The sequence below is a fragment of the Butyrivibrio sp. FC2001 genome (assembly GCF_000424125.1).
GTDB lineage: Bacteria > Bacillota > Clostridia > Lachnospirales > Lachnospiraceae > Butyrivibrio.
In genome coordinates, this window is the sequence record NZ_AUJH01000014.1 from 1 (window position 1) to 57671 (window position 57671).

At 42.8% G+C, this 57671-nt stretch carries 52 protein-coding genes and 1 pseudogene; 49 read left to right on the forward strand and 4 right to left on the reverse strand.

Annotated elements, in window-relative coordinates; translation table 11 throughout:
- From G601_RS22445 to G601_RS0108085, 3 genes are all read left to right on the forward strand, one after another.
- Positions 1-198 (forward strand): hypothetical protein (locus tag G601_RS22445; protein WP_035790513.1); only part of this gene is annotated, 198 nt, incomplete at its 5' end.
- A 205-nt stretch (positions 199-403) separates the two neighbouring features.
- The gene (locus G601_RS22450; protein WP_051205676.1) at positions 404-1813 is read left to right on the forward strand and encodes an ISL3 family transposase; all 1410 of its coding nucleotides are present in this window, start codon (positions 404-406) and stop codon (positions 1811-1813) included.
- 12 nt (positions 1814-1825) lie between these two features.
- The gene (locus G601_RS0108085; protein ID WP_022760460.1) at positions 1826-2023 is read left to right on the forward strand and encodes a mobility-associated LCxxNW protein; all 198 of its coding nucleotides are present in this window, start codon (positions 1826-1828) and stop codon (positions 2021-2023) included.
- 181 nt (positions 2024-2204) lie between these two features.
- On the opposite strand, the gene G601_RS0108090 is transcribed toward G601_RS0108085, so the two are convergent.
- On the reverse strand, positions 2205-3344 hold the full coding sequence (locus G601_RS0108090) for a DegT/DnrJ/EryC1/StrS family aminotransferase (protein ID WP_026665037.1): 1140 nt from the start codon (positions 3342-3344) through the stop codon (positions 2205-2207).
- 241 nt (positions 3345-3585) lie between these two features.
- On the opposite strand from G601_RS0108090, the pseudogene G601_RS27320 reads away from it, so the two are divergent.
- The 5 genes and pseudogenes from G601_RS27320 to G601_RS0108110 all read left to right on the forward strand — a co-directional run.
- Positions 3586-3954: pseudogene (locus tag G601_RS27320) on the forward strand (flagellin N-terminal helical domain-containing protein); the annotation flags it as partial.
- A 1398-nt stretch (positions 3955-5352) separates the two neighbouring features.
- Positions 5353-5652 (forward strand): flagellin, encoded by a 300-nt coding sequence (locus G601_RS27325; protein WP_442852394.1) that lies wholly within the window; start codon positions 5353-5355, stop codon positions 5650-5652.
- Positions 5653-5780: 128 nt separating this feature from the next.
- A complete protein-coding gene (locus G601_RS0108100; RefSeq protein ID WP_026665039.1) occupies positions 5781-7487 on the forward strand; it encodes a glycosyltransferase family 2 protein in 1707 nt (568 codons plus the stop codon).
- Positions 7488-7920: 433 nt separating this feature from the next.
- Positions 7921-8253, forward strand: a complete 333-nt coding sequence (locus G601_RS0108105; RefSeq protein WP_022760825.1) for a hypothetical protein — start codon at positions 7921-7923, stop codon at positions 8251-8253.
- A gap of 106 nt (positions 8254-8359) precedes the next feature.
- Positions 8360-9631 carry a UDP-galactopyranose/dTDP-fucopyranose mutase family protein gene (locus G601_RS0108110; protein WP_026665040.1) on the forward strand — a complete coding sequence of 424 codons (1272 nt, stop codon included), beginning with the start codon at positions 8360-8362 and terminating at the stop codon, positions 9629-9631.
- Here G601_RS0108110 and fliD read toward each other — a convergent pair.
- Positions 9615-10910 carry a flagellar filament capping protein FliD gene (gene fliD, locus G601_RS0108115; protein ID WP_026665041.1) on the reverse strand — a complete coding sequence of 432 codons (1296 nt, stop codon included), beginning with the start codon at positions 10908-10910 and terminating at the stop codon, positions 9615-9617. The two genes, G601_RS0108110 and fliD, sit on opposite strands and share 17 nt — an antisense overlap.
- Before the next feature lie 344 nt (positions 10911-11254).
- On the opposite strand from fliD, the gene rpmG reads away from it, so the two are divergent.
- The 17 genes from rpmG to G601_RS0108200 all read left to right on the forward strand — a co-directional run bounded on the left by rpmG (position 11255) and on the right by G601_RS0108200 (position 28269).
- Complete coding sequence (gene rpmG / locus G601_RS0108120) at positions 11255-11404, forward strand: 50S ribosomal protein L33 (RefSeq protein WP_026491339.1); 150 nt, start codon at positions 11255-11257, stop codon at positions 11402-11404.
- A gap of 49 nt (positions 11405-11453) precedes the next feature.
- Complete coding sequence (gene secE / locus G601_RS0108125; RefSeq protein ID WP_026491338.1) at positions 11454-11672, forward strand: preprotein translocase subunit SecE; 219 nt, start codon at positions 11454-11456, stop codon at positions 11670-11672.
- A gap of 126 nt (positions 11673-11798) precedes the next feature.
- Positions 11799-12356 (forward strand): transcription termination/antitermination protein NusG, encoded by a 558-nt coding sequence (nusG, locus tag G601_RS0108130; protein ID WP_255346192.1) that lies wholly within the window; start codon positions 11799-11801, stop codon positions 12354-12356.
- Positions 12357-12530: 174 nt separating this feature from the next.
- A complete protein-coding gene (gene rplK / locus G601_RS0108135; RefSeq protein ID WP_022760831.1) occupies positions 12531-12956 on the forward strand; it encodes a 50S ribosomal protein L11 in 426 nt (141 codons plus the stop codon).
- Positions 12957-12970: 14 nt separating this feature from the next.
- Complete coding sequence (rplA, locus tag G601_RS0108140; RefSeq protein WP_026491336.1) at positions 12971-13660, forward strand: 50S ribosomal protein L1; 690 nt, start codon at positions 12971-12973, stop codon at positions 13658-13660.
- 142 nt (positions 13661-13802) lie between these two features.
- Positions 13803-15257, forward strand: a complete 1455-nt coding sequence (locus G601_RS22460; RefSeq protein WP_051205677.1) for a CapA family protein — start codon at positions 13803-13805, stop codon at positions 15255-15257.
- A gap of 90 nt (positions 15258-15347) precedes the next feature.
- A complete protein-coding gene (locus G601_RS0108150) occupies positions 15348-16394 on the forward strand; it encodes a glycosyltransferase (protein ID WP_026491335.1) in 1047 nt (348 codons plus the stop codon).
- Positions 16395-16415: 21 nt separating this feature from the next.
- Positions 16416-17486, forward strand: a complete 1071-nt coding sequence (locus G601_RS22465; protein WP_207638032.1) for a hypothetical protein — start codon at positions 16416-16418, stop codon at positions 17484-17486.
- 140 nt (positions 17487-17626) lie between these two features.
- Positions 17627-18688 carry a histidinol-phosphate transaminase gene (hisC, locus tag G601_RS0108160; RefSeq protein WP_026665043.1) on the forward strand — a complete coding sequence of 354 codons (1062 nt, stop codon included), beginning with the start codon at positions 17627-17629 and terminating at the stop codon, positions 18686-18688.
- 227 nt (positions 18689-18915) lie between these two features.
- Complete coding sequence (locus G601_RS0108165; protein ID WP_051200761.1) at positions 18916-19374, forward strand: COG2426 family protein; 459 nt, start codon at positions 18916-18918, stop codon at positions 19372-19374.
- A gap of 102 nt (positions 19375-19476) precedes the next feature.
- Positions 19477-20385 carry a class I SAM-dependent DNA methyltransferase gene (locus G601_RS0108170; RefSeq protein WP_026665044.1) on the forward strand — a complete coding sequence of 303 codons (909 nt, stop codon included), beginning with the start codon at positions 19477-19479 and terminating at the stop codon, positions 20383-20385.
- A gap of 89 nt (positions 20386-20474) precedes the next feature.
- Positions 20475-22484, forward strand: coding sequence for an NAD(+) synthase (locus G601_RS0108175; RefSeq protein WP_026665045.1), 2010 nt, complete (start codon positions 20475-20477; stop codon positions 22482-22484).
- Between the two features lie 166 nt (positions 22485-22650).
- Complete coding sequence (locus tag G601_RS0108180; RefSeq protein WP_026665046.1) at positions 22651-24009, forward strand: hypothetical protein; 1359 nt, start codon at positions 22651-22653, stop codon at positions 24007-24009.
- A 165-nt stretch (positions 24010-24174) separates the two neighbouring features.
- Positions 24175-25041, forward strand: coding sequence for a diaminopimelate epimerase (dapF, locus tag G601_RS0108185; protein ID WP_026491329.1), 867 nt, complete (start codon positions 24175-24177; stop codon positions 25039-25041).
- 159 nt (positions 25042-25200) lie between these two features.
- Positions 25201-25653 carry an ACT domain-containing protein gene (locus tag G601_RS0108190; RefSeq protein ID WP_026491328.1) on the forward strand — a complete coding sequence of 151 codons (453 nt, stop codon included), beginning with the start codon at positions 25201-25203 and terminating at the stop codon, positions 25651-25653.
- A 67-nt stretch (positions 25654-25720) separates the two neighbouring features.
- Positions 25721-26926: a homoserine dehydrogenase gene (locus tag G601_RS0108195; RefSeq protein WP_026491327.1), complete on the forward strand. Its 1206-nt coding sequence runs from the start codon at positions 25721-25723 to the stop codon at positions 26924-26926.
- A gap of 23 nt (positions 26927-26949) precedes the next feature.
- On the forward strand, positions 26950-28269 hold the full coding sequence (locus G601_RS0108200) for an aspartate kinase (RefSeq protein ID WP_026491326.1): 1320 nt from the start codon (positions 26950-26952) through the stop codon (positions 28267-28269).
- A gap of 57 nt (positions 28270-28326) precedes the next feature.
- Here G601_RS0108200 and G601_RS0108205 read toward each other — a convergent pair whose 3' ends face one another.
- The gene (locus G601_RS0108205; RefSeq protein ID WP_026665047.1) at positions 28327-29067 is read right to left on the reverse strand and encodes a hypothetical protein; all 741 of its coding nucleotides are present in this window, start codon (positions 29065-29067) and stop codon (positions 28327-28329) included.
- Between the two features lie 143 nt (positions 29068-29210).
- Here G601_RS0108205 and G601_RS0108210 point away from each other — a divergent pair, with 143 nt between their 5' ends.
- The 5 genes from G601_RS0108210 to G601_RS0108230 all read left to right on the forward strand — a co-directional run bounded on the left by G601_RS0108210 (position 29211) and on the right by G601_RS0108230 (position 36687).
- The gene (locus G601_RS0108210) at positions 29211-29717 is read left to right on the forward strand and encodes a DUF6106 family protein (RefSeq protein WP_026665048.1); all 507 of its coding nucleotides are present in this window, start codon (positions 29211-29213) and stop codon (positions 29715-29717) included.
- Positions 29718-29731: 14 nt separating this feature from the next.
- Positions 29732-31186: an IMP dehydrogenase gene (guaB, locus tag G601_RS0108215; RefSeq protein ID WP_026491323.1), complete on the forward strand. Its 1455-nt coding sequence runs from the start codon at positions 29732-29734 to the stop codon at positions 31184-31186.
- 131 nt (positions 31187-31317) lie between these two features.
- The gene (locus tag G601_RS22470) at positions 31318-33978 is read left to right on the forward strand and encodes a bifunctional diguanylate cyclase/phosphodiesterase (RefSeq protein ID WP_051205679.1); all 2661 of its coding nucleotides are present in this window, start codon (positions 31318-31320) and stop codon (positions 33976-33978) included.
- 102 nt (positions 33979-34080) lie between these two features.
- Positions 34081-35742 carry a glutamine--tRNA ligase/YqeY domain fusion protein gene (locus tag G601_RS0108225; protein WP_026665049.1) on the forward strand — a complete coding sequence of 554 codons (1662 nt, stop codon included), beginning with the start codon at positions 34081-34083 and terminating at the stop codon, positions 35740-35742.
- A 75-nt stretch (positions 35743-35817) separates the two neighbouring features.
- Positions 35818-36687, forward strand: coding sequence for a DUF2225 domain-containing protein (locus tag G601_RS0108230; RefSeq protein ID WP_026665050.1), 870 nt, complete (start codon positions 35818-35820; stop codon positions 36685-36687).
- Positions 36688-36734: 47 nt separating this feature from the next.
- On the opposite strand, the gene G601_RS24870 is transcribed toward G601_RS0108230, so the two are convergent.
- Complete coding sequence (locus tag G601_RS24870) at positions 36735-37070, reverse strand: hypothetical protein (protein ID WP_051205680.1); 336 nt, start codon at positions 37068-37070, stop codon at positions 36735-36737.
- Between the two features lie 169 nt (positions 37071-37239).
- Here G601_RS24870 and G601_RS24875 point away from each other — a divergent pair, with 169 nt between their 5' ends.
- The 19 genes from G601_RS24875 to G601_RS0108330 all read left to right on the forward strand — a co-directional run bounded on the left by G601_RS24875 (position 37240) and on the right by G601_RS0108330 (position 57650).
- Positions 37240-37842: a TetR/AcrR family transcriptional regulator gene (locus tag G601_RS24875; protein ID WP_051205681.1), complete on the forward strand. Its 603-nt coding sequence runs from the start codon at positions 37240-37242 to the stop codon at positions 37840-37842.
- Between the two features lie 36 nt (positions 37843-37878).
- On the forward strand, positions 37879-38805 hold the full coding sequence (locus G601_RS0108245) for a carbohydrate kinase family protein (protein WP_026491320.1): 927 nt from the start codon (positions 37879-37881) through the stop codon (positions 38803-38805).
- A gap of 78 nt (positions 38806-38883) precedes the next feature.
- Complete coding sequence (malQ, locus tag G601_RS0108250) at positions 38884-40419, forward strand: 4-alpha-glucanotransferase (protein WP_026491319.1); 1536 nt, start codon at positions 38884-38886, stop codon at positions 40417-40419.
- On the forward strand, positions 40412-41452 hold the full coding sequence (locus G601_RS0108255; RefSeq protein WP_026491318.1) for a LacI family DNA-binding transcriptional regulator: 1041 nt from the start codon (positions 40412-40414) through the stop codon (positions 41450-41452). Before malQ ends, G601_RS0108255 begins: the two co-directional genes overlap by 8 nt.
- 48 nt (positions 41453-41500) lie before the next feature.
- The gene (locus G601_RS0108260; protein ID WP_026665051.1) at positions 41501-43075 is read left to right on the forward strand and encodes an extracellular solute-binding protein; all 1575 of its coding nucleotides are present in this window, start codon (positions 41501-41503) and stop codon (positions 43073-43075) included.
- 20 nt (positions 43076-43095) lie between these two features.
- Positions 43096-43647 carry a DJ-1 family glyoxalase III gene (locus G601_RS0108265; RefSeq protein ID WP_026665052.1) on the forward strand — a complete coding sequence of 184 codons (552 nt, stop codon included), beginning with the start codon at positions 43096-43098 and terminating at the stop codon, positions 43645-43647.
- Between the two features lie 8 nt (positions 43648-43655).
- Positions 43656-44147, forward strand: a complete 492-nt coding sequence (locus G601_RS0108270) for a CYTH domain-containing protein (RefSeq protein WP_026491315.1) — start codon at positions 43656-43658, stop codon at positions 44145-44147.
- A gap of 165 nt (positions 44148-44312) precedes the next feature.
- Entirely contained in the window at positions 44313-45758 is a 1446-nt protein-coding gene (gene tig, locus G601_RS22485; RefSeq protein ID WP_035790516.1) for a trigger factor, read from the forward strand.
- A gap of 60 nt (positions 45759-45818) precedes the next feature.
- Entirely contained in the window at positions 45819-46472 is a 654-nt protein-coding gene (clpP, locus tag G601_RS0108280) for an ATP-dependent Clp endopeptidase proteolytic subunit ClpP (protein ID WP_081673447.1), read from the forward strand.
- Positions 46473-46518: 46 nt separating this feature from the next.
- Positions 46519-47793 carry an ATP-dependent Clp protease ATP-binding subunit ClpX gene (clpX, locus tag G601_RS0108285; RefSeq protein ID WP_026491312.1) on the forward strand — a complete coding sequence of 425 codons (1275 nt, stop codon included), beginning with the start codon at positions 46519-46521 and terminating at the stop codon, positions 47791-47793.
- Positions 47794-47862: 69 nt separating this feature from the next.
- Positions 47863-48477, forward strand: coding sequence for a ribosome biogenesis GTP-binding protein YihA/YsxC (gene yihA / locus G601_RS0108290; protein ID WP_026665054.1), 615 nt, complete (start codon positions 47863-47865; stop codon positions 48475-48477).
- A gap of 20 nt (positions 48478-48497) precedes the next feature.
- Positions 48498-49175 carry an HdeD family acid-resistance protein gene (locus G601_RS0108295; protein WP_026665055.1) on the forward strand — a complete coding sequence of 226 codons (678 nt, stop codon included), beginning with the start codon at positions 48498-48500 and terminating at the stop codon, positions 49173-49175.
- A 287-nt stretch (positions 49176-49462) separates the two neighbouring features.
- Positions 49463-52054, forward strand: a complete 2592-nt coding sequence (gene clpB / locus G601_RS0108300; protein WP_026665056.1) for an ATP-dependent chaperone ClpB — start codon at positions 49463-49465, stop codon at positions 52052-52054.
- Positions 52054-52236: a DUF4250 domain-containing protein gene (locus tag G601_RS0108305; protein WP_026491308.1), complete on the forward strand. Its 183-nt coding sequence runs from the start codon at positions 52054-52056 to the stop codon at positions 52234-52236. Before clpB ends, G601_RS0108305 begins: the two co-directional genes overlap by 1 nt.
- Positions 52237-52444: 208 nt before the next feature.
- Positions 52445-52939, forward strand: a complete 495-nt coding sequence (locus G601_RS22490; RefSeq protein WP_196808847.1) for a cyclic nucleotide-binding domain-containing protein — start codon at positions 52445-52447, stop codon at positions 52937-52939.
- A gap of 52 nt (positions 52940-52991) precedes the next feature.
- The gene (locus G601_RS0108315) at positions 52992-54161 is read left to right on the forward strand and encodes a FecR family protein (protein ID WP_081673448.1); all 1170 of its coding nucleotides are present in this window, start codon (positions 52992-52994) and stop codon (positions 54159-54161) included.
- A 24-nt stretch (positions 54162-54185) separates the two neighbouring features.
- Positions 54186-55001, forward strand: coding sequence for an MBL fold metallo-hydrolase (locus G601_RS0108320; RefSeq protein WP_026491306.1), 816 nt, complete (start codon positions 54186-54188; stop codon positions 54999-55001).
- A 5-nt stretch (positions 55002-55006) separates the two neighbouring features.
- Positions 55007-56824: a CHASE2 domain-containing protein gene (locus G601_RS22495; protein ID WP_051205682.1), complete on the forward strand. Its 1818-nt coding sequence runs from the start codon at positions 55007-55009 to the stop codon at positions 56822-56824.
- Positions 56825-56924: 100 nt separating this feature from the next.
- Positions 56925-57650, forward strand: a complete 726-nt coding sequence (locus G601_RS0108330) for a CpsB/CapC family capsule biosynthesis tyrosine phosphatase (RefSeq protein ID WP_026665058.1) — start codon at positions 56925-56927, stop codon at positions 57648-57650.
- Positions 57651-57671 lie beyond the last annotated feature (21 nt).

Consider the following 57671-nt stretch of genomic DNA (forward strand, 5'->3'; position numbering starts at 1 on the left):
TGGGTGTATTCGGGACACAGCCCATATATGAACGGAGATGGAGTTTTTGATGATGACGGATGGCCTTTGGACTATATCAGTACATTTAGATCATGGCAAGCCATGATGGAAGAAGGTCCCTGTATCGATCCTGACTGCACAGACATGCAATCTGAGGATAATTCTTGGGGGTTTCTTGATAGCGATACACCGTTTTAAGATTTTTGTATACCCACGGAGTACTCCGTGGGTAATAATAAAAAAGTGGCGGTTCTTAACTGCCAAAATCTGCTGGTTGTTAACTGCCAAAAAGTGATGGAAATAAACTGCCAAAATTTGCTGGTTTCTACTTGCCGTTTACATCCTTCTTTCTCCCTTCTCGTATGATACTTTTTGCGGAAAATACATCAAAGAAGGAGGATACATGAATAGTATCACAGATTTATTAGACCTTGAAGATGGCGACCTCTGTATCACAGGAACCCAGATTCAAGGTCACACTAAAACCCTCACCATTGAAACAAAGCCTGTAGCTCATTATTGCCCTAACTGTGGCTACAGGATGTATTCAAGAGGTGTCAAAAAACGAAAGGTCAATCATCCTATTCTTCAGGATAGCTACTCACTTGTAATTATTCTGAAACAAAGAAGATGGCGCTGTACAAATCCTGAATGCCTTTATGACATCAGTGAAAACTTCAAGTTCGTTAACAAACGCCGCCGTACTTCAAACGCTACAGATATGTTGATTGTTAGCGCCTACAGAGATCTTATGGAAACATCCGTCTCTATTGCCAGAAAATTTCATGTTTCAGATTCTCATGCTCACGAAGTCTTCGACAGATATGTGAAGCTTGACCGTCTGCCGCTGACAGATGCTGTCTCCATTGATGAAGTCTGCATAGATATGGATGAACACTGCAAGTATGCCCTGGTCATACAGGACTTCCATACTGGAGATCCAATCGACCTGCTACGCAGCAGAAGAAACGATGTCACTGAGCCCTATTTTTCAGCAATTCCGATAGAAGAACGATTAGCTGTAAAGTATCTGATCTCTGACATGTACAAGCCATATATCGCCTATGTAGAGAAATATTTCCCCAATGCAATCCCTGTTGTGGATTCCTTTCATGTGATTCAATGGATAACCCGCCTGATAGACAATTATATCCGTCAGCTGATAAAGAAGTACCGTCAGCGTGACCGCGAACTTCAGGACAAGCTTTCTATTGAACGTCATGAACCAGTCTCTCTTCCGGTCTCTGACGAGGTATACATTCTGCAGAAGTACCGGTGGTTAATCCTGTCCAATCTATCAAATATCCGTTACCATCAGGATCTTCGTATGGATCCACATTTCCACAGGCTTATGAACACATTTGATTATGAAGACGCTCTATTCAGAATAGATCCCAACCTTCAAGAATTCAGGGATCTTAAAGAAAAGTATGTGCAGTTCAATTCACGCAACAGCGGCAATCCTCATTCAGCAAGACTGGAAATAGCTGTGCTGATAAAGGAATACAGAAGTTCCCGGCATGATATATTCCGCGATTTTGCCTCACTTCTTGAAAAATTTGAAGATCCCATAATCAATTCTTTCATAATGGTTGAAAAAATGGGAAATGGAAAAATCTATGACAGCAGGCTTTCCAACGGTCCTATTGAATCAATAAACAGGAAAATAAAGGATCTGAAACGCATGGGCAGAGGCTTCAGAAACTTTGAACACTTCCGCAATAGGTTTCTGTATTCAACCAGATCCGCTCCTATACTTAACGGAGTATCGGATTATAACCCTGTCGTTTACTTTGAAGAAGATGAATTTTAGGAGGACTAACAAATGCTTGATTATTGTGCTTTCAGTAAAGACCATAAATGTATCAAATGGGAGGATTATCAGATAATGCTTCAGGAGATAGAAGAAGCAGACTCACTTTGCCATGGCAACTGGATAGAGATAGAAAAGCAATACAACTACATCCTGGAGCTGCAGGCAATCCTTGATGAACATGGAATTGATTATCCTATTTTACTGTAACTTATTAGAGGGTCTGGAATCATAACTCCAGACCCTCAAGTTTGCCCCTCATGAATGACCCTCACGAACGACCCTCACGAATAACCCTCACGAACTCCACTAAAAAAAGGGCCAGCCCCTCACGACTGACCCTCATTAACTTTGGGAAACCCTCAAGAAAATCGATTACCCAAACAGAGTATCAGTATTTCTGAGGATTAAGAACGATATCAATAATCCTATCCTGATCTTCCGGAGAGAGATCCTCAAATATAGGAAGCATCAGTACGTGGTCTGCCATATCACGTGCACAATCAAGAGCGCAGTTTTTGTACTTGTTCTTGAAACATGCCTGATCGGATGTGATGGGATAGAAATATTTTCTGGGATAAATTTCATGTTCCCTCATCTTAATGTATAACTCGTCTCGGGTGCATTTGTATCCATCACCAATGATAATGGGATAATAAGCGTAGTTCCTGGTCACGTCTTCTCTTGGGGTGAGCAGCCTTATCTTGGGTACGCGAATAAGTACGTCTGTGTATCTGTCATGGCATTTTTCGCGGGCTTTTATTGCGGTTCCTATATGCTTTAAATTGCAAATTCCCATGATGGCACATAATTCGTTCATCTTGGCATTGGCGCCGACTTCAACCACAAGCTCTTCGCCGCGGATTCCGAAGTTCTTAAGGTTATAGAGCTTTTCATATAATTCAGAATTGCTGAAAACTGAGCATCCGCCTTCAACTGTATTAAACACTTTCGTTGCATGAAAACTGAATACCGATGCGTGTCCGAGGTTGCCGATACCACGATATGTCTTGTTTCCATTGGTGTCGGTGATTATCATATTTTCACCAAAAGCGTGACATGCATCGTAGATAACCTTTAGGTTATATTTGTGAGCAATTCTTTCAATTTCTTCATCGTTGCAGATATTTCCGTAGACGTGAACGGGCATGATTGCAACGGTGTTTTCTGTGATTAGATCTTCGATTTTACTTTCGTCAATTGTTCCATCTTCCGGTTTGACATCGCAAAATACGGGATTAAGCTTATTTCTTACTATTGCATGGGTGGTTGAAATAAAAGTATACGGAGTAGTTATTACTTCAGACCCTGCAGGAAAGCCAAATGACTGTAATGTGAGCTCTAGTGACATATGTCCATTTACCATCAGTGATACGTAAGGCACGTCAAGATATTCCTGGAGCTGTTTTTCCAGTTCTTTGTGGTATTGGCCCATGTTGGTGAGCCAGTGTGAATCCCACAATGGCTTGATTGCTTCTATATATTCTTCATAGGATGGCATTGAAGACCTTGTCACAAATATTCTTTCCATAAAAATATCTCCCCGCCCAATACTTGATTTGGTTAAGAAATTTACGGTTAATTATATTATAAGGTTACAAGGTCCCTTAAACTATTATAAAAGAATAAAAAAACTATAACATTATAGTGATATTACAGGCATAGGAGATAGCGTTCCCGCTTTGGATAAAGATTTTTGAAATCCTTCCGATATATTTTATACAGGAATATGGTTATCAGCGGAAGGAATTTTTATGCGTATACAACATAACATGCAGTCTATGAACAGTAATAGAGTGCTTGGCATTACAAATTCACAAAGAAGTAAAGTGGCTGAGCAGCTATCATCCGGATATCAGGTCAATAGGGCAGCGGATGATGCAGCAGGACTTTCCATTTCCGAAAAAATGCGTAAGCAGATACGTGGTCTGGATAGAGGCAGCGATAACGTAGGAGACGGAATCTCGTTTTGTCAGGTGGCAGATGGTGCGCTAAGTGAAGTGTGCGATATGCTAAACAGAATGAAGGTTCTGTCAATTCAGTCTGCCAACGGAACAAATTCCGATTCCGACAGAAGAGCCATTGATAATGAGATTCAGCAATTAAAAAATGAGACCGAGAGAATTTTCCAGACTACATCATTTAATGAAAAGCTTATCTGGGGTAAGGGCAGAGGTATTGCTCAGGAAATGACAAGAACGACGACTTTTAGCCCTGTAAGAATGTCAACTGGTCTGGGATCATATAGTATAACTAATGAAAATATGAAAAAATGGCCACAGAACGGTTTTAAACTGGAAAGTGTAGAAGCTGATGAAGCGGCCGGTACTCCTGCGGGACTTAAGTTTAAATGGACCGCTATAGATGGAGAAAACTGTGAATCGGACCTTATTCCCTGGCCTGAACCTGACACAGCAGGACAGACGCTGGTTCTTGCAGATCATCTAAAGCACTATACTCAGAATCCGGAAAAATATAAAGGTCTTAACTGCATTATCAGTTATTCAACAACAAAATATACCGAGTTTGATGAGATAAAGAATACTGTTACAAACGGAACTTTTTATACAACAGTCCATAAAAATTCGAGTGCACAGGTTGATGGAACAAACGAAGTGTATCCGAGCTTTCAAATATCCACAGAGGGCATAGAGTATTCAAATATAAATCTTAATGGATATGCGGATACCAGCTTTGCATCTTTTGCTTCCATGACAAATATTGGAAGTTCAGCAACTGATGATTCTAATCAGCTGAAATTTTCATTTACATTTGTCGACAGACTTGACTCCACTCAGCCGGTGCCTAATCCATTACCTACCACCACAGTAACTACACAGCCAACAAGTGTGACGATGTCTAAAAGTATTAGAGATTATAATAGTGCGGACAGGGTTTCCAGTGACGACGAAACAGCTGGAAGAAAGTCTTATCACTCCACACCGGATGCATATTTTAGTAATGATGGATGGTGGGGGAAATACGCGGAATTTAAAGATGGATATTTTTACAAGTACACCCCGATTTCAAGTAGTGTGAGTCAGTCCCTTTCTTCTTTTACTGCCAAAAGCATAGCGGACCTTCTGAAAGGAAATGTCAACAATCCTGAACTTGGAGGACTTCTTGATAATCATAACGGAGCTGGTGATGAAAGTGTTTCGATTACACTTAACTATGATCTGGTGGGAAATGGAAAAAGCTATGGAAGTTTTTCGCTGACTATGACGGGGAAGGAAAGTGATTCTGTAGATTCTTTTTTAAGCAAGCTAAGAAATATCACTTCTGCGGATTTATATGCTAGTAGTTCCGGAGGAAATACAGATAGCCAAACTAGTGGTACAGGAAGTAATAACTGGGTAACATATACTACATCGGGATTTTATAATGCCCCTTACAGAAGTGTTGATGAGAATTATTATGAAGTGGTCGGTTTACAGGATAAACACCGGGATATACATTCCGCTCCTGACGCCGATATGGATGTAAAACTCCTTTTCGACTATGCATGCTTATCAAATAAGACCATAGGCATATCTGACATGAATGTTTTAACTACCAAAACTTCGCTGGATGCCATGGGCATTATAGATGAAGCCGCCAGAATTGTGGTAGGACAACGATCGCTCTTTGGAGCGTATCAGAACAGATTAGAGCATACAGTCAGAAATATTGATAATGTCGTAGAGAATACGACCTCCGCAGAGTCCAGAATAAGGGACACGGACATGGCAGAGGCGATGGTAAGGCTCTCGACACAAAACATTCTGGCGCAGGCCGGACAATCGATGCTGGCTCAGGCTAATCAGACTACAAACGGAGTAATGTCACTACTTCAATAAAACACTTGGACCTCACAGGGAAGTGAAGTCACCCGGACTGACAGAAGGGTGATAACAAGATTGAAGCAAGGAAGCAAGTTGAGTTATAATATTTCCTATAGCTGATGATAAAGCTCTAGGGGGAAAATATGAAAGTTCATACTATCAAGGAACAACGTGAATCTGCGGAATCTTTCATTTTACGTGCAGGAGAGTTCGAACAGCAGGGAAGCAGTGTGGATGAGTATGCTGTTCTGATCGAGGGGTTTCGTGCGCACTATGATAACTATGAATTGTATTTTATGCTTGGTTTGTATTACCGATACCGTAATGCAGACCAGGCTTTTTTATGCTTTGAAAATGCCCTTCACTACTGTGATGAGCCTGAGGATGAGAAGATAATCCGTGAAGCGATTGAGGATGTCAGGGACAGAGTAAGTGTCCGCGGAACATCGATAGTCGTGGTGTCCTACAACGATATGGAGCTTTGCAGGGAGTGTCTGCATGCTATCAGAAGATATCTTCAGACAGACAGCTATGAGGTTATTGTTGTGGACAATGCCTCAACTGATGAGGGCGTTTTGAGATTCTTAAGGGAGCAGGCAGAAGGTGACAGCCATATTAAGCTTATAGAGAACGAAAAAAATGAGGGCTTTCCTGTGGGCTGTAACATCGGTCTCACCGCAGCGAATCCTGAAAATGACGTATTTTTCCTGAATAACGATGCAATACTTATGCCAAATGCGCTGTTCTGGATGAGAATGGGGCTATATTCTGACAAACGGAACGGGGCAGCAGGTGCTGTGACTAACTGTGCGCCTTCCCAGGAGGTGTCCATGGAGTCTGTGGAGCCTTATCTGAAAAAAGCGCCAATGGAGGAGTCACGCCCGTTATCTAATCTTTCAGCCAATATTATAAAAACATCGGACAAGCAGGAAGAGTCAGAGAAAACACCCAAAATAGACAAGAGTGCTTCAAGCGATATGACTATTACAGGAGATTTTGAGGCTCCCCCAGAGAAGAAGCATACTGAGGAGCACCGCTGGTGGAGAACCATAAGTCTTGACACAGCGCTTGAAACTGCCAAAAGCTACGCCAAGGATCACAATGTTCCTATGTGGAATCCCATTGAAGTAAGGTGCAGACTCACAGGTTTTGCCATGCTTTTAAGGCGCGAAGCCATAAATGGGTTGCTTCTAAAGAATACTGATGAAGAACAGAGCGGCAATAATGAAAAACTCATTCTTTTTGACGAGCGCTTCTCTCCCGGGTATTTTGAGGATGATGACTTAGGAATCCGTCTTTGCCTTGCGGGCTGGCGGCAGATCCTTTGTCACAATGCCTTCATATATCATCACGGTGGCAGCGGCTTTGCGGATAAAAAGGATGCAATGGAAGCCGGACGCGACAAATTCAAAGAGAAGTGGGGCTTTGATATCTGGAATTACACCCTTCCGGAGGATGAGAAGATCACGGCTCTGATGAGCGCCATCGCAGAGCGGGATGTGGCAAAATCAGACAAGAAACTAAGGCTCTATAACAGGGTGCTCAGAATCCTTGATATTTCAGCAGGCATGGGAAATACCTTATCTGCCATAAAATATCAGATGCCGGACAGCTTCACTGCAGGAATTACAAATGCGGACGTATTTGCAGGACTTTCCAAGTTCATGGCGGATGACATGATCTCCGGAGATCCTGAGCTTGTGACGTTTCCCTGGCCTGAGCACAGCTTTGACTATATTCTTGTAGGGGATATGTCTGAAGGCGCAGAGAGCCCGGAAATGCTTCTTCGGAAACTGAGAACATATCTTAGATATGATGGGCAAATTATCAATACAGGTACGGAAACGTGATAACTTTGTGGAACGAAAAAACGCAAAAATAATTCAGATTATTTTCGAAAAGTTGTATGTAATTCCGTTAAATATTTTGAAATTTACTAATTATTCTAAATATTTTTCTGTTTTATTGTCGAATGAGTAAATATTTAAGAAACGAAAAAGAGTGTATGAGTTCTGAACAGGACACAAAAAGTTCAGATTTCATGCACTTTTTGTCATTATGTCCAAAAAACGCTGATAAATTTATTGAATTTTATTATAAAATTTAAGAAAAAAATAAGTGACGAAAAACCGTTCATAAGGTATACTTGAAACTGCTACAAAATGACGCAATAACATTTAGTGTCCTTTTGAATGTTCGGATTGGAGTTTTTATACAGGGATGTATTTGTCAGGATTTCGGTCTGAATGAGAAATATAATAGGAATAGATAGGAGGTAAAGATATGACGAAGGCTGAAATACTTAAGCGAGAGATCTTAGCGCAATACAAGAGTGTACGACAGTTCGCAATAGACATGTCGATTCCATATAGCACACTGGTAACAGCATTAGACAGAGGTATTGAGGGTATGGCATACGGTACAGTAATCCGCATGTGCGACAAGCTCAATTTGAACCCTGTTGATTTCAGTACTCTTGAGAAGGGTACAGACCTTGGCAACAAGATTGTTGAGAACCGCGTTATGCAGCAGTATGTTAAGCTCAACAAGGTTGGACGCAAGAAGGTGCTTGACTATATGAGCGATATGACAGCTCTTGAGAAATATCAGGCATAAGATTTTCTATTATAATATGTAGAAATATGTAACCCGGAAGGCGATATATGCTTTCCGGGTATTTTTATGGTACAATTTCATACAGTAAAAGATTACGGAGGAAAGTATGAAGTACGATTATTTGGTAGTTGGGGCAGGATTATTTGGCTGCGTTTTTGCACATGAGATGGCAAGAACCGGTAAAAATGTCCTGGTTATAGACAAGAGAGCGCATGTAGGTGGAAACATTTACACAGAGAATCGCATGGGTATCAATGTTCACATGTATGGCGCTCACATTTTTCATACATCTGATAAGAAGGTTTGGGAGTATATAAACAGATTCACGGAGTTTAATCAGTATATCAACTCACCTGTGGCTGTTTTCCATGATGAGCTCTATAACCTTCCTTTTAATATGAACACATTCAGTAAGCTGTGGGGAATCCGCACTCCCGACGAGGCTCGCGCCATCATTGATGAGCAGGCTAAGAAGGAGGTTAAGCGCATCCTGAAGGAGCGTGCTGCGAATGGAGATGAGGCAGCAGCCGAGGCACTTGATGTGGCAGCAGCCAGCGGACAGGATATCCGCGAGGGCTTTGAAGCAGCTAACCTCGAGGAGCAGGGACTTTCACTTGCCGGACGCGATGTTTTCGAGAAGCTCGTAAAGGGCTACACCGAGAAGCAGTGGGGGAAGGATTGCAAAGAGCTTCCTGCATTTATAATAAGAAGACTTCCCTTCAGATTCATCTATGATAATAACTATTTCAATGACAGATACCAGGGAATCCCCATCGGAGGTTACACTTCTATTATAAAGAAGCTTCTCCTTCAGGAGTCTTCTGATAACGCTTCTGAAAATAACTTAAGCGGCAGTATCACTGTTAAAACCGAGACTGATTTCAAGAGCTTTATGAAAATGGATGGCGATGTTCCTGCAAAGCCCTTTGCTTCTGTATCCGGTGATATCTTCGATAAGATTCTTTACACAGGTATGATCGATGAGTTCTTCGGTTACAAGCTTGGTAACCTTGAGTATAGATCCCTCAGATTCGAGACAAAGGATCTTCCCGAGGTGGATAATTACCAGGGTAACGCCGTAGTAAATTACACTGAGCGCGACATTCCTTATACAAGAATAATCGAGCACAAGCACTTTGAGTTCGGTCAGGGAGAGGGAACCATCATTACCAAAGAGTATCCTGCAGACTGGAAGCCGGGAGATGAGCCCTACTATCCGATGAATGACGAAAAAAACAACGAGCTCTTTGCTGAATACAAAAAGCTCGCTGATAGATTTGGCGACGTTCTGTTTGGAGGACGTCTTGGTCAGTACAAGTATTACAACATGGACCAGGTTATCGCTGCTGCACTTGAGATGGTCAGCAGTAATTGTTAAACATCATACCGCTATACTCACTTGTGATATATGGTGAAGGATTATCGGTGCTATGCGGGTCTTTGTAATTGAAAACAGGTCGTTCCACGTATTTCATTGGATCTACGGATATTTCATCTGTTTTAATTACAAGGGCCTTGGCGAAATCCTTAAGCGGTGCAATTATTTCTTTCGGGGGCTCTGCTCCCGATTTTTCTCTTAGTAGCTGTGCATTATAATCTATTCTGCCATCCTCTTTTAAGGCTATTCCGAATTCGGCTGTTCCCTTCAGATGACTTTCTGCGATTGCAACTGTTTCTCCCACCAGCTTGGTGTTCTTTACACCTGTGCTCTGGACGTTACTTACGCTGTCGATAAAGGTGTTGTAGCCATTTACGAGAGATCTTACATTTTCTACAAGGGCATCACTTTCGTTTTTAACACCGATTGTAACAGGAGAGCCTTCATCAGTAGGTGCTCTCAGGGTTATTTCGAACTCGTTTCCAACTGTAAATCTGTTGGAGGAGGAGCTGTGCTCTGTTCCGTTTAATGAAAAACGGGCATTTGTAGGTTCCTGTGCTATCAGGTTAAGTCCGAAATAAGATACGCTGCCACTGTTTTCAGAGGTCTTGGATTCTGCGACTTCGAATCTGAGATTCTGTCCGGGCTTAAGTCCGGTGTCGCTGGAACCTATGATAAGAGTGCTCTTTCCATCGGCGCTTTCCTGCATGCCTGCGATGAGTCCGATTCCTGCCTTATTAATAAGACGGGAGAGCTTAGCCTGAATATCGTGGTTGGTGTCGCCTTCTCTGATACTGTACTGGAACTCGTAGTCGTGTCCGTTAATTCCAACATTGAATGCGTAGCTTCCTTTAGGAAGAGCAGTTTCTTCATCGGGAACAAGGAAGTGACCAGCGTTTATCTGGTTGGTAGCCAGATGACTTACTTCCATATTAAATTCGGAAGTTCCGCCATCACCTTTTCCTACATATTCTACTGATACCTTTTCGGGATCGGATGAGACTGCTGACTTTTTACCAAGAGAAGCACTTTCTTCATTATTTATAGATTCAAGCTGACTTTTCAAAGCCCGGGCATGCTCTTTAATACCCACGGCCTCAGCCTGAGCATAGTCATCCTGTTTCAAAACATGAAGAGGGGATTCTTTGTTGATCTTTGCAATAGATTTGTAGACACTCTGCAGTTCGCTCTTCTTATGCTTGTCTACATTTGCATTTTCTTTTGCGACGTATGTTGACGCGAAATGGTTATAAGCTTCATTAATGCTAATGCCTGCCATGCTGCCCCTCCTTTCTTCCTTGATGTCGTGCGAGTGCTTCTGCCAATCCTTTGGCAACCGACACGAGGGCATACAAAGACATGTTTTATTACTATAACATTATCATCCGGTAAGCAAGAGCGTCAATTAAATAAGTATAAACATATTATTAAAAAAGAAAGTATGCTATAATATAGAAGATATTCGTGACCGATAATAAACTGTTGGAAAAGGTTCTGAAAAAAACCAGTTGACGTAGCATGACAGTCATGCTATATTATACAAGCGACAGAAAATTTAGGTCTTTTTTTTATGCCTTAAAATAGGTGGTAAAATTGATAGAACAACGCACGGAGGAATGAACAATGCGTACAAGAATCACACTTGCTTGCACAGAGTGCAAAAACCGTAACTATGACACAACAAAGGATAAGAAGACTCATCCTGACAGAATTGAAATTAAGAAGTACTGTCCTTTCTGCAAGAAGCACACACCTCACAAGGAGACAAAGTAATTCCACTGTAACATGGAAAAGTCCATGAGTTGAAGGGAGTTTAGGTGATATGAGCGAAAATACTGCTACTAAAAATGCACAGGAGAGCAAAGTATCTTCCTTTATTAAAGGTGTAAAGGCTGAGTTTAATAAGATTATGTGGCCTACCAGAGAAGATATTACAAAGCAGACCACTGCTGTTGTTATCATTTCCGTTATTATTGGTGCTCTTATAGCTGTGTTTGACTATGCTTTTGGTTATCTTATTAACTTTATAACCAAGATTTGATAAAGGAGTATTATGGCAGAAGAGATGCAGAATGAAAATGAACTCGATCTGACTTTGGGCTCTGCTGAAGAGGAGAATGCACAGGCTGCAGAAGCTGTTAATGAAGACAGCGCTGTTAGCGAGTCTATTGATGCAACTGTTGAATCTTCAGAGGCTCCTGCTCACCAGAACGCTCACTGGTATGTTGTACATACATATTCAGGCTATGAGATGAAGGTTAAGGCCAACCTTGAGAAGACGATTGAGAATCGTCATCTGGAGAACCAGATTTTTGAGGTTCGTGTACCGCTTCAGGACGTTGTAGAAATGAAGAATGGTGCGCGTAAGACTGTCAGCCGCAAGATGTTTCCCGGTTATGTCCTTGTAAATATGGATATGAACGATGAGACATGGTATGTTGTCCGCAACACCAGAGGTGTTACAGGATTTGTAGGACCGGGAAGTAAGCCGGTACCGCTGTCAGATGCTGAGATTAAGCCTCTTGGAATCAAGACTGAGAACATGTCTGTTGATTTCGGTGTAGGCGACGAGATTGCAGTTGTTGCCGGCGTTTGGAATGGTACAGTTGGTATCGTTCAGCGTATGGACTTCGGTAAGCAGAGTGCTACTATCAATGTTAATCTGTTTGGTAGAGAGACACCTGTTGAGATTGGATTCACAGAAGTTCGTAAGGTAACAAGCTAAAGATTGGTATATCGTAGATTTATCTACTATATATAGATGGGTTGAAATTAAGATATTTCAATTCATGGGAACTGGAGTGGGAGCATTTGTGTATAACATTTGCCTTGTCTGGGCAGATGAGTGATTTATACACTCGGAATGCGCCTGACCACATTATTTCTAGGAGGTGCCATTATGGCAAAGAAAGTCGAAGGATACATTAAGTTACAGATCCAGGCTGGTAAAGCAACACCAGCACCCCCGGTTGGACCGGCACTTGGTCAGCATGGTGTAAACATCGTTGAATTTACAAAGCAGTTCAACGCTAAGACAGCTGACAAGGGTGATGTCATCATTCCTGTTGTCATCACAGTTTATGCAGACAGAAGTTTCACATTCATCACAAAGACTCCGCCTGCAGCAGTTCTTATTAAGAAGGCATGCAACATCCAGAAGGCTTCTGGTGTTCCGAACAAGAACAAGGTTGCAACAATTTCTAAGGATAAGATCCGCGAGATCGCAGAGACAAAGATGCCTGACCTGAATGCAGTTGACATCGAAGGTGCTATGAGCATGATCGCTGGTACTGCACGCAGCATGGGTGTTGTAGTAGAAGACTGATGGAGGACTAAGAGATGAAACACGGAAAGAAGTATGTTGAAGCTGCTAAGCTCATCGACAGAGCACAGCAGTATGAAGCTGCAGAAGCAATCTCTTTAGTAAAGAAGTCTGCTACTGCAAAATTTGATGAGACTGTTGAAGTACACATTCGTACAAGCTGCGACGGTCGTCATGCGGATCAGCAGATCCGTGGTGCGGTTGTTCTTCCGCACGGAACAGGTAAGAGCGTAAAGGTTCTTGTATTTGCAAAGGGAACAAAGCTTGACGAGGCACAGGCTGCCGGAGCTGACCACGTAGGTGGCGAGGAGCTCATTCCCAAGATTCAGAACGAAGGTTGGCTTGACTTTGACGTTGTAGTTGCTACACCTGATATGATGGGTGTTGTAGGACGTCTTGGTAAGGTTCTCGGACCTAAGGGTCTTATGCCTAACCCGAAGGCTGGTACAGTAACAATGGACGTTACTAAGGCTATCAACGATATCAAGGCTGGTAAGATTGAGTACCGTCTTGACAAGGCTAACATCATCCACTGCCCTATCGGAAAGGCATCTTTCTCAGAGGAGCAGCTCGAGCAGAACTTCACAGCTCTAATGGATGCTATCGTAAAGGCTAAGCCTGCAACTGTTAAGGGTCAGTACCTTAAGAGTGTATCACTTGCTACAACAATGGGACCTGGTGTCAAGGTTGTTGCTAACAAGTATTGATTTACGATTGAGAATATCAATATAATGTGAGCTTTAAATGGCTATTGCACTATGTGCAGTAGCCATTTTTTTACGTTTTTAACAATATGTGGTATTCTAAGAGTGGGAGTTTGCAGGGATATAGTTGTTCCTGTGGTATATTATGAAAAAAGATTTGTATGATGATGAGATAAATGAAAAAGGGGGCTTCTTTTCCGGGGTAAACACTGCGGTGGTAGCTTCAGTATGCGCATTTTTACTGACTATTACAGTGGGGGCTGTGGTTTTATTTACAATGGCGGCAAAGTCGACATCCCGGATTGAGGCTGCTGATGATGTAACGGAAATACAAGCGGATTTGAGGGTTCCTTTGGCTGAGAAGATCGGTGGTGAAGAGGAGAAATCATCCGATATAGCGGAAGTTAAAGGCGATTCAAGACTTCCGGGAGCTACGAAGCTGGATAATAATGACATAGAAGCTGCCAATGATGGTGAAAACACAGACCTGACTCTTGCTGATAAGCAGAATGGTGAAAACGGACAGGGAATATCAGATCAGGAACAGGCAGAGGGACAGGAAGCAGGAGCTTCGGACCAGAATCAGGATAAAGTAGAGGTAGAGATCACTGATGCCAATTGGGAGCACGCATTAACTCCTGCTAATCAGGATTATGTATCGATGGCCTTTGCGGGAGATATTCTCTTTGATCCTAATTATGCGATCATGAACAGGATTCGCCAGAACGGCGGTGGAATTGATGGGGTTATAGGCGGAAGTCTCCTTTCATATATGCGAAGCGCGGATATCATGGTGGTAAATAATGAATTCCCCTATTCATATGGCGGAAGCCCTACTGAAGGAAAGACCTTTACTTTCAGGGCTGATCCTTCCTCCGCAGAGCTTCTTAATCAGATGGGAGTTGACGTTGCTACACTTGCCAACAATCATGCGTATGACTATGGACAGACAGCACTTTTGGATACGCTCTCAGCAATAGACAGCGTAGGAGTTGCAAGGATAGGAGCGGGAGCTAATATTGAGGAGGCATCCCATCCTGTGTATTACCTGGCAGATAATGGCATTAAGATAGCTATTATCTCAGCAACAGAGATTGAAAGAATTGATAATCCTGATACTAAGGGAGCTACGGATAATTCTCCGGGAGTTTTCAGATGTCTTGATATAACAAAGCTCGTCAGCAGGATTAAAGAGGCGAAGGCTACAGGAGCTTTCGTTATCGTATGTATCCACTGGGGAACCGAAAATAAGGAAGAAATTGACTGGTGGCAGGAAAAGCAGGGAGCAGAGATTGTCGAGGCAGGAGCTGACCTTATCGTCGGTGCTCATCCTCATATATTACAGAAGATTGGTTATGTTAATGGAGTTCCTGTTGTTTACAGTTTGGGCAACTTCCTCTTTAATTCCAAGGAGCTGGAAACAGGCCTGCTTAGAGCCAATATTTATAAGGACGGACAGGTGAAGCTTCAGTTCATACCGGCGATTCAGAGTGGATGCACCGTATCCGAAGCCACAGGCGAGAGAAAGGCCGCGGTTCTGAACCATATGAGGCGGATGTCCGCAGGCATTTCTATTGACGATGAAGGGAATATTCAATAAGATATAAGTATATAATTGTCGATATTTCGAGAAAATAGTGCAGATAGGATGATAATTGTAGTTTAGCAAAGATTTAGTGAGGGGCGCTCTATGATTACAATAAGCTTATGCATGATCGTTAAGAATGAAGAGGAAAAACTCGGCACCTGTCTTGATTGTATAAAGGATCTGGTAGACGAGATGATAATTGTCGACACAGGCTCAACCGATAGAACTATGGAGATTGCCAAGTCCTATGGAGCGAAGGTTTTTGAGTTTGAGTGGACGGGAAGCTTTTCTGATGCCAGAAACTATTCATTTGAGCAGGCGACCTGCGATTTTATCTATTCTGCAGATGCGGATGAGACAATAGATGAGGAAAATCGTGAGCGCTTCAAGCAGCTCAAGAAGGATATAGATGAGCTTGATATCGATGTGGTTCAGATGTATTACTGCAATCAGCTAAGCCACAACACGGTTTATAATTTCGACCGTGAACTCAGGCCTAAGCTTTTCAGAAGAATTCGTAAGTATGTATGGCATGATCCCATCCATGAGATGATAAAGCTTGATTCTACTGTATGTAACAGCGAGGTTGAAATTCAGCACAATCCCACTGAGGATCATGGCGAGAGAGATTTATCGGCCTTCAGACGTGCCATTAGAGAGGGCGAGTATATCAGTAAACGTCTCCACAACATGTATGCCAGAGAGCTTTTCATGGTTGGAACGGAAGAGGATTTCATGCTTGCTAAGGAGTTCTTTGAGAGCTCAATTGTGGATACCGGAAGAGATCTGGACCAGATTAAGGAAGCTGCCTGTGTGCTTGCGCATATAGCAGTTATAGATGGGAAAACAGATGAGATTCTGAAATATTCCCTTAAGGATCTCACCACGATTCCGTCCAGTGAGATGTGCTATGAGCTGGGTAATCATTATAGGAACAAAGGGGATCTTGATGAGGCTATTGTGTGGTATTACAATGCGGCCTATGAGACTTCGCCGATTCTTGATGTACACAGGAGCGGAGACATGGCGCTTCACAAGATAGCTGAGTGCTATCGCGAGCTAGGCAATCTGGAGCTGGCAGCTGATTATGAAAATGAAGCCAATAAGTGGCAGGTTCCCTCCGGAGAACAGCAGCAGACAATATTGTAAAAGGTACTGACATAGTAGAAAATGCGTAGATTTACTGCGATTTTAATAGGAATAATTATGAGTATAAGCGCCATAGGCTGCGGCAGAAATGCCGATAATAAAGAGCCTATGGCGCAGATTCAGTCTTCGGAAGAAAAAGTGGCATGGAAGGCTGATAGCGGATATATCTGTGAATCCGAGAAGGTTACTGATGGTGCTGTAAGCGGCGAAGCTAATACAGAGTTTTCGCTTAGTGTTCCCACCTATGTGACCAGGATAGACGGGATGTGGTTCATTGTGGACTGCTACCATGATCAGATCATCTATAACGAGAACATGACCGCGCCCATTAACGAATGGAAGGTTCTGACAAAGGCTGCCAAGCAGCCCCACACCATGGCGGGAGACGGCAGCGTTATTATGGTGGATGATACGGAGAATAACAGGGTTCTGGTCTTTGAGAACAGAGACGGAGCCTATGTTAATACTCAGCTTTTTAATAATATAGGGAAAAGACCTCACTATACGGTGTACGACGAAGAGGATAAGGCTTTCTATGTGTGGAGCTCAACTACCGGGGAGATGTATATCTTCAGGCATGAGGAGGGCTCTACTGATATGTATCTGACAGAGGTCAGGAAAGCCGGAGGCGGGGAGACAAGTCCTCTTGACGGGACATATATCAGGTCCTTTTATTTAAATGGCGACGAGATATATTTTGTTTCCGGAATAGGTGCTGACGGAAAGCCTTCAGGTATTCTCATATGCGACAAGAACACCTTGGAAATTAAGGAAAAGATCGAGGTGCCTGACCAAATGGCAGGCATGGTGGCGCTGTATCGTGACGGTGGCTATTTTTATATAACTGTATCCACGGATATCAGTGGAAATCAGGACGCGGCTACCATGATAAGGACCAGGAACCTGAAGGGGCTAATGAGCGGTGACTATGAAGAAATCTACAGTACGTACTTTGTGGGAGGAGGAACTCCTTACAATGTTTCGCAGGTAGATGGAACCTATTATCTTACGGAGCACAGAGTTCCCGGACATTCTGTATGGAGCTACAGGATAGAGAATGATGAAATAACCGATGTACAGGCTGTGTATTAAGATGTCAGAAAAAAGGGTTGCTTTAAAACGCTTTAGTGTGATAACATGGTAAAGTGTTAAAAAGCAACCTTTAATTATTTGGAAATATTTCTTTATATTTATAAAAGACGAGATATTTCTTTATTTAACGGAGAGCAGATATGAGCTGGGAAAAAATAGTAAGAAAGGTAACTCCCTATGTTCCGGGAGAGCAGCCTAAGGATAAAAACATAATCAAATTAAATACAAACGAGTGCCCCTATCCGCCGGCACCGGGAGTAAGAAAGCTTTTGGATAACATCAAATATGAGGATATGAGACTTTATCCTGATCCGGAGGCTTCCGTTCTGGTGGATGCACTTTCAGATTATTACAATGTGCCAAAGGACCAGATTTTTGTAGGTGTGGGTTCAGACGATGTACTTTCAATGGCTTATCTTACTTTTTTTAATTCCGATAAGCCCCTGCTTTTCCCGGATATAACCTATTCCTTCTATGATGTATGGGCAGAGCTGTACAAGGTGCCTTATAAAAAGATTCCTTTAAACGATGATTTCAAGATCAATTTTGAGGACTATTATGAGGAGAATCAGCCAAATGGCGGAGTGATAATTGCAAATCCCAATGCCCCTGTGGGAATATCTGAGCCTGTGTCTGAACTTGAAAAGTTAATTCAGCACAACAGGAATTCTGTGGTTATCATAGATGAAGCATATATAGATTTTGGCGGAGAAAGTGCGCTTCCTCTCATAGAGAAATATGAAAATGTTCTGGTGGTACAGACCTTCTCCAAGTCCAGAGCAATGGCAGGAATGAGAATTGGGTATGCCTTCGGCTCCAAAAAGCTTATTAAGTATATGCAGGATGCGAAGTTTTCCTTCAATTCATATACAATGAACAGACCTTCACTTGAGCTGGGAGTTGCTGCAATAGAAGATGATAAGTATTTCAAGGACACCTGTGCAAAAATCGTTGCCACCAGAGAGCGTGTGAAGAAGGAGCTTTCCGGGCTTGGATTTACATTCCCTGATTCCAAGGCGAACTTTATCTTCGCAAATCATGAAAGAGTCTCCGGAGAAGAGCTTTTCCTTGCGCTTAAGGAAAAGGGTATTTATGTGAGACACTGGAGCGCGGATAGAATCGCCGATTACCTCAGGATAACCATCGGAACTGATGAGGAAATGGATAAGCTTATCGCATTTTTAAAGGAGTATCTTGCGTAAAGCGGACAATTGAAAAAGTGAGTTTTGACGTAAATTATTATACGAAAAAACAATTATACTTGTAGGATTAACAGCCTTTTGATACAATCGTGTACTGGAATGTTTTATATGTTCATCAGCATCTGATGATTTGCCCGGTGAACGGATTGTAAGAAAGGCTGTTTTTTATGCTTACTTTGTTTAAAACGTCACTTATTGGTCAGTATATTTTTGTATTTATTCTTTCCATGGTTCCTATGGTTGAACTCAGAGGCGCTGTACCCGCTGCCCATGGATTTGCACATACAGCTACAGGCTTTAACTTGCTTTTGGGATATATTATTATCGCAATCGGTAATATGATTCCTATGCCCTTCATTTTCTTCTTTGCAAGAAGAATCCTTGAGTGGGGTAAGGATAAGCCGGTTATCGGTCGTTTCTTCAGCTTTTGTCTTAACAAGGGTGAGAAGGGCGGAATGAAGCTTCAGGAGAAGGCCGGAAAAGGTGTTTATTGGGCACTCCTTCTGTTTGTTGGAATCCCGGTTCCCGGAACAGGCGCATGGACAGGAACACTGGCTGCTTCAATCCTTGATATGGACTTTAAGAAGAGCGTTATCGCTGTCGTATGCGGAATTGCCCTTGCAGGTACAATCGTAGGACTAGTCAGCTATTTGGGTGTTGGTGCGATTTTTGGTTTCGCAGGCTGATAGATGAAAATTGTAGAGAGCGGGTTTGTACATTAAAAGTGCAAGCCTGCTCTTTTTTTGATAAAATGTGTGTGAAGTAAGTTATTTTCATTGGAGATGACTATGGAAGCCTATACAGATTTTGCAAAAGTATATGATGAGTTTATGGATGAAACCCCATATCACGACTGGGCGGCGTATATATCGCGTCTTATTTCGGGATATGGGATTTCTGCTCCTTATGCTAATAAGGGTGCTGCCACCACAAAAGGGGAAGAGGAGCCTGAAACTGAATATGAGGATGCTGAAGATTCTGTAGAGGACACAGAGGAGCTCCTGCTCCAGGAAAAGAATCTTGTGGTGGAGCTAGGCTGCGGAACCGGAAGCTTTACAGAAGAGATGGCAAAGCTTGGTTTTGATATGATCGGGATTGATAATTCCGGTGATATGCTAGGGATTGCCAGAAACAAGATGGAAAAAGCGGGGCTGGATATCATGTATCTTGAGCAGGATATGTGCGAGCTGGACCTTTTCTGTACCGCGGGCACTATAGTCAGTGTCTGTGACAGTATCAATTATCTTATCGAGGACGAACAGATAAGGAAGGCTTTTACTAAGGTAAATAATTATCTTTATCCCGGCGGACTTTTTCTGTTTGATTTTAATACCCTGCATAAGTACAGGGATGTTATCGGCAATGTGACGATAGCGGAGAACAGAGAGGATTGCAGCTTTATCTGGGAGAATTTCTTCGATGTTGATACTAATATCAACGAGTATGATCTTACTCTTTTTGTGAAAAAAGGTGCAGGAACGGATAAGGCTTCAGCCGATGCTTCTGAGGAGCTTTTCGAGAGGTCAATCGAAACACACCTGCAGAGGGGATATACCCTGGATGAGATGAAGGCGTTTGTTGAGCAGGCGGGCATGACCTTTATCACGGCCATTGATGCTGATACTCACGAGGAGCCCACTGAGGATAGTGAGAGAATATACGTCCTTGCAAGGGAACATGGCAAGGATATGAATTGAAATAAAAATTCTTGAGAAGCCCGGAGAATCCGGGAGAAAGGAGTAATCCAATCATTTTTTCACATATGAGTGGATTATACGTGAATTGCATGAAGGATGGTTTCATCAAGGTTGCTGCGGCAACACCGAAAATAAAGGTTGCAGATCCGCTCTATAATGCGGACAGAATAATAGAGCAGATGAAGGAGGCTGAGGAAAACGGAGTTAAGATTCTTGTTTTTCCTGAGCTTTGTCTGACAGGCTATACCTGTAATGATCTGTTTTTGCAGGATGCGCTGCTTGAGGGAGCATACAAGGGACTTCAGAAGATTATAGATTTCAGCGCAGGCAGGGATATGATCACCTATGTGGGTTCGCCCATTGAGCATAGAGGTAAGCTGTATAACTGTGCGGTTATAATTCAGGACGGCGTCATACAAGGCATTGTGCCAAAGTATAATATTCCCAATCACGGTGAGTTCTACGAGCAGAGATATTTTGCCAGTGGAGCAGATTTTGGTGAAAATGACACGGTTAAGCTTAGGGGAATAACCTGTCACTATTCCTATGAGGATGATGAATGCTATGAACACGATTCGGATGAAGCGGAGAATGGAGTAGACGTATACTGGGCGCAGTTTGGCAAAATCATGCTTGACTTAGAGGACTCTGTAAAGGGGCTTAAGGTTGGCTGCGAGCTCTGCGAGGACTTATGGGTTCCGGATACACCTGGCACTACGTTTGCTGAGTCAGGAGCAACCCTTATCGTTAATCTGTCTGCTTCCAATGACCTTGTAGGAAAGGATACCTATCGCAGGGATCTTGTTAAGATGACAAGTGGAAGACTTGTTTGCGGATATATTTATGCTTCAGCAGGGGATGGTGAATCCACTCAGGATATTGTTTTTGGAGGACATAACATCATAGCGGAAAATGGCACGGTACTCGCTGAGCAGCCACTTTTTCAAAACGGTATCACCTACGCGGAGATAGATGTTGCAAGGATCTGTCATGAGCGAAGAAAGATGACGACCTTCAATACAATAAATGCTTCAGACTGTGGAATAATGGAAATTGAACCTGGGAATCTTTCTATTGAGGAGACAAAGCTTTCAAGAATTTTCCCGAGAAAGCCCTTTGTTCCTTCAAACGAAGCAGAGTGCGCAAAGCGCTGTGAGCAGATTCTTTCTATTCAGGCAATGGGACTTAAAAAGCGTCTGGAGCATACAAACTGCAAAACAGCGGTAATCGGCGTTTCCGGCGGCCTTGATTCCACGCTGGCACTTCTTGTTGTCGTGAGAGCCTTTGATGCATTAAAACTGGACAGAAGCGGAATAATCGCCGTGACAATGCCCTGCTTTGGAACAACTGACAGGACCTATAACAATGCCTGCAGACTTGCAGAGTCTCTTGGGGCAACACTTAAGGAAGTAAATATCAAAAAGTCTGTGATGCAGCACTTTGAGGATATTGGGCAGGATCCCGATAAGCATGATGTGACCTATGAAAACTGTCAGGCCAGAGAACGTACCCAGGTGCTTATGGATATCGCCAACATGATGAATGGCATGGTAATAGGAACAGGCGATCTGTCTGAGCTGGCTCTTGGATGGGCGACCTACAACGGAGATCACATGTCCATGTACGGCGTAAATGCCGGAGTTCCCAAGACCCTGGTGAGACACCTTGTAAAGTACTATGCGGATACACTTGGCGTAGATGGAGCCAAAGAGGTGCTTTTGGATGTTCTGGATACCCCTGTCAGCCCTGAGCTTCTTCCGCCCACAGATGGCAAGATATCCCAGGAGACAGAGTCTATTGTGGGGCCTTACGAGCTCCATGATTTCTTCCTCTACTATATGCTTAGGTGGGGATATCCCAAGGAGAAGATTCGCCGCATTGCAAGGCTCTCCTTTGGAACTAAAGATGGAGATGATTCTCCGGTTTATGATAATGAGACCATCGATAAGTGGCTTGATATCTTCTGCAGGAGATTTTTCGCTCAGCAGTTTAAGAGGAGCTGTCTCCCTGACGGACCGAAGGTCGGATCAGTTGCGGTTTCACCAAGAGGAGACCTCAGAATGCCCTCAGATGCAAGCTCCGTGCTCTGGATGAACTGATAAAAATTAAAAGACTATAAAAAAACTATGCGTGATACTTAAATGTCGGTGACATTTTTGTAACACGCATTTTTTTTGCCTTTTTGAATGCTATAATGGCATCACAGGAACCGGAAAACCAGCAGAGAAGCGAGTTTTCCCTAACCAGTGAAGAAGGAGTTATCTTATGAGGAAGAAAATTTTTGCAGGCATTTTGAGCTTGTTACTTAGTGTTTCAATTTTGCCTGTTTCGGTAAATGCAGCTGAAAACAAAGAAGCAATGTACACTGACGGCTTCGAGAAGGCTGCAGATTATGCCAAATATACAGCAGGAACCGATGAGTCCCTTAACGGCAGAGCTATCTGGATTGAAGGCGTAGCTACTAAGTATGACACTAATACGAATTCAATTATTGTAAAAACAAATGAAGGAAACTGGGCAGTATTTTGCGGAGATGGTGGAACTGATAATTACAAGTCTCTGGTGCAGGAGTCAGTTGGGAAGAATATAAGAGTTTTCGGAAAATACTGCGGCATTAATACCACCCTTCAGCTTCCGAGAATAGATTTTATTCAGAGTGATATTTACGAGCGTGCATACAGACTTGAGACTGCGGATAACGACTTTAGAATTTCTTATCCGGACTACGTGATCGATGTCCCCGCATTAGACAGTGAGAATACTTATGGGAATCTAACCTATAAGGATTCGTCTCAGATGATAAAAAATGCGGACGATGATACACTGTTCTACTATTTTACTGAAAAGATTCCTGTTTTCATGCTGATCCATGAGGAGGAGCTGACCAATTCAATTTATGACGGTAAAAGTGACGAGGAGATTCTCAATAACTTTGAAAATTATTACAACATGAATTCCAAGTATGTAGTAAGAAAAGAGAGAACAAAAATTGGCGATACAGAGGGTATTATCTGTGAGTCTTCCTTTAAGGATGACGATATGCCTTCAAGCATGTGCCTCTATTGCTACATGACGATAATTGACCGTCACTACTATTACTTTGGATTTACCCAGCCTTATCTGGCATCTGAGACTGTAAAGAGACTTATTCCCCAGATGCTTGCAGATGTAAGGTATGATAACGGATCAGCTCCGGCACCCACAGAGGATATAGAAGAAACAGAAGAGTCTGCGTCTGCGGAAGCGTCCGAAGATGTTGAAGCGCCTGCAGATGTGGAAGCACCCGCAGAGCCGGAGGATACCACAGAGGCTGAGGCACCTGCAGCACCTGAAACTGCGAAGAAGTTCCCCACTCTCGAAGAGGCCAAGGGCCGTTATACAATGACGGTTGAAATGGTACAGGATAAGGGCGGCAACAAAAAGCAGACCGGTGAGAACATTTACTGGGGCGAAAATGAGCTGGCAAATTATAACGAAGAGACAGGTGTATGCACACTTACCCAGGATGATTTCATTGCAGTGATAACCTTTGGATACGACCAGAATGGCAATGTTGTATGCCATGGAACAATCCAGTCAGGTAACAATGTGGGCTCTGTAATAGGTATCAGAACCTCAGATTAAAACAGAACTTTTTTCTGAACGAGAAAATCATTTGGTCAGGATCCCCGGATTTATTTCCGGGGGTCCTTTAATTTTGGTGCTTAAAATTGCACATTTCTTTTTGACATGAAAAAACATCTGCGAGTATAATCACAATATATTACTGACGATTGGAGACATCTATATATGCACTTTACAAAAATGCACGGCTGCGGCAACGACTATATTTATGTCGATGGCAGCAAGGAAAAAATTGCAAAAGAGGATAAGTCCGATCTTGTAAGACTGCTTAGCGACAGGCATTTCGGCGTTGGCGGAGACGGTGTTATTTTCATAAATAAATTCGAGGATGACCTGGCTGATTTCGAAATGGAGATGTACAACGCAGATGGCTCATACTCTGAGATGTGCGGTAACGGAATTCGCTGTGTTGCCAAGTACGTTTATGACAAGGGACTTACAGATAAGAAAAAGCTTCGCATAGTCAGCGGAGGAAGAGTGAGAATCCTTGACCTCAAGACTGAGGATGATATTGTTACGAGCGTAAGAGTGAATATGGGTGCTCCTATACTTACACCTGCCGAGATTCCGGTTTCACTTCCGGATGAGAGAGCTATGGCTGCAAAGCAGGTGATAAATTATCCTATAAAGGTTATGGACAGAGAGTATTCCGTAACCTGCGTGTCCATGGGTAATCCACATGCCGTTGTTTTCCTGAACAGGGGCGTTGATATTGATGCCCTTGACCTTGAGAAGATAGGACCAAGATTTGAACACCACTCATTTTTCCCTAAGGGCATCAACACAGAATTTGTAACCATCGATGACAGGGAAAATGTGCATATGCGCGTATGGGAGCGCGGAACAGGAGAGACTCTTGCCTGTGGAACAGGATGCTGTGCCACTGTAGTAGCCTGCGTTCTTAACGACCACACCTCTGACAACATAACAGTTCACGTCAGAGGCGGTGAGATAAAATGTAAATGGGACAGGGAAGAAAATGTAGTCTACATGACCGGTCCTGCAACGACGGTTTTTGAAGGAGATGTTTAATACATCTCCTTTTGTTTCGCTACTTTTTCAATTTAATACGTTAAAGTGCTTGCGTTAAATTCTGTTCTGTGATAATATCGTTCATGGACGTACAAATGTCCGCCGTACAAGAACAAAATTCGCAAATGTCCTTACAGGGACGAAAACAGGAAACAGAATATGAAGGAAGATACAGCGTACTACGTGCTGAAAAAGCAGGCAGTTCCGGAGGTTTTGCTAAAGGTTCTGGAAGCGAAAAAGCTTTTGGATACCGGTAAATGCAAAACTGTAAATGAAGCTTCAGAACGCCTTGGAATCAGCCGTAGTTCTTTTTACAAGTATAAGGATGATATCTACGAATTCCACGACAGTCTGCAGGGTACGACCCTGACGCTGAATTTGCAGATGGATGATGAGCTTGGTGTGTTGTCTGAGGTCCTTAGGATTATCTCAGGCTGCGGAGCCAATATACTGACGGTGCATCAGGCCATACCCTATAACGGGGTTGCAGCGTTGTCGGTAGGCATACAGGTTTTGCCTACAACAAGTGATATGGCAGATATGATCGGAAAGCTTCAGTCGGCACCTAAGGTGCACAACGTGCAGATTATCGGACGAAGCGCAGAGGTTTAAATAATAATCACTTAGCCGTTTATCCGGCTTGGTTTATGGAAAAATTTATCTATAGGAGGAAGTCAAAATGACAAAGATTGCAGTATTAGGTTACGGCACAGTGGGGAGTGGTGTCGCAGAGGTTCTGGATGTTAACGCAGCGTGCGTAGAGGATAGCGCCGGTGACAAGATAGAGATTAAGTATATACTGGATCTTCGTGATTTCCCCGGAGATAAGTATGAAAATAAAGTGGTTCACGATTTTGATGTGATCTTAAATGACCCTGAGGTCGAGGTTATCTGCGAGACCATGGGAGGAATCGAGCCCGCATTTACATTTGAGAAGAAGGCACTGGAGAGCGGCAAGAGCGTATGTACCTCCAATAAGGAGCTTGTTGCAGCTCACGGACCTGAGCTTGTTGAAATAGCTAAGAAAAACAATGTAAGCTATCTGTTTGAGGCAAGTGTAGGTGGCGGTATTCCGGTACTTCGTTCCATGAATGATTCCATTCGCCATGAAAAGCTCGACTCCATCACAGGAATCTTAAACGGAACAACCAATTACATCCTGACCAAGATGGATCAGGAGGGAGCAGATTTTGACAGCGTACTTAAGGTTGCTCAGGATAAGGGCTACGCTGAGAGAAATCCCGAGGCTGATATCGAGGGACATGATGCCTGCAGAAAGACAGCAATCCTTGCTTCCATAATGAGTGGTCAGTTCGTAAAGCATGAGGACATCTATACTGAAGGAATTACCAAGATCACAGGTGAGGATTTTGAGTACGCAAGAGAGCTTGGAATGGCTATTAAGCTTCTTGGAAGCTGCAAGAGAGAGGACGGAAAGTTCTTTGCAATGGTTGCACCTTTCCTTATTCCTTCCGATGATTCACTTGCTAATGTAAACGGCGTTTTCAATGCAATCAATGTTCATGGCAATATGCTTGGCGACGTAATGTACTACGGTAAGGGCGCAGGTAAGAAGGCCACAGCTTCAGCTGTAGTTGCAGACGTTATCGATATCGTTCGTCACAAGGGTAAGCACATCGACTGGAATCTGAAAAATGTTCCCGCTGAGGTTGCTTCCACAAAGGATGATGTTAGAAACTTCTTCGTAAGATGCGATGCATCAGGCGAGAGCAGTGCAAAGGAGCTTTTTGGTGATGTTAATCAGGTTAAAGCAGCTAAGGTGAGCGGCGAGTTCGCATTTGTTACACCTGAGATGTCTGAGAAGGAGTTTGCTGAGAAATTCGAGAAGCTTAGCGGCGCGAAGAGTTATTTAAGATTATTGTGATATATTGAGGAGTGAGTGAAAAAATGAGCAAGGTAGTAAAATTCGGAGGCACTTCCTGTGCTGACGCAAAGCAGTTCCAGAAGGTTGCAGAGATCGTTAAGGCTGACAAGGAGCGCAGATATGTGGTTGTATCTGCTCCCGGAAAGAGAACTAATCTCGATGTTAAAGTAACTGATATGCTTTATCAGTGCTACGATCTGGCTGAAAAAGGAAAGGACTTTTCCAAAGAGCTGACTGCAATCGAGGAGAGATTCAATGAGATCATCAAGGGCCTTAAGCTCAAGATGTCATTGAAGGATGAGTTCGCTGAGATCGCAAAGAACTTCAAGGCAAAGGCAGGTAGTGATTATGCAGCATCAAGAGGTGAGTTCTTAAATGGTAAGATCATGGCTCAGTATCTTGGATTTGAGTATGTTGATCCCGCAGAGGTTGTTCTCTTTGATGAGGACGGAAGCTTCGATGCAGAGCTGACAAACCGCAAGATGGCCAAGCGCCTTAAGAATGTTGAGTATGCAGTAGTCTCCGGTTTCTACGGAGCCTACGAGGATGGAAAGATCAAGACCTTTTCAAGAGGCGGATCAGATATCACAGGTTCTATCATCGCAAGAGCTATTCATGCAGATGTATATGAGAATTGGACTGATGTTTCAGGCTTCCTTGTAGCAGATCCCAGAATCATCGACAGACCTGCTCAGATTGAGACTATCACATACACAGAGCTCCGAGAGCTTGCATATATGGGTGCTTCCGTTCTTCATGAGGATGCAATTTTCCCTGTAAGAAAAGAGGGCATTCCGATCAACATCAGAAATACCAACAGACCTGAGGATGTTGGAACCTGGATTGTTGAATCAACTGCTAAGAAGTCAAAGTTCACTATCACAGGTATCGCAGGTAAGAAGGGATTCTGCTGTGTGAACATCCTTAAGGATCAGATGAACTCAGAGGTTGGATTTGTGAGAAGAGTTCTTCAGGCCTTCGAGGATCAGGACATTTCAATCGAGCATGTTCCTTCAGGAATCGATACCATGACAGTATTTGTTTCCCAGGATGATTTCATTGATAAGGAGCAGGCAGTTGTTTCCGAGATTCACAGACTTGCAAAGCCGGATCTTCTCGAAATCGAATCAGACCTTGCACTTATCGCAGTCGTTGGTCGAGGTATGAAGAGAACCCGCGGTACTGCAGCGAGAATCTTCTCAGCACTTGCACATGTAAGTGTCAACGTTCGCATGATCGATCAGGGTTCATCCGAGCTTAACATCATCATCGGTGTTGAAAACAGAGACTTTGAAAAAGCAATCAAGGCTATATACGATATCTTCGTAATGACACAGCTTTGATTTAAACAGACATAAAATAAGCCATCCGCAATTGATAAGCGGATGGCTTTTAGTTTCTTAGTTAAGTATATATTGGATGAAATCCTTTGCTACGTCGGTGCGCTGGCTTGCAGTTACGATTCCGATGTAGGCCTTCTCGCCGGGGTAGTACTGAATCTCGTCGAGATGCGGATTGTTCTCAAGGATGATTCCTACGGGAATAGGCTCTGTTTCAGACATCTTTGCCATTGAATCCTCGGCGGGCTCGGTAGGAGTAATTCCTGTTTCCGGATCTGTTTCCTTTACGAAGTCCTCGGGAGTTGCGTAGTATACCTTATCTCCAAGTGCTGCGAGTTCTTCTTCGGTATAATAATTTCTTAAATCCTGAAAAATTTCATTTCCGACATAGTTCTTGAAAATTGTTTCATCTGCCATGATGACATCTAAGTCTCTGGCAGCTATCATGGCGTATATTCGCTCTGAGTTGGCAATCGAGTACTGGTCAGGACTCTTTAAGTCGATTGTTGAAGATGAGTCAATTGCAATCGTGAACTTCGAGGTATCGATTTTTTCATAGTCGGCGAAGCCATCTCTTATTGAATCAGGTTCCATCATGCTCGCTGTGTTTATGAAGGTACATGACAGAGCATACGGCTTTTGCATAACAATGTCTTTTACAATTGAGATAGTGACTATCACCACGATGACTGCCACAATTACATGGATTTTGTAATAATCCCAAAAATAATCCCAGTGAGCTTTGAACCCCATTCCCTTAAGGGCCTGCCACTGGCTTCTTTTTTCTTCGTTGATATTCATTTTTCAATTACTCCTCAAATTCAATAATAGCTACCCTCGCCGAAAGAACTTTTTGAAAAGTTTTCGTTCCGATTCTTGACGAGAGTTTACAGTTAATATATCATAACGTTTAAAAAACATGGAAGGAAATTTGCAAAAAAATGATGAGTGACAGCAGTTACGTAGAAGTTTTAGTTGCAAGAAAGCCTCAGCCGCTGATGGTTTTTCTTAAGTATCTTTTGATTCTTTTGGCAGTATTCTCATTTATTTTGGGATTTTTAAGCGGAAGCATTATTTTTATGGTACTGTTCGTTGCATTCGGAGTCGGAGTATATTTTGTATCTCTTAATGCATCCATTGAATACGAGTATCAGTATTGCGAACGTGAGATTACCGTAGACAAGATTCTCAACAAGAGTAAGAGAAAAAGAGTAGCAACTTTCGAAGCAGAGCGCATGGAAATGCTTGCTCCATCTAAGTCCTATCATCTGGACGAATATCGTAATAAAGACAATTACAGATTGCTTGACTTCTCATCCGGAATCGAACAGCAGCCGGATGTTACTTACACTATGTACTATGACGGCAGAGAAAAGGTTGTTTTCGAGCCCACAAGAGAAATGGTAGAAGCTGTTAAAAATATTGCACCTCGTAAAGTATTTATGGACTGAAAAAGGAGAGAAAAATGGGACAGATTATTGGCGAAGGAATTACTTTTGATGACGTACTTTTGGTTCCGGCATATTCACAGGTTGTGCCGAACATGATAGATGTCAGCACACATCTTACTAAGAAGCTTAAACTCAACATCCCCATGATGAGTGCAGGTATGGATACTGTAACAGAGCACCGCATGGCTATCGCTATGGCTCGTCAGGGTGGTATCGGTATTATTCATAAAAACATGTCAATCGAGGCTCAGGCCGATGAGGTTGATAAGGTTAAGAGATCTGAAAATGGCGTCATCACTGATCCTTTCTCTCTTTCACCTGATCACACACTTGCAGATGCAGATGCTCTTATGGCTAAGTTCCGCATCTCAGGCGTGCCGATTACAGAGGGCAAAAAGCTCGTTGGTATCATCACAAACCGTGACCTTAAGTTCGAGCAGAACTTTGATCAGAAGATCAGAGAGGTTATGACAAGTGAGAATCTTGTAACCGGAAGACCCGGAATTACTCTTGAAGAGGCTAAGCAGATCCTTGCTAAGTCCAAGAAGGAGAAGCTTCCTATCGTCGATGATGACTACAATCTTGTAGGTCTTATTACTATTAAAGATATCGAGAAGACAATCAAATATCCTCTTTCAGCAAAGGATGATCAGGGCAGACTTCTCTGTGGAGCAGGTGTTGGTATCAGCGCTAATGTTCTTGATCGTGTAGGTGCCCTTGTTGATGCAAAGGTTGACTGTGTTGTTCTTGATTCAGCTCATGGTCACTCAGAGAACGTTCTTAAGTGCCTCAGAATGATCAAGGAAAAGTACCCGGATCTTCAGGTTGTTGCTGGTAATGTTGCTACAGCTGCAGCTACAAAGGCTCTTATCGAGTCAGGTGCAGACGCTGTTAAGGTTGGTATCGGTCCCGGATCAATCTGTACAACACGCGTAGTTGCAGGTATCGGTGTTCCTCAGGTATCAGCAATCATGGATTGCTACTCAGTTGCAAGAGAGTACGGCATCCCGATCATCGCTGATGGTGGTATCAAGTACTCAGGTGACATCACAAAGGCTATCGCAGCAGGTGGAAGCCTTGTAATGATGGGTTCAATGTTCGCAGGCTGTGATGAAGCTCCCGGTGAGTTCGAGCTCTTCCAGGGTAGAAAATATAAGGTATATCGTGGCATGGGTTCAATCTCAGCTATGGAGAACGGTTCTAAGGATCGTTACTTCCAGGAGGGTGCTAAGAAGCTCGTTCCCGAGGGTGTTGAAGGTCGTGTTGCTTATAAGGGAACTGTTGAAGATACAGTATTCCAGCTTATCGGTGGTCTCAGAGCAGGTATGGGTTACTGCGGATGCGAGACAATCCAGCAGCTCAATGAGAATGGTAAGTTCATTAAGATGACAAGCGCAGCACTTAAGGAGAGTCATCCTCATGATATCCATATCACTAAGGAAGCTCCTAACTACAGCGTTGATGAGTGATAATTTTTTGCAAATAGTAAAGTCTTCTCCCGGAGTCGGGGGAAGACTTTTTTGATTAAGAATTTTGCTACTAAAAATATCACAATAAGTGATATAATTATTAGTGATTATAACTATTTCAGGAGACGGCTTTGGACAGCAACAAAAATCCCGGAAATTATATAAGAATGAAGGACAAAGAACTCCGCAAATGGCAGGACAGCTTTGCAACTATGTCAGGAGTTTATTTGTGTTGTCTTGATCCTAAGGGTGAGAAAATTACTGAGTTTTCAGGTGATGTTCTTGAAGTTTCAACCATCAAAAAAGCAGTGGATGATATCCACATCAGAAATATTTTTCAGAGAGTAACAGAGGGTGACTTAGAGGATCAGGCTGTTGAGAGAACAACTATTCCGAACCTCAGAGTTGCTGCGGTTGCAGCTAAGCTTGAGGGCGTAACACAGCTTGTATGGATCGTCTGCGGACTTCTTAAGGATGCAGAGTATGAGCCTGATCTTTACAAAGAGGAGCCTATCACTGATTTTTCATATCTGACAACAGAAAAGAGATTTTATAATTGCCTTGATTTCCTTAGAGTGACTACTCTTGCTATGGCTAAGGGCTATAAGTCAATGAATCAGGCAGAAGCTTCGACTGCTGAGAACTTCAAAAAGTCCGAGAATTTTAAGGTGTCCTTCCACAGAGCAGAGCTCATGACGGAGATTGTGTCTCTTCTTGATAGCGACGACGAGATAGAGGATATCATGACACAGATTCTCGTGAAGGTCTGCGAATATCTGGATATAAGCAATTCCTTTATCTGCCGTATGCACACTGAGGATAGCCTAATGGACATCGTCGTACAGTGGACAGGCGAGGGTGTTTATAAGATATTTGAGGAGGACAAGGACCTGGATCGCTGCTGGTTCCTGGGCAGGAATCACATGGTGGCCGTTTCTCCAAACACTGCCATGAATTCCGGTGAGAAGGAGCAGCTGGAGGACCTCGGAATAAAGGGCGTTGTTTCCGTTCCAATCGCAATTTCGGATCAGACACCTTTCTATGCATGCTTTGCAGAGACAAGAGATGATAAGCGCAATAAGGACTGGGTTGTGGATGACATCAAGTTCATCAATGACGCGATCAAAATCCTGCAGAATATCATCACGAAAAGACTTCAGAAAAATTCCATCGCAAGCTCTTTTCAGTCGCTGGAAGCGGTTCTCGACAACGTGGGAAGCTCGATTTATGTGCGCTGCATGAAGACGGACGAGCTGCTCTTTGCAAACAGAAGTCTTAAGAAGCATTTCGCTAAGGAGCTTCAGAAGAATACACTGAAGGATCTTTTTGAAGAAAATATACCTCCCCGTTCCCATAGCGGTAACTATGAGATTTATTACGAGGAGAAGGATCGCTGGTACGACCTTTATTACACCCGCATCAAATGGGTAGACGGAAGGCTCGTTTCACTCTGCGCTATCTACGAGATCACTGAAAAGAAGATATATCAAAAGCGCATAGAACAGCAGGCGTATACTGACTTTTTGACAGGTCTCTACAACAGATTATGCTGCGAGAGAGATCTGGTAAATTATGTAGAAAAGGCTAAAAAGAGCAATTCCAAGGGTATGCTCATGTATCTTGACCTTGATGATTTCAAGAAGATCAACGACGGTCTTGGACATCAGTTTGGAGACATTCTTTTGCAGGATATATCAGCTGCCATAAAGAGTATCGATGGTGTTCAGAACTCCTGCTATCGTATGGGCGGCGATGAATTTGTAATAATAGTTCCGCCTGAGCATTATCACAAGCTGGACAGCATCCTTGAGGAGATAAGAAGAGCCTTCGCAACTCCCTGGTATCTAAAGGACGGCGAATACTATTGCACGATGAGTATGGGTACTGTTGAGTTCCCTACTGCGGGCGATACAGTTGAAGAGCTTATCCGCAAATCCGACATCGCCATGTATGAAGCTAAGAAGTCCGGTAAAAACAGGATTTCCCAGTATTCTGAAAATATTGATGCGTCCACAATAAGACGCCTCGATATGGAAAAAGCCATGTACAAGGCTGTCGAGGATAACTGCCGCGAGTTCACGGTTAATTATCAGCCTATGCTTGATATCCTTGGAAGAAAGCCCAAGCTTGTGGCTGTGGAGGCCTTTGTCAGATGGAACAGCAAGATTCTGGGAAATGTTAATCCTTCAGAGTTTATCTCTCTGGCAGAGTATCTTGGACTGATCAATCCAATCGGTGAGCATGTATTTCGTGAGGCAGCCAAGTGCTGCGGGATCTGGAGTAAGAAGCTTAAGAGGAAGCTCAATATTCATGTTAATATGTCTGTGGTCCAGCTTATGCAGCCTGACATTGCGGATAAATTGAAGTCTGCGATTGATGATGCCGGAATAAAGCCATCACAGATGATACTGGATGTAAGGGAAGCTCTCACCATGAACAATACTGAGAGAACCAAGGGCGCCATGGAAAAGATTGGTGAGCTTGGCGTAAGGCTATCCCTTGATGATTTCGGAACAGGCTACAGCTCCATAAGCGGACTAAGGGCCCTTCCTTTTACTGCGGTCAAGGTTGATAAGATCATAACCTCCGAGATTGGAAAGGAAGAGTATGCGAGATCGCTTATCCATTCTCTGATGGATCTGTCGGGAGCGCTTGGAGCCTATGTTTGCGCTGAGGGAGTAGAGAATGAAGAGCAGGAAAAGGTGTTAAAGGAGCTTAAAGTGCCACTTGTTCAGGGCGCTTACTATGATAACCCCATGTCCGCCGGAGAGTTTGAGAAAAAATATATTTAATGCTATGATAGTAATAAGGCTATTTTGCCATATTCTTCTCTGAAGAAGAGGAGAGGAGGCCATGAGGGGAAATATTTAAATAGAAAGTTGGATTTATAGAAAATGGCAGAAGAATCAAGAAATTTTATTGAGCAGGAAATTGACAAGGACCTGAAGGAAGGCGTATACGATCACGTCGTTACAAGATTTCCTCCGGAGCCAAACGGCTTTTTACATATAGGACATGCTAAGAGTATTCTCTTGAACTACGGACTTGCCAAGGAGTATAACGGTAAGTTCAACATGAGATTTGATGATACAAATCCCACTAAGGAAAAGTCAGAGTTCATGGATGCTATTATTGAAGACGTGAAGTGGCTTGGCGCTGACTACGAGGACAGACTTTTCCATGCATCAGATTACTTCGACAAGATGTATGAGAATGCAGTTAAGCTTATAAAAAATGGTAAGGCTTACGTTTCCGAGCTTACAGCTGAGGAGATGCGTGAGTATAGAGGAACACTTACTGAGCCCGGTAAGAATGATCCCAACAGGGACAGAAGTGTAGAGGAGAACTTAAGACTCTTTGAGGAGATGAAGAGCGGTAATGTTGAAGACGGTGCTATGACACTTCGTGCCAAGATCGACATGTCATCACCTAACATCAACATGCGTGACCCGATCATCTACAGAGTAGCACACATGTCACATGCCCGCACAGGCGATAAGTGGTGCATCTATCCTATGTATGACTTTGCTCATCCTATCGAGGATGCAGAGGAGGGCATCACACATTCAATCTGTACTCTCGAGTTTGAGGACCACAGACCTTTATATGACTGGGTTAAGATCGAGTGCGGATATAAGAATCCTCCGCGCCAGATCGAGTTTGCAAAGCTTTATCTGCAGAATGTCGTAACAGGAAAAAGATATATTAAGAAGCTTGTTGAGGATGGAATTGTTGACGGATGGGATGATCCCAGACTTGTTTCAATCGCAGCACTCAGACGTCGCGGATTTACTCCCGAGTCTATTCAGAAGTTCGTAGAGCTCTGCGGTATCAGTAAGGCTAACTCAACAGCTGATTATGCAATGCTTGAGTATTGCATCCGTGAAGACTTAAAGCCTAAGGCTAAGAGAATGATGGCAATCCTTGATCCGGTTAAGCTTATCATCGATAACTATCCGGAAGGACAGGTTGAGATGCTTCCCATCGAGAACAACAAGGAAGCACCGGAGCTCGGAAGCAGAGAGATTCCTTTTGGCAAGGAGCTGTGGATAGAGCGTGAGGACTTCATGGAGGAGCCTCCGAAGAAGTACTTCAGACTTTTCCCCGGCAACGAGGTTCGTCTCATGAATGCTTATTTCGTAACCTGCACAGGCTGTGTTAAGGATGAGAATGGAGTTGTTACCGAGATCCACTGCACATACGATCCTGCAACCAAGGGTGGAGACAGCCCGGACGGCAGAAAGGTGAAGGGAACAATTCACTGGGTATCAGCTGAGAAGTGCGGTGAGGCCGAGGTTCGCCTCTATGAGAATATCATTGATGAGGAGAAGGGCGTATACAACGAGGATGGTTCACTTAACCTCAACCCCAATTCCATCACTGTAATTAAGAATGCAAAGCTTGAGCCTGAGCTTATGGAAGCAAAGGCTTATGATAAGTTCCAGTTCGTAAGAAACGGATTCTTCTGCGTTGACAGCAAGGATTCCAAGGACGGAGCTCCTGTATTTAACAGAATAGTTTCACTCAAGAGTTCTTTTGTACTGCCTAAAGCTTGATGCTTTTGGAATATTTTGCACTACCATGTAACTATTGTCAGATTTAATGACTATCAGCAATGAGGGGTAAAAAGCATGGGATTTTTGGATGGATTAAAAAAGTTTGGTCTTGGTGCATTAGAAAATGAAGAGCTATATGAAGATCCAAAAAAGAAGGAGCAGAAGGAAGAAGAAAAAAAGCCTGCTGTTGTCATCAATGAGGAGACACTTCTTTTTGATAAGAAATATACCTGCCCTATCTGTGAGACACAGTTTGATGTAAAGACACTGAGGTCAGGTAAGGTAAGGATGAAGAGCCAGGATATGGATCTTCGCCCAGTATATAATGAGATGGATCCCAGTAAATATGAAGTGGTTACATGTCCTCGTTGTGGCTATTCGGTTCTGGCAAAGTTTTTTGCTCCGCTCACAAAGTTCCAGATTGATGAGGTTAAGAGCAAGATAAGTTCCAACTACAAGAAGCAGACCTTCGGTACCAAGACCTATTCCTACGAAGAGGCCCGCGTGCGCTATGAGCTTGCGATCGCTTCTGCGATGGTGAAAAAGGCCAAGAATTCCGAGAAGGCTTATCTTTGTCTTAAGATGGCCTGGCTTATAAGAGGAGAGACAGAGCATCTTGATCCTTCGGCTCCGGATTATGAGGAGAAGAAAAAGAAGAACGAGGCAGAAGAGAAGGAGCTTTTAAAGAAGGCTCTGGACGGATTTGTGCTTGCAAGGCAGAGCGAGTCTCAGATTGCAGGTATGGATGAAACTACGACAGATTATCTGATGGCGGCGGTTGCAATGGAAGTTGATGAATTTGATATTGCTATCAGAATGATTTCCAATATTCTTACTTCCAGAACAGCTAATTCCAGAATTAAGGATAAGGCTAATGAACTAAAGGAAATTGTGGTTGAAAAGAAAAAAGCTGCGCAGGCAGCAGCTGCAGCACCTGAAGGATGATATAAAAAGTCCCCGGTATAAACCGGGGATTTTGTTTTGCCATTAATTCAAAGTGCGCCATCCATTTTCTTAAGATCACTGATGTCGTCATCTTCGTCATCGTCGAAGAACTCCTCTGTCTTATCAGGAGCAGGAGCTTCGGTATCAGTAGAAGCTTCCTCTGTGTCTGCCTTTTCTGAAGAGCTTGAGAGATTAACGTAGCGACGGCCCCATGAACCGCTTGTGTCATCATCTTCAAAATCATCAAAGTCATCGTAATCTTCAAAATCATCGAAATCCTCTGATAATTCAGAATCCTTCTGAGTGAGATAATAATATACACCAGCAGCGGCAGCACCGGCAGCGGCTGCAAACAAAAATACTTTACCAAAATGTTTGGACATTGGAACCCCCTTTATAATGAAAAAATTTTTTCGCTTGGTTCTGTACTATAAATGATAATACAATTTATTCAATAAGAAAAGCATTTGCATTCAAATCGTTGAAAAAAGGTACATAAAATGCTATATTGAAATGGACTAGTCCGGTCAATTTTAGGAGAAATGTTTTTTCATGAACGAAAAATTTTTTGATCTTAAGAAAGAAAAGCAAGATCGTATTATCAATGCAGCGCTGAGAGCTTTTGCTCTTGGTGGTTATATGCATGCCAGTACAGACGATATTGTGAAGATGGCCGGTATCAGTAAAGGACTAATATTTCACTATTTTGAAACAAAGCTTGGATTGTATCAATTTGTTTATGATTACAGTGTGCGTGTAATTAATTTGGAGATTACAACAGGCGTTTCTAGGGATATCACCGATTTTTTCACAATACGAGAGGAAATAGAGAGGGTGTACTCTGTTTGTATGCAGCAGTATCCGTATATTAAGCTGTTTATGTACAGAGCTGCGGTGGAGGACACACCGGAGGCAGCTTCTGCTATTCTTGAAACTCGTGAGAATTACGATGAATCCATCAGGAAGATCCTGGATAGGGGAGATATCACCAGGTTTAAGCCTGAGGCTAATTATCAGATTGTTGATGACATGATCCAGATGGTGAACAAAGAGATACTGGAAAAGATGTTTCAGGAGGGCGTTTTCCAGCCGGAAGACTACTATGAAGAAGTTTTAAAGTACATGGAAATGCTTCGTGCGATTTCGTACGATTAAATGACGGCTTGACGGCCGGTTTTAAAGGAGGCACACATGGGAAAATTCGTCGTAGCAGGTATTACGCAGGTTGAGACAATCGTAAGAGTCAACAAGGTTCCGATTGAGTATGCTCCGCTTACTACAGAGATTAACTCAATTTATACGGGACTTGGTGGTGATGCTTATAACGAATCTCTTGCGCTCAGATGGCTAGGTGATGAGGTTGAGTTTATGTCGATCATCGGCAGAGATAAATCAGTCGAAGACCTGAACCCTCCGGGAACCAATATCGAACTTTCAACTAAGTATGTGGTTCAGATGATGGAGGAGACTCCTAACTGTGTGATCCTTTATGACAAGGAACGCAGAAGACAGATATTCGAGGATATCAAGGATCTGCGTGACAAGGTCTACGATATGTCTATGTTTGCTCCGCTTGCCAGCTGGGCTGATATGGTAGTTCTGGCCAATGCTAATTTCTGCAGACCCTTTGCAATTGCTGCCGCTGAGAACGGCAGGAAGGTTGCGGTTAATATCCGTAATTTCTGCAGGGAAAAAGAAAAATATAACAGGGATTTCCTTGACGCTGCTTCAATCCTTTATTTCTCGGATGATCAGCTCGAGGAGGATCCGTATGATTTCATAAGAGGAATCAGTAAGACCTACGGAACAGATATTATTATCATGGGCCGTGGTTCTAAGGGTGTTATTCTCTTTGACAGAAAAGGTGAGTTCATTGCCGATTACAAGACGGTAAAGACCAACGAGGTTGTTAATACTGTCGGTGCCGGTAATGCTCTTTTCTCATGCTTCCTGCACTATTATCAGGAGACAGAGGATTCTGTTAATTCCATTAAGAATGCACTCTTATTCTCATCCTACAAGATCGGTTACATGGGCACATCCAATGGTTTCATGACTACGGAACAGATGGAGCAGTGGCGTAATCTTATCTGGGGTATCAGAGATAACGGACTATGAGCCGTCAGTTGCTCATAGTCTGCGCAAGCAGTTATTAAAATAATTATAGTTTCAGAGAATATAGAGGATTTAGAAAAAATGGCTAAGAAAGTAAATAATAAAAGAGCATGTGGCGTTTTGATGCCTGTATTTAGTTTGCCATCAAAGTACGGAATCGGTGCTTTTTCAAAGGAAGCGTATGATTTTGTGGATTTTCTGGCAAAGTCAGGCCAGAGATATTGGCAGATTCTTCCACTTGGACCTACAAGCTACGGTGATTCACCGTATCAGTCCTTCTCTACTTATGCGGGTAATCCGTATTTTATAGATCTTGAGAAGCTTATTGAAATGAAGTTTCTCACACAAGAGGAAGTGGACAAGGTTGATTTTGGCTCTGATGATAAGGTCATCAATTATGCAAGACTTTTCAAGACACGTTATGACGTTTTATACAAAGCGTTTGTAAACAGTGGTCTGTCAGATACCAGCACAAAAAAGCCTGCCAAGGAGTTTAAGGCTGGATTCGATAAGTTTGTAAAACAGAACGCTGACTGGCTTCCTGACTATGCTCTTTATATGGCACTTAAAAAGCGCTATGACGGACTTAGCTGGGTAGAGTGGCCGGAAGGCTTGAAGCTCAGACAAAAAGAGGCCATTGAAGAAGCAAGGGTTAAGCACGCTGACAGAATCAGATTCCATGAGTTTATTCAGTACCTTTTCATGACACAGTGGTTCGATCTCAAGGCCTATGCTAACGAAAAGGGCATTGATATCATCGGTGACATTCCGATTTATGTTGCATTTGACTCAGCAGATACATGGGCTAATCCCAAGCTTTTCCAGCTTGATAAGAAGAATATGCCCACTGCTGTTGCAGGCTGCCCTCCGGATGCTTTTGCAAGAACCGGTCAGCTCTGGGGCAATCCTCTGTATAAGTGGGAATATCATGAAAAGACAGGCTTTAAGTGGTGGATCAACCGCATAAAGAGCTGCTATGAGCTTTATGATGTAATCCGTATCGATCATTTCCGCGGTTTTGATGAGTACTATTCAATTCCGTTTGGTGATCCTACTGCTGAGCACGGTAAGTGGGTAAAGGGACCCGGCTACAAGCTTTTCGAGGCTATGAAAAAAGAGCTTGGTGATCTTAGAGTTATCGCAGAGGACCTTGGATACCTTACACCTTCTGTAATAAGACTTGTTCATAGAACAGGCTTCCCCGGAATGAAGATCCTTCAGTTCGCTTTTGATGCGAGAGAAGAGAGTGATTACCTTCCTCACAACTATGTGCAGAATAGTATTGTTTACACAGGAACTCATGATAATGAGACAACTCTTGGATGGTACAATTCAATTCCGAGAGCTGATAAGAAGTTTGCCAAGAAGTATCTGAATATCCGCTCCAATAAGGATATTGTATGGGAGTTTATCAGAGCTACATTTGCATCAGTTTCAAATACAGCAGTTATTCCCATGCAGGATTATCTGGGACTTGGAAAAGAGGCAAGAATAAACACTCCTTCTACACTTGGCAAGAACTGGACATGGCGTATGGAGGACGGTGTTCTTACTGACGAGCTTGCTGCACGCATGCTTGATATGGCTAAGACCTACGGAAGAAGTTCAAATGTCTAAAATAACCATAGTTGATGTTGCAAAAATGTGCGGTGTCGGCGTTAGCACCGTATCCAGGGTGATAAATGGTCACCCTGATGTTAGCGCCAAAACACGCGAACGAATAATGGCTGTCATAAGGGAGACAGGATTTGTCCCCAATGACAGTGCGCGTAACCTTAAACGCACCGATGCTAAATGCATCGGTGTACTTATAAAGGGAGTAACCAATCCCTTTTTCTCCCCGATGATCGATATCATCGAGCAGGAGATAGACAGACAGAAGTATGCACTTGTCCTGCGTCATGTTGAGGCTGATGAGGAAGAGGCTGATGTAGCTATGGAGCTGGAGACGGAGAAGAGACTAAGGGGAATCATTTTCCTTGGTGGAGGCTCTGAGCAGTCCAGGCTCAAGCTCAATGAGCTAAAAATTCCGGCGGTTTTCTCAACGATTGGAGCATCCTTTCTTGAGGAGGAAGGCCGAAACGAGTTTTCTACCGTATCGGTTGACGACAGGCTTGAAGCAAGGCATATGACCCAGTATCTCATGAATCTGGGACATAAGAATATAGCCATCATCACTGAGGCTATGGGTAGAAGATCTGTAGGGCACCTCAGACTTGAGGGCTACAAGGATGCATATCTTGAGCGTGGTATGGCGGTTGACGAGGGACTTGTTTTCTACGTTGATCAGACCATGGAACACTTTTCGGTGGAAAATGGTTACAGGACCATGCAGAGAATGCTTTCATCAGGAAGAGAATTTACAGCGGTTTTCTGCGCGACGGATCTTCTGGCGATTGGTGCCATTCGTGCCATAGCAGATGCGGGACTTAAGGTTCCGGAGGATATAAGCGTGTGCGGTTTTGATGGGATGGAGATTGGCAGATATATCAATCCCAGACTCACTACCATTAAGCAGCCCCTTGATCAGATTTCCAGAGAAACAGTAAAGCTGCTGTTTGACATTATAGAATCGAGAAGCTCCCACAGGCATATCACTTTTCCTGCGGAGCTATGTGTTGGTGAATCAACTCAGAGTAACAGTCATTAGTTTTTTCGTTCGGAGTAACAGGCGGACGAAGTTTAACGAGGACAGGCTATGCGTATTTTTTCCAGGACAATTAGCACGATTTTAACATTATCCCTGCTCGTTTCCTGTGCGGGATGTTCTATTTTTAAGTCAAAGGAAGAGGCTGCCACTGACTACTCAGCAGATGATGAAAACTCCATCACCTGCATGGTGTGGGACAGAGGTAATTTCCCCGAAGGATATACTGCCGATGATAACGCCCTTGCCAACTGGATAAGAGCAAAGGTGAAGGATGAGTATGGAATAAACCTCCATTTTGTAAGCGTGGACAGATCCACCTCTGACACCACCATAAAGAAGATGGTGGATGAGGGAACTGCTCCGGATATCATTTTCACCTATTCATCCTCGGTGTTTGGGTATATGACCAAGCAGGGTAAGGTCACTGATCTTACGGATTCGCTGGAAAAATACGGCGATAACATTAAAAAATATATTGGCGACATTCAGTATATGGGAGCCTACAATGATCTTCAGGTTGCAGTAATGATGAGAAGAGGCTTCAAAGCGCCCAGGCACATGGCTTATATAAGAAAAGACTGGTGCGATATGATGGGCATGGATGTTCCTACTAATAAAAAGCAGCTTATTGAGTATCTGTATGCTGTTAAGGAACAAAATCCCGCAGGTGTTGATAACGTGATTCCCTGGGCTATGGGTGGGGATATTCATTCGGAACGTTTTTATCAGGGCTTTGTGGGATCCTATGTGGATGGTCTTTCTGACAGGGATGCATTTATTTACGCAGAGAGATATATGGTGGTTGCTAACGGCGCCATAGAAGGAATAAGAGAACTAAACAGGCTGTATAATGATGGGATAATCTCACTTGATTTTACGGCTGATACGGATAATTCCAAATATATAAAGGATGTCACCGAGGGCAGGGCAGGATTTTTCGTTGATGATACAATGTCTCCTTTTACATATATTTCTGAAATGAAGAAGACTGATCAGAAGGTCGAGGTGAGTCCGCTACTGTGCTTTGATCTTAAGGATGGTGGATATCGCAATGTAACAGAGCCTGATTATGGTTTGTATGTAATGGTTCCGGCATCCAGTAAGAATAAGACAGATGCCGTTATCAAATATCTGAACTGGCTTGCCGATCCTGCTATAGCTGAGATGGTCAACTATACTCCGGATCATGAAAAGACTGAAGAAGGTGCAGCAATGGCCATGGCGAAGGATGCGCTGTTCAGTCATGGATATCCCGGCAATCCGGATGATTACTGCATTGTGAATCGGCATTTTGATTTTGTTGATAAAAAAGGCGCTCAGGTTTCCACATGGACTCAGAACTGCAAGTGGGAGACTGAGGAGTGGTTTGATTATTTCTATGATCTGTGCGTACAGGATCAGTTTACGTTCCCCGGAAACAGTCTGGTACTGGATTCGGAAGCAAAATATCAGGTGGATCTTGATACAGCACTTGTGGAATATGTTTACAATCTTATGTGCTGTCCTCCTGCTGATTTCGACAGAATGCAGGAAGAGGAATATGGACGTCTTAAGTCAATGGGACTTGAGGAGGTTCTTGAGGAACGCGGCGGCTTATATGACAGTGGTATATTAAGAAATTGAATTTAGGGAGGATATGAAAAATGGCTAATATTGCAATTTTCCTGGCAGAGGGCTTTGAGGAAATCGAGGCACTTACCGTGGTGGATATCTGCAGAAGAGCAGGTCTTGCTATTGATATGGTTTCAGTTATGGGAGCTCTTCAGGTAACAGGCTCTCATGGAATAGAGGTTAAAGCTGACAAGCTTCTTGATGACGTGAAATTCGATGAGATGGATATGCTGGTTCTTCCTGGCGGAATGCCCGGAACAACTAATCTTGAAAAGACAGAGAAGCTCATGGAACAGGTAAGAGCCTTTGATGCAGCAAAGAGATATATCAGCGCAATCTGTGCTGCTCCCGGAGTATTTGGAAGAGCGGGGCTCTTACAGGGCAAAAAAGCCTGCGTTTTCCCGGGGCTTGAAGGTGAGCTTAAGGGCGCGGATGTTCAGATGACAGAAACTACTGTTGACGGACATATCCTTACAAGCCGCGGAATGGGAACAGCAATTCCCTTCGGGCTTGCTATCGTAGAGCGCTTCTGTGGTAAAGAGACTGCGGATGAACTCGGTAAGAAAATTGTTTTTAGGGTGTGATTTAAGTAATGGGATTAGAAATTGAGAGAAAATTTACTGTAAAGGAATTACCTGAAAATCTGGAGCAGTATGAGGTTCATGTTATCGAGCAGGGCTATCTTAATGTGGTTCCTGCCATCAGAGTTAGAAGACAGGATGACGAGTACTACATGACATATAAGTGCCATAAGGATTTTGCGGGTGCACATTTCGAAGGCGAAGATGGCGATATAGGTCAGATCGAGTACAACATGCCTCTTGATAAAACAGCATACGAGCATCTTGTTGAGAAGGCAGATGGGAATGTAATAAGAAAGAAGAGATATATCATTCCTATTGAAAATGGATTAAAAATAGAGCTTGATGTTTTCGGGGCTCCCTATGATGGAAGGATTCTTGCCGAGGTGGAGTTTCCCGATGAGAAGGCGGCAGCTGATTATAAGCCTGCTGACTGGTTTTTAGAGGACGTTACGGGAGATGTGAGATACAGTAATGCTCACATGAGTACCGAGAAACTCTGAGTTTTTCACTATTTTCAAATTAATATGGAAAAAGGAAAAGACCTGTGCTATAATCTTTAGGCGACTGTGCCGAGGAAAGTTAGCACAGGTCGTTTTAATATAGATAAATAACACAAAACTGTGTAAAGATTTATTTCATATGTATTCATAGGAGGAAACATTTCAATGAGCGTATCAGTAGAAAAGCTCGAGAAGAGCATGGCTAAGCTTACAATCGAAGTAGCAGCTGAGTCTTTTGACAAGGCAATCGACAAGGTTTACAACAAGCAGAAGAATAAGATCCAGATCCCTGGATTCCGTAAGGGTAAGGCTCCCCGTCATATGATCGAGCGTATGTACGGTAAGGAAGTATTCTTCGAGGATGCTGCTAACGAAGTTATCAACGAGGAGTATCCCAAGGCTGTTGAGGAGTGCGGTGAGGACGTTGTTTCTAACCCTGATATCGAAGTATCACAGATCGAGGCTGGTAAGCCTTTCATCTTTACAGCAACTGTAGCTCTTAAGCCCGAGGTTAAGCTTGGTAAGTACAAGGGCGTTGAGGTTGAGAAGATGGATCTTGACGTAACTGAGGACGAGATCAACGCTGAGATCGACCAGGAGCGTAACAGAAACGCCAGAACAATCGACGTTACAGATCGTAAGGTTGAGGATGGCGATATCGTAACTCTTGATTTCGAGGGATTTGTTGACGGTGTTGCTTTCGAAGGTGGTAAGGGCACAGATTATCCTCTTACAATCGGTTCAGGTTCATTCATCCCTGGATTCGAGGAGCAGCTTGTAGGCTTCGAGATTGGCAAAGAGGGTGAAGTTAACGTAACATTCCCTGAGGAGTATCACTCAGAGGATCTTGCTGGTAAGGATGCTACTTTTAAGTGCACAGTTAAGGCCATCAAGACTAGAGAGCTTCCTGAGCTCAATGATGAGTTTGCAAGCGATGTTTCAGATTTCGAGACAGTTGCTGAGTATAAAGAAGATGTAAAGAAGAAGCTTACAGAGCGTAAAGAGGCTGAGGCTAAGGCTAAGCGTGAGGATGAAGCAGTTAAGGCTGTTATCGAAGATTCTGAGATGGAGCTTCCTGAGAAGATGGTTGAGACACAGCAGCGTCAGATCGTTAACGATTTCGCTCAGAGACTTCAGTATCAGGGCATGAACATGCAGCAGTACATGCAGTACACAGGCAACACAGCTGAGCAGCTCTTAGAGCAGGTTAAGCCTCAGGCTGTAGAGCGTATCCAGTCAAGACTTGTTCTTGAGGCAGTTGCAGCAGCTGAGAAGTTCGAGATCGCTGAGAACGAGATCCAGGAAGAGCTCGAGAAGATGGCTAAGCAGTACAACATGGAAGTTGAGAAGGTTAAGGAGCTTATGGGCGACCGTGAGATCAAGAGCCTTAAGGATGACCTCCTTGTTCAGAAGGCAGCAGCTTTCCTTGTAGAGAACGCTAAGGAAGTTGGCGCTAAGAAGACAACAAGAAAGGCAGCAGCTAAGAAGTCTGATGATGCAGCTGAGGAGAAGCCGAAGCGCACACGCAAGACTGCAGCTAAGAAGGACGATGATGCAGCTGAGGAGAAGCCGAAGCGCACACGTAAGACAACAAAGAAGACAGAAGAGTAATATAGCAGCCCTCCCGGAAACGGGAGGGTTTTTTTCGCATAGTTGCGCATATTCAATAAAATGGGGTATAATGATTTGGTATTATATACTAAATATAACAGAGAGGAAGCGAATCATATGAGTTTAATACCTTATGTCATAGAGCAGACGAGCCGCGGAGAGCGCTCATACGATATTTATTCAAGACTTTTAAAGGAACGTATTGTATTCCTTGGTGAGGAGGTCAATTCTGTTTCTGCAAGCGTTGTAGTTGCACAGCTCCTTTTCCTTGAGGCAGAGGATCCCAGCAAGGATATCCACATGTATATCAACAGCCCCGGTGGAGAGATTACTTCCGGTATGGCTATTTATGATACCATGCATTACATCAAGTGCGATGTAAGCACAATCTGTATCGGTATGGCAGCAAGTATGGGTGCATTCCTTCTTGCAGGTGGTGCAAAGGGCAAGCGTATGGCACTTCCCAATGCTGAGATCATGATTCACCAGCCCCTTGGCGGAACTCAGGGTCAGGCTACTGAGATTGAGATCGCAGCTAAGCACATCATTCGTACAAAAGAAAAACTGAATACACTCTTATCAGAGAACACAGGTAAGGACTATGCTCAGATCGCAGCTGACACAGAACGTGATAACTGGATGACAGCTCAGGAAGCTTTAGAGTACGGTCTTATTGATTCTGTTATCGAGTCAAGACCTAAGGAAGAAAAATAAGGATAAATAATTTTATATTATAAGATTTTTAAAAGGAAAATAAATTATGGCAGGAAAAAACAACGGTGAAATTCGTTGCTCATTTTGTAACAAGACACAGAATCAGGTTAAAAAGCTGATTGCCGGTCCCGCAGGTGTTTATATCTGTGACGAGTGTGTTGATATCTGTGCTGATATCATCGAGGAAGAGTTCGAGGATGAGCCGATAGCACACGACGACAGGGACATCAATCTTTTGAAGCCTGTTGAGATCAAGAACTTCCTTGACGATTATGTAATCGGACAGGATGAAGCTAAGAAGGTTCTTTCTGTGGCTGTTTACAATCACTACAAGCGTGTTATGGCGCCTAAGGCTCATAATAACGATGATGAGGTTGAGCTTCAGAAGAGTAACATCATAATGGTTGGTCCTACAGGTTCCGGTAAGACTTACCTGGCTCAGACACTTGCGAAGATCATAAATGTTCCCTTTGCAATTGCTGATGCGACAACCCTTACAGAGGCCGGATATGTCGGCGAGGATGTTGAGAACATTCTCTTAAAGCTTATTCAGGCAGCTGATTATGATGTTGAGCGTGCACAGTACGGCATCGTTTACATCGATGAGATTGATAAGATAACCAAGAAGAGCGAGAACGTTTCAATCACCCGTGATGTATCAGGCGAAGGTGTTCAGCAGGCACTTCTTAAGATAATCGAGGGTACTACAGCAAGCGTTCCTCCGCAGGGCGGACGTAAGCATCCTCATCAGGAGCTTATCCAGATAGATACATCCAATATTCTGTTCATCTGTGGTGGTGCTTTTGATGGCCTTGATAAGATTGTAGAGGCGAGACTTGATCGCAACTCAATCGGTTTTAACGCTGAGATAGCTGATAAGAGCGAGCGTGAGATCGGTGAAGTATTAAAAGAGGTTACACCTCAGGATCTCACCAAGTTCGGACTTATCCCTGAGTTTGTAGGTCGTGTTCCAATCTGTGTAACTCTTGAAGGTCTGAACAAGGACGCTCTCGTCAGAATCCTTACAGAGCCCAAGAATGCTCTTGTTAAGCAGTATCAGAAGCTGTTTGACTTTGATGACGTTAAGCTTTCATTCGAGGATGATGCAATCGATAAGATCGCAGAGATGGCTCATGAGAGAAAGACAGGAGCAAGAGGCTTAAGGTCTATCATGGAAAAGGCTATGATGGATGTTATGTATGAGATTCCTTCAGATGACAACATTTCAGAGTGTGTTGTTACTGAGGAAGCAGTAAGTGGTTCTTCAAGTCCTCTGATTGTTTACAAGGATGAGGCTAAGAGACTTAAGCCTGCTAAATAAATAATGGCTGAAATAATAAGGCAGAGATGAGCTTCATCCCTGCCTTTTAAATCACTTAGCGAGGTTTTTATGGTAATTAAGAAAGTAAATTTAGAAACAGTAATAGGAATTACAAGTAAGCTCCCCCAGAATGATAAGCCGGAGTTTGCTTTTGCAGGAAAAAGTAATGTGGGAAAATCCTCATTGATAAACGGCTTAATGAACCGCAAGCATTATGCCCGTGTCAGTCAGGAGCCCGGTAAAACTCAGACTATCAACTATTACAATATAAATAATGAGTTTTATCTGGTGGATCTTCCGGGATACGGTTTTGCCAAGGTTCCTGAATCAGTAAAGAAACAGTGGGGTAAGATGATTGAGAATTATCTCAATAAGTCAGTGATGCTAAAGCAGGTTTTCCTACTCATAGACATAAGGCATGAGCCTTCTGCCAATGACAGGATGATGTATGACTGGATAGTTTCTCAGGGAGTTAATCCCATCATTATTGCTACTAAATCAGATAAGATTAAGCCCAGTCAGCATGAGAAGCATATTCAGATGATCAAGGACACACTGGGAATGCCTGAGGATGGTCTGGTGCTTCTTTTTTCTGCGCAGAGTAAGGCAGGAAGGGAAGAGATATATGAGCTTATGGATAAGCTTCTTGAGGAGTGTGCTACAGGAGAAGAGACTGAAGAATAATTATATTTGAGGTGCTTGGTATGAAATTCTTTGTGAAGTTAAAAACTAATTTTCTGGTGGATGCCCTGATACTTATAGCGGTTGGTGCTCTGCTGATATTTTTGCCGGGGACTACACTTAATCTGCTTACCAAGGTGATCGGTGGCGTGGTACTTGCTGCGGGAGTTATATCCATTGTGACCAGCCTGTTTTCCAAGAATCAGGGACTTATCGCGAGGAACAGCTCTATTGGATTTGGCCTGGTTATAGCTGTGCTTGGTGTATGGATACTTCTCAATCCGCACTTTTTTGAATCCATTATTCCTGTTATTGCAGGTGTGATAATGCTCTTTTCGGGTCTAATGAATCTTGGAGAGACCCTGAGCCTTGGAAGAAGTAAGTATGGAAACTGGTGGATCGCACTTATTCTTGCTGTACTTACTGTGGCAGGCGGACTTTACCTGGTGCTGAATCCTGTTACAACCATGAAGTATATTGTACAGATAATCGGTGCTGCACTTGCCTATAATGGTATTTCCAATCTGTGGATCGTATCAAGGATACATAAGGTTGATAAGATGGCTCAGAAAAATATCGTTGATGGAGAGGCTACCGTGGTGGATGTGGAAGAAGCACCTGCCGGTTCTTTTGATCAGGAGAGCCAGAGAAAAATAGTCGACAAAGAAATAATCGATGTTGAGGGTAAAGAAATAAACTGATAGTGATAATGCCGTAGAATGCGATATTTCTGCGGCATTTTTTATGATATAGGAAATTTCTCCGAAATTCCTATATCATAAAAAGCGCTCCGCTATGGATGCGCACTCGCGCGATAGGAATATGTTGCCTTCAGCAACCGCGCTCGGCGCGAGAATGTCGCAAGCGACATTCTTTCGAAAAAAAGAATTAGCACTCACTATTGACGAGTGCTAATAATCGTGTTATAACAGTTGTAGAACAAAGATTATTGTAAGCGGCCGAAACGTTTTTTAGTGAGGTAACTGTTATGAAGATAGATAGATTCACACAAAAATCAATTGAAGCAGTTCAGAATATGGAGAAGGTGGCTCTTGATTATGGCAACCAGGAGATAGAGCAGGAGCACCTCTTATACAGCCTTCTGACAATACAGGATAGTATAGTTCCCAAGCTTATTGAGAAGATGGGAATTGATAATACTGTATTTTTAAACAGAGTTGATGAGGCTTTAAAGAAGAGAACCAAGGTCCAGGGCGGAAGTCCCTATGTGGGCGCTGACCTTAACAAAGTGCTTCTTAAGAGCGAGGATGAGATGAAGGCAATGGGAGATGAGTATGTGTCTGTTGAGCACATTTTCCTCGCTATGCTTCATTATCCGAACCGCGAGATGATAAATATATTCCAGGCTTTTGGTATAGACAGGAACAGATTCCTTCAGGCCCTGTCAGAGGTAAGGGGCAACCAGAAGGTGACCTCCGATAACCCAGAGGCGACCTACGACACCCTTGAGAAATACGGCACAGAGCTTGTGGCAAAGGCTAAGGCACAGAAGCTTGAGCCTGTAATTGGCAGAGATGCCGAGATTAGAAATGTAGTAAGAATTCTGTCCAGAAAGACAAAGAATAATCCGGTTCTGATTGGTGAACCCGGTGTAGGTAAGACTGCGGTTGTAGAGGCTCTTGCCCAGAGAATTGCAGAGGGTGACGTGCCTGAGAACTTAAAAGACAAGAAGATCTTTTCACTTGATATGGGCTCCCTTGTGGCAGGTGCCAAGTACAGAGGCGAATTTGAGGAGAGACTTAAGGCTGTCCTTCAGGATGTGAAGGAATCTGACGGAGAGATAATTCTTTTTATAGATGAGCTTCATACCATTGTGGGTGCCGGCAAAACAGACGGCGCGCTGGATGCAGGTAATATGCTAAAGCCCATGCTTGCAAGAGGAGAGCTCCACTGTATCGGTGCTACCACGCTTAATGAGTACAGACAATATATCGAGAAGGATGCGGCACTTGAGAGACGTTTCCAGCCGGTTATGGTTTCAGAGCCTACTGTTGAAGATACCATCAGTATCCTTAGAGGTCTTAAGGAGCGCTATGAGGTTTATCATGGTGTGAAAATTATGGACTCAGCTCTTGTCAGCGCTGCAACCTTAAGTAACAGATATATTTCAGACAGATTCCTTCCCGATAAGGCAATAGACCTTGTGGATGAAGCCTGTGCCCTTATTAAAACCGAGATGGATTCAATGCCTGCTGAGCTTGATGAGATGAATAGAAAGATCATGCAGATGCAGATTGAGGAAACGGCCCTTAAAAAGGAAGATGATTCCTTAAGTAAAGAGCGTCTTGAAAACCTTCAGAAGGAGCTGGCTGAGCTTAAGGCTGATTTTGATAACCAGAAGGCTCAGTGGACCAATGAAAAGGAAGCGGTGGACAGACTCGCTGTTATCCGTGAAGAGATAGAGAACGCCAGCAACGAGCTTCAGATTGCCCAGAGAAGAGGCGATTTTGAGAAGGCAAGTGAGCTTCAGTATGGCAGGATTCCCGAACTGAAAAAGCAGCTGGACGAAGAGGAGCAGAAGGTAGGCTCAAAGGATATGTCCCTTGTTCATGAGAGAGTATCCGATGAAGAGATAGCAAGGATTATCTCCAGATGGACAGGTATTCCTGTAGCAAAGCTTACTGAGAGTGAGAGAAATAAAACACTTCACCTTGAGGATGAGCTTCACAAGAGAGTTATCGGACAGGACGAAGCGGTTACCAAGGTTTCAGAGGCAATCATGAGATCCAAGGCAGGTATAAAGGATCTCGGAAAGCCTATCGGTTCATTCATGTTCCTTGGACCTACAGGTGTAGGTAAGACAGAACTTGCCAAGAGCCTTGCGGCATCACTTTTTGATGATGAAAATAATATAGTCAGAATCGACATGAGTGAGTACATGGAGAAGTTCAGCGTGTCCAGACTGATCGGAGCACCGCCCGGATATGTAGGATACGAGGAGGGTGGGCAGCTGACAGAGGCTGTAAGAAGAAAACCCTATGCAGTTGTACTTTTTGATGAAGTGGAAAAGGCACATCCTGATGTATTCAATGTTCTTCTTCAGATTCTGGATGATGGCCGTGTTACCGATTCTCAGGGAAGAACAGTGGACTTTAAGAACACTATTCTTATCATGACCTCTAATATAGGTGCACCATATCTTCTTGATGGAATCGAGGAGGATGGAACCATCAGCAAGGAAGCTGAGGAACTGACCATGAATGAGCTTCACGCCCGCTTTAGACCTGAGTTCCTGAACAGACTTGACGAAATGATTCTGTTCAAGCCTTTGACAAAGGATAATGTCAGTGGCATAGTTAAGCTTATCGTGGATGATCTTAACAGAAGATTATCAGACAGAGAGATAAGCATCAGGCTGACTCCTGCTGCAGAGCAGTTTGTAGCAGATAACGCATACGATGCCAACTATGGTGCAAGACCCGTTAAGAGATTTGTGCAGAAGCATGTTGAGACACTTTCAGCAAAGCTTATCCTGGAGGATAAGGTTATGCCTCACGACACTATCGAGATCGATGTGGAAGGTGATGCGCTGGTTGCCCATGCGGTGAAAGGAGAATGATGATACCAAAGGATCCGGTGATACTGTTGAGTTATATTAATACACAGTTAAGAGATAATTATAATAGTCTTGAAGACTTGGCTGAAGGATTATCTCTTGGTGAAGAAGAAATAAGCTCAATTATTGCCAAACTTGAAGGCATAGGATATAACTACAGCTCTGACGCTAATCAGTTTGTCTGATGCATTTTGTAAAAGGCATACAAATACAGAAACCTCAAATGGCTTAAAATAACCATTTGAGGTTTTTGTTTTATTTAATAAAGAGATAAGTCAACGATTTTATGTAAATTTAATAATCAATTATTCGCAATAGTTGTATCATTTATGTATAGAATTAAAAGAATTACAGTATTTTCTATTCAACTGAGATTGTGCGATGGGAGTACTTATGACTGATAAACATACCGTTATAACAAACCTTAAAGGATATGAAGATGGGCAGGTAGTTTTCAATGAAGGCGATGACAGCTGCTGTATGTATGATGTACAGAAGGGAAAGGTTGGTATTTTCCTGAACTACGGAACTGATAAGCAAAAGAAGATTGCAGAAATTGGCGCTGGCAGAGTATTTGGCGAAATGGGAATGGTTGAAGGCCTTCCCCGTTCGGCAACAGCAGTATCTTTATCTGAGTTTACAGTTCTTGCTGTGATAACATGGGAGACTCTCAGTCTTTATTTTAAAGCTAAACCTTCCAGAGTTGTCCAAATTATGCAACATACAAGCGATAGGTTGAGAGTGACAACAAAAGCCAATTCGGGGCTTAGAGCTTCAGTAGAACAGACTATTGAGAAAATTGAAAATGGTTGTTCAAGAGAAGATGCAAGTAAGCTTCTTAGGAAGGCTCTTGAGAATGTGGAGCAGGCTTTTGCTGAAAATAAGTAGATTCTAAATGAAGACTGCAATATAAATAGATTTTTTTGAGAAAGGTATTGTTATGAGGGGAGAAAAATCATACCATGACATTTGTTTTATTAGCGCAGGCAGGCGATTCATTTTGATTGCCCTTGTGCTTTTTGTATTTATTTCGTATGCAAAAGTAGATGTTAACGCTGCTGAGGTGAAAACTGATGCTGCAAATATAATGAGGATGGAAAAATACGAGGGGACTGTTGGAGTATCGGACGATAAAGGAAAAGCAATCTCTGTAATGGAGAAAATGAGATTAAACGACGGCAACCAGATTAGCACAAAGAAAAAGAGTTATGCATATATAAGTCTTGACGACACAAAGGCAGTTAAGCTTGATGCAGAAAGTTCATTGGAAGTACGAAAGACTGGGACAAAATACGAAGCTTTACTTGATTCCGGAAATTTGTTTTTTAATGTTTCAGAACCTTTGACTGACGATGAAGAATTTAATATAAAAACATCCTCCATGACAATGGGGATTAGAGGTACATGTGCCCAGATAGAAGATATTGATGCAGAGCATACGAAGGTATGCCTTTTGGAAGGAAGCCTTCAGTGTTCAATGAAAAACATAGCTACAGGTGAAGAGAAAACTGTAATGTTAATAGCAGGGCAGGCAGCAGACTTTTATTCATCGGGATTGAGGGTTGAAACAAGTGAAGTCAGCATAAGTGATCTAAAAGGCTTTGCACTACTTGAATTATATAATGATAAGGAGTTAACAGAAAAAATTTTTCAACAAAGCGGTCTTGATTTTAGAAAATTGTCTTATGAGACTGTAACCGCAAGGTTAAAAAAAGATCAAGGTAAAGCAGGAAGCAGGTTGGCAAAAACTAACGGTAAATCAAACAAAAAGCCTAACAGCAATCCTGGCAATAATTTAGATAATCGTATATATCAGCTTCCCATAGCATATGACCAGCCTAGTGAATCACCTTCAAATGGTAATGATCAGGAAAATAATAGTAATCCGGGTGATTCACAAACTAATGGGAATAATAATTCATCATCTGATTCTTCAAAGAAGTCAAAAAAGAAGAATAAGAAGAATAAAAAAAAGAAGGAAGATAATAAAAAGGACGAGGGAAATAAGGACGACGGAAATAAAGATGATGGCAATAAGGACGATGAAAAAAAAGATGACGACAAAAAGGATAAAATAGAAAGTCCGTCAGCATCCGCATATCAACATTAACGAATTATGAGGCTCAGTAATAAAATGATTAATGCGCAGTTTACGCTTACCATTCTTGGAGCACGTGGTTCAATTCCGGTAAGTGGTAGTGAATATAACGAATATGGTGGCGCTACGTCCTGCTATATGGTAGAAGCAGGAGATCAGGTAATATTTTTAGATGCTGGTACAGGCATAATCAATGCCCCTAATCTGGATGATAAGGAAAACATTTATGTTTTATTGTCGCATCCTCATCTTGATCATATTATTGGACTTCCCTTTTTCTCTGAACTATCAAAGAAGAATAGAACTATAACACTTTATGGAAAAAAGAAAAGGGGTAAATCAATTGATCTTCAGATAGAAAAGGCATACTCTCCGCCATATTGGCCATTGACTATAGCGGAATATCCTTCGGATTTTAAATATGTGGATTTGGAATTGCCATTGATAATAAAAGATCAGGGCGGTGATATTACTGTTGACGGAATAAAAGTCAGCCATCCGGGAGGTAATCTCGGTTTATCAATTTCATATAGGGAGAAAAAGCTTGTATACCTGACAGACTGTGAGCTGTCTGAGGAGCCTGACAATAAGATTGTAGAATTTGCAAAGGGAGCAGATTTGCTACTTTGTGATGCTCAGTATACCAGGGAAGAATATGACAAAAGAATAGGGTATGGACATTCTACGCCTGAAATGGCTTCGAAACTATCAGGTTTAGCAGGTGTAAAGCAGACACTTTTTATACATCATGATCCCTTTAGAGATGATAAGGCTATTCATAACCTTGAAAGGAAAACGCAGGATAAGAATATTAGATTTGCTAGGGCTGGTGAAAAAATCATATTGGGTTAATATATATGAAATGTTTAAAAAGCAAGAAAAAAATCATAATAAGTATAGCGGCAATGACTGTCGCTGTACTTTTTGTGTTTATGGCAAACTCCGGTTTACTGAACTATGCGGATGGAGTTGTGTCTGATGCAGTATATCAAAAGCAGAAGGCTACAGATGGAGAAATAGTTGTTGTTGGCATTGATCAGAAGGCTCTTCAAGAGATAGGACCTTTGCCTTGGTCAAGAGATATTATGGCAGATGTAATTTCCATTTTAAATAGTGGAGAGGAGAAACCGGCAGTTATAGCAGTAGATGTTCTTTATGTGGGCGAGAGTGCGAGTCCTGAAAATGATAGTTATCTTGCGAATGTTGCTGATTTTGGGGAGAATGTTGTTACAGCATCAGCGGCTACCTATGGCTCAGGAATTGTTGAAATTGGTGACAATTTTTATGCTGAAAAAAGAAAAGTACTGGCTTATGATGAACCATTTCCAGAGCTTGCTAAGGTTACCAATACTGGACATATAAATACAATGGCGGACTCGGATGGGATAATAAGGCATGCACTCCTAGCTATAGATGTACCTGGAAAAGGGACGGTAAAGTCTTTTTCGAGAACTATTTATGAGAAGTATTGTGAAGTAAAAGGTATTGCGGTAAATCCGGAACCACCGACAATAAAAGGTTTTTTTTATATACCGTTCACTGGAAAAGGTGGTGCTTACTATGATTTTATTTCAGCCTCGGATATCTATTATGGTGAAGTTGATCCGGACTTTTTTGCAGGAAAAATTGTGCTTATTGGACCATATGCAGCAGGGCTTCAGGATGAATACCGGACCTCGATTGACCATGCTGCTCCGACATATGGGATAGAGATTCATGCAAATCTGGTTGAAGCTTTTCGAAACGGTTTTTATCCGATAGAGGCATCGAAAGCCCTTCAACTGGTATTGTTATTTTTTATTACTTTCGTTATGTTTATTTTCTTCTATGATAGGAAAGTATTGCATTCTGTAGTCGGAGAAATAATCGTTTGTTTGGGGACTATCTTGTTAGCATACTTGCTGTACCATACAGGCGGTATAGTGCTTCATGTTCTTTGGATACCTCTTTTTGTAAGCATACTGTTTGTGGTATCCATTGCGATTAATTATATAAAGACAAGTAATGAGAAAAGAAAAGTTGCTGATACGTTCGGCCATTATGTGGATCCTGTGATAATGAAACAACTTTTGGAGCAAGGAACATCTGCTCTTGAACTCGGTGGGAAGATGCATGATATAGCTGTTCTTTTTGTGGATATCCGAGGTTTTACCACAATGAGTGAGAGCTTGGATCCTCCTACTGTTGTGGAGATAATAAATTCATATTTGACTCTGACTACAGAGTGTATTATGAAAAATCATGGTACACTGGATAAGTTTGTGGGAGATTGTACAATGGCATTTTGGAATGCGCCTCTTTCCCAAGAAGATCCAGTGTATCTTGCCTGCTGTGCGGCCATGGATATGGTAGAGGGCTCAAAGGCTCTTGGAGAGCAGCTTTTGGAAAAGTATGGAAGAACAGTTTCTTTTGGCATAGGAGTTAATTGGGGTCCTGCAGTTGTTGGTAATATTGGAGCGCCTCGAAGAATGGACTATACAGCCATTGGAGATACAGTAAATACTTCAGCAAGGCTTGAAGCAAATGCACCTGGTGGCAAAATTCTTATTTCAAGGGCGGTTGCGGATATTCTTGGTGATAGAGCAAAGGTGACTTCTCTTGGGGATTCTATAAAGCTCAAAGGGAAGGCCGATGGTTTTGAAATTTTAACATTAGATGAGCTTATAAGAAAATGAGTGTAATCATAAAAAACTCCTTTTGTGCACTATTGCTATAAAAATCAACATGTTGTAAAATATATTGTGTATAAGTACAAGTTGTAGTGGGGAGTTTTTCGTGGTTCCATCAATTGATATTCATTGCCATATATTGCCCGGCGTGGATGATGGCTCACCTGATATTGAGACCAGTCTGGCTATGCTAAAGACTGCGATTTCAGAGGGTACCAAGGGCATGATCCTGACGCCGCATCATAAGCCTATGCATCACAATGTACGTCCGGATCATCTGATCGAGTACACTGCGCAGCTTATGGACAGGGCACACGAAAAGGGCATCAATGTTCAGCTTTTCCCCGGAAATGAAATATACTACAGCGATTCTACTGTTAAAGAGCTTGAAAGCGGCAGAGCTTCTACTCTTGCAGGTTCGGAATACGTGCTTATAGAGTTCCATCCCACGGATATGTATAAGACCATACATAATGCGTTGTATGCGGTTCAGTCAGCGGGATACATGCCGATACTGGCTCATGTTGAGCGCTATGCGGATATGGCCAAGCATGTGAAGTATGTCGATGAGCTGCTTGATATGGGAATATACATCCAGGTGAATGCCAACAGCGTAATGGGGAAGTATGGACTTGGAATAAGGCATTTTGCCAGAGAATTATTGAAGCGGGATATGGTACATTTTGTTGCAACCGATGCTCATGACAATGGCTCCAGAGCACCACATCTTCTTGATTGCAGGGATTATGTGGAAGGGAAATTCGGAGAGCAGTACGCGCTGAAGATTTTTCATGACAATGCAATGAAGGTACTTAGGAACGAAGTAATATAGAACTTAATAGGGTTCAGACAG

Coding starts and splice junctions, on each gene's coding strand:
- G601_RS22460 (WP_051205677.1), top strand. CDS start 13,803: ATGAAAAAAGATTTGTATGATGATGAGATAAATGAAAAAGGGGGCTTC.
- G601_RS0108230 (WP_026665050.1), top strand. CDS start 35,818: ATGGGATTTTTGGATGGATTAAAAAAGTTTGGTCTTGGTGCATTAGAA.
- yihA (WP_026665054.1), top strand. CDS start 47,863: ATGGTAATTAAGAAAGTAAATTTAGAAACAGTAATAGGAATTACAAGT.
- secE (WP_026491338.1), top strand. CDS start 11,454: ATGAGCGAAAATACTGCTACTAAAAATGCACAGGAGAGCAAAGTATCT.
- G601_RS0108255 (WP_026491318.1), top strand. CDS start 40,412: ATGTCTAAAATAACCATAGTTGATGTTGCAAAAATGTGCGGTGTCGGC.
- clpX (WP_026491312.1), top strand. CDS start 46,519: ATGGCAGGAAAAAACAACGGTGAAATTCGTTGCTCATTTTGTAACAAG.
- clpB (WP_026665056.1), top strand. CDS start 49,463: ATGAAGATAGATAGATTCACACAAAAATCAATTGAAGCAGTTCAGAAT.
- G601_RS0108180 (WP_026665046.1), top strand. CDS start 22,651: ATGAGGAAGAAAATTTTTGCAGGCATTTTGAGCTTGTTACTTAGTGTT.
- G601_RS22465 (WP_207638032.1), top strand. CDS start 16,416: ATGCGTAGATTTACTGCGATTTTAATAGGAATAATTATGAGTATAAGC.
- guaB (WP_026491323.1), top strand. CDS start 29,732: ATGGGACAGATTATTGGCGAAGGAATTACTTTTGATGACGTACTTTTG.
- G601_RS24875 (WP_051205681.1), top strand. CDS start 37,240: ATGAACGAAAAATTTTTTGATCTTAAGAAAGAAAAGCAAGATCGTATT.
- G601_RS0108225 (WP_026665049.1), top strand. CDS start 34,081: ATGGCAGAAGAATCAAGAAATTTTATTGAGCAGGAAATTGACAAGGAC.
- rplA (WP_026491336.1), top strand. CDS start 12,971: ATGAAACACGGAAAGAAGTATGTTGAAGCTGCTAAGCTCATCGACAGA.
- rpmG (WP_026491339.1), top strand. CDS start 11,255: ATGCGTACAAGAATCACACTTGCTTGCACAGAGTGCAAAAACCGTAAC.
- G601_RS0108110 (WP_026665040.1), top strand. CDS start 8,360: ATGAAGTACGATTATTTGGTAGTTGGGGCAGGATTATTTGGCTGCGTT.
- G601_RS0108305 (WP_026491308.1), top strand. CDS start 52,054: ATGATACCAAAGGATCCGGTGATACTGTTGAGTTATATTAATACACAG.
- G601_RS0108245 (WP_026491320.1), top strand. CDS start 37,879: ATGGGAAAATTCGTCGTAGCAGGTATTACGCAGGTTGAGACAATCGTA.
- G601_RS0108195 (WP_026491327.1), top strand. CDS start 25,721: ATGACAAAGATTGCAGTATTAGGTTACGGCACAGTGGGGAGTGGTGTC.
- G601_RS22495 (WP_051205682.1), top strand. CDS start 55,007: ATGAAATGTTTAAAAAGCAAGAAAAAAATCATAATAAGTATAGCGGCA.
- G601_RS0108200 (WP_026491326.1), top strand. CDS start 26,950: ATGAGCAAGGTAGTAAAATTCGGAGGCACTTCCTGTGCTGACGCAAAG.
- G601_RS0108205 (WP_026665047.1), bottom strand. CDS start 29,067: ATGAATATCAACGAAGAAAAAAGAAGCCAGTGGCAGGCCCTTAAGGGA.
- G601_RS0108150 (WP_026491335.1), top strand. CDS start 15,348: ATGATTACAATAAGCTTATGCATGATCGTTAAGAATGAAGAGGAAAAA.
- G601_RS27325 (WP_442852394.1), top strand. CDS start 5,353: ATGAATGTTTTAACTACCAAAACTTCGCTGGATGCCATGGGCATTATA.
- rplK (WP_022760831.1), top strand. CDS start 12,531: ATGGCAAAGAAAGTCGAAGGATACATTAAGTTACAGATCCAGGCTGGT.
- fliD (WP_026665041.1), bottom strand. CDS start 10,910: ATGGCAGGCATTAGCATTAATGAAGCTTATAACCATTTCGCGTCAACA.
- hisC (WP_026665043.1), top strand. CDS start 17,627: ATGAGCTGGGAAAAAATAGTAAGAAAGGTAACTCCCTATGTTCCGGGA.
- G601_RS0108100 (WP_026665039.1), top strand. CDS start 5,781: ATGAAAGTTCATACTATCAAGGAACAACGTGAATCTGCGGAATCTTTC.
- clpP (WP_081673447.1), top strand. CDS start 45,819: ATGGGGTATAATGATTTGGTATTATATACTAAATATAACAGAGAGGAA.
- G601_RS0108270 (WP_026491315.1), top strand. CDS start 43,656: ATGGGATTAGAAATTGAGAGAAAATTTACTGTAAAGGAATTACCTGAA.
- G601_RS0108260 (WP_026665051.1), top strand. CDS start 41,501: ATGCGTATTTTTTCCAGGACAATTAGCACGATTTTAACATTATCCCTG.
- G601_RS24870 (WP_051205680.1), bottom strand. CDS start 37,070: ATGTCCAAACATTTTGGTAAAGTATTTTTGTTTGCAGCCGCTGCCGGT.
- G601_RS0108210 (WP_026665048.1), top strand. CDS start 29,211: ATGAGTGACAGCAGTTACGTAGAAGTTTTAGTTGCAAGAAAGCCTCAG.
- G601_RS0108105 (WP_022760825.1), top strand. CDS start 7,921: ATGACGAAGGCTGAAATACTTAAGCGAGAGATCTTAGCGCAATACAAG.
- G601_RS0108170 (WP_026665044.1), top strand. CDS start 19,477: ATGGAAGCCTATACAGATTTTGCAAAAGTATATGATGAGTTTATGGAT.
- G601_RS0108320 (WP_026491306.1), top strand. CDS start 54,186: ATGATTAATGCGCAGTTTACGCTTACCATTCTTGGAGCACGTGGTTCA.
- dapF (WP_026491329.1), top strand. CDS start 24,175: ATGCACTTTACAAAAATGCACGGCTGCGGCAACGACTATATTTATGTC.
- G601_RS0108315 (WP_081673448.1), top strand. CDS start 52,992: ATGAGGGGAGAAAAATCATACCATGACATTTGTTTTATTAGCGCAGGC.
- G601_RS0108175 (WP_026665045.1), top strand. CDS start 20,475: ATGAAGGATGGTTTCATCAAGGTTGCTGCGGCAACACCGAAAATAAAG.
- G601_RS0108090 (WP_026665037.1), bottom strand. CDS start 3,344: ATGGAAAGAATATTTGTGACAAGGTCTTCAATGCCATCCTATGAAGAA.
- G601_RS0108295 (WP_026665055.1), top strand. CDS start 48,498: ATGAAATTCTTTGTGAAGTTAAAAACTAATTTTCTGGTGGATGCCCTG.
- tig (WP_035790516.1), top strand. CDS start 44,313: ATGAGCGTATCAGTAGAAAAGCTCGAGAAGAGCATGGCTAAGCTTACA.
- G601_RS0108085 (WP_022760460.1), top strand. CDS start 1,826: ATGCTTGATTATTGTGCTTTCAGTAAAGACCATAAATGTATCAAATGG.
- G601_RS0108265 (WP_026665052.1), top strand. CDS start 43,096: ATGGCTAATATTGCAATTTTCCTGGCAGAGGGCTTTGAGGAAATCGAG.
- G601_RS22490 (WP_196808847.1), top strand. CDS start 52,445: ATGACTGATAAACATACCGTTATAACAAACCTTAAAGGATATGAAGAT.
- G601_RS0108165 (WP_051200761.1), top strand. CDS start 18,916: ATGGTTCCTATGGTTGAACTCAGAGGCGCTGTACCCGCTGCCCATGGA.
- G601_RS0108190 (WP_026491328.1), top strand. CDS start 25,201: ATGAAGGAAGATACAGCGTACTACGTGCTGAAAAAGCAGGCAGTTCCG.
- G601_RS22450 (WP_051205676.1), top strand. CDS start 404: ATGAATAGTATCACAGATTTATTAGACCTTGAAGATGGCGACCTCTGT.
- malQ (WP_026491319.1), top strand. CDS start 38,884: ATGGCTAAGAAAGTAAATAATAAAAGAGCATGTGGCGTTTTGATGCCT.